This window comes from Clostridium sp. DSM 17811, assembly GCF_018861905.1.
In the GTDB taxonomy this organism is placed as follows: Bacteria; Bacillota; Clostridia; order Clostridiales; family Clostridiaceae; genus Clostridium_AD; species Clostridium_AD frigoriphilum.
Genome location: NZ_JAHLDU010000005.1, coordinates 1 through 57671, shown reverse-complemented (window position 1 = coordinate 57671; position 57671 = coordinate 1). Strand labels below are relative to the sequence as shown.

Genomic DNA, 57671 nt, shown 5'->3' with positions numbered 1-57671 from the left:
GGAACAGCATGTTTAGATGCTAGAGAACCTGCAACAGCAAGCAATATTATTATTGATAAATATCTTCCAAGGATCATCACAATACCAGTTGTAGTATTCGCAAACATTGTGTTTCCATTAAAGCCCGCAAATGCTGAACCGTTATTGGCTGCTGAGGATGTAAATTGATAAATCGTTTCAGTTAGTCCATGAAAGCCTGGGTTTGAAATTGAACTAAGTCCCATTTTTGTTGTAAGTGCCACGGCTGATGGAAATAATATTATAAATGGATGCACGAGTATTGCAAGTGCGATCAATTTGATCTCTTTACCTTCTATTTTTTTACCTAAAAATTCAGGTGTCCGTCCAACCATTAAGCCTGCAATAAATACTGTGATTATTGCATACATCATCATATTCATAAACCCTACACCCTTACCACCGAATACTACATTGAGCATCATGTTCCATAATGGTACAAGTCCTCCCAGGGGCATCAAGGAATCATGCATAGTATTTACAGTTCCAGTAGTAAATGCGGTTGTAATCGTAGTAAATAGTGCTGATGCTGCTATACCAAACCGGACTTCTTTGCCTTCCATATTACCCATAACTTGACTCAACCCTACTTTAGCTAAGTTTGGATTTCCTGCTTTTTCTGACATGTATATAACTGGAATCACCATTACAAGTAATACTGCCATTGTTATAAAAATCATCCAACTCTGTTTTTTATTTTTTAGCATTAATCCAAAAGCAATAACTAATGCTCCAGGTAGTGCCATCATTGAAAGTAGTTCAACTAAATTTGAAAATGGAGTTGGGTTTTCAAAGGGATGCGCAGAGTTTGCATTAAAGAACCCTCCACCATTTGTTCCTAAATGTTTTATTGATTCAAGGGATGCAACTGGCCCCATTGCAATATCTTGATATTTACTTTCTATTGTTGTTATAGTTTTATTGGGAGCAAGAGTTTGAGGTACTCCTTGCGATACTAAAATCACTGTAACAAATATTGATAATGGAAGTAAAATTCTTGTAATTATTCTTGTCATATCTACGAAAAAATTTCCAAGTGTCTTTTTTCTGCCAATAATACCTCTCATAAATGCACTTGCAGCAGCAAAACCAGTAGATGCAGATGTAAACATTAAAAATGTGATTACTACCATCTGACTTAAATAAGATACTCCTGATTCCCCAGCATAACCTTGTAGATTAGTATTTGTTATAAAGCTTACAGCTGTATTAAATGATAAATCTGGCTTCATTGCTGTTATATTATTAGGATTGAAGATGTGCAAACTTTGTATCCTTAAAATAATATAAGCACATAAGCACATTATTGCATTTGATATTATTATTGCTAAGACATATGTTTTCCAAGTCATTTCATCCTTTTTAATCCCTGTAATCTTATAAATTAAATTATCAACTTTGTTAAATAACGGATCAACAAAGCTTTTTTCTCCACTTAGAACATTATAAACATATCTTCCTAAAGGAATAATAATTAAAACGAAAATAATTAACGGTATAATAATTTGCATAACATCCATTTAATAGACCTCCTTATGAAACGTCGTTAAAATTTTTCAGGATTGAAAAGAGCATAAAATAAATAAAGAAACAGCAATATTATAATTATTATTAGTCCAACCATGCCAAATCCCCCTTATATCTAATTATTATTATTATTATTAATAACTTGTCTTTCACACCACTTAATAAAAAAAGTAAATATTATATAAAAAGCAACTATAATTCCTAAAAATAATATGTCAAACATACTTATCCCCCCTTCATAAAACTAACTCTTTTAATTTTTTCTATTTACTACAATATCGCATAAAGAGATTATAATCCCTATTAAGATTTTACTACAGCTCTGATAAAGCTCGCTTAAAATGTTCTTGCATCCATTTTTGCTCATTAGGACAAACCATATACTCCGCTCATAGTTCTATCTCTATTATTGACTGTTATCCTTAGTATCATATATATTATTATGTTTATAGTAGATAACATTATATTAGAAATACTGTTAAGATGTTTCTTATACTCATCAACCATCTATTGGGTAAATAATGAATATGCCTGACTAATCATTATTAAAAATATTAGATCTAAACCTTTTACTTTACCTATTATTTTTAAAGTAGTAAGGGTTGTTGCTATTTTTATAAAATTAAGGTAATATACTATTATCTTTATTTTGTCGAAAATTGTTGTTTGTAATTATTATATAAATATATAGTGTACTTATTGTATAAATATTAAGAGGAGGCTTTAAAATGAAAATACTTATCAAGGAAACTATGAAAATTAATCATCTTAAAATTAGAGACGTTAACGATATAGAATTATCTTCTAGTATGGTGAATAAAGAAACGAAGCAATACGAAATGGATCAAAATGAGTATGAATGGTTAAAAGAATATATCAATAATAATGCAGAGACAGGAGTGGCCTTAGCATCCAGAGGAAGTTATAAAACTTGCAAAAATTTTATAAATCACCGCTCTCTTACACATGATGTAATTACAATAAGAAAAAGAGTGGTTGGTATGAGCGTAAAAAAATAGAAGATTTAAAAAGTTATGTGAGCAACTTAATGCAGAACTTAAGGTTGAAGAATGTAGAGATCCTGTTCATTAAAATATATACCTAATCTAAGGTGATATATTCTAATAGTATGAGACAATTTCTTATAAGGTTTTTATTGATTGTTATTTTTCTTTATACTATATTAATTAAAGAAAACCCACAACTAATTAATTAGTTATGGGTTTCTGATCCGACTCCATAGAAGAAACTGGAAACAGTTTCTTCTTGCTAATATTTTCTATTTTACTCTAGATTTTTTTCATCTAACAAGTAAATTTTATCAGCATATTTAGACTCATCTGAAATCTTAAGTTCAGAATTTTTAGTCGCTTGTTTAACCTGAGCACCAGCTATGTTAGGTTTGACCATACACCCAGCTCCAGCCACACATCCACCCGGACATGCCATTCCTTCAAGGAGATATCCATCATACTTTCCTTTTGCGGCATCATTACACATATCCCTACATTCTCTCAGACCATTTGCAGCTTTAATCTTCACCTCTCGCCCTGGATGTTCTTTTATTATCAAATCAGCTACAGCCTTAGCGACTCCGCCTGCAACAGCAAATCCTCTTCCTGAACCAGTTGCTTCATTACTCAAGCTCATATCTGTACCAATTATTGCTACTTCTTTGGCTTCAAGCATTCCAGATAATTCCTCATATGTAATTACAAAATCTACTTCACTTTTTACGCTTTTTCTGGAAGCTTCTAATTTTTTCGCGCTACATGGCCCAACAAAAACAATCTTTGCATCTTTATGTTTTTCTCTCACAAATCGAGCAGCAAAAACCATTGGAGTCAAAGTCATTGAAATATTTTCGGCATGCTCCGGATATAATTTTTTAGCCATAACAGACCAAGCAGGACAACATGAAGTACCCATAAATGAAAGGTTTTCAGGTACATTCTCTATAAAATCATTTGCCTCCTCAATTGTACAAATATCTGCACCAATCGCAACTTCAACAACATCTTTAAATCCAATTGTAATCATCGCTGTTTTAAAATCATTAAACCCAACATTTCTACCAAACTGACCCACATATGATGGAGCTACAATTGCAATTACTTCTTCCTTTTGATTAATTGCCTGAATTAGTTGGAATATTTGGCTTTTATCAGATATTGCTCCAAAAGGACAATTTACCAAACACATTCCACAGCTAACACATTTATCATAATCTATTGATGCTCTGCCATATTCATCAGTATATATTGCATCCACCCCACATGCCTTGGCACATGGTCGCTCATGTTTTATTATTGCTGAATATGGACAGACTTTAGCACATAAACCACACTTTATACATTTTTCCTGATCAATAACACTTTTCCCATTTACTATACTAACTGCGCCTTTAGGACAAACCTCTACACAAGGGTGTGCTAGGCAGCCACGGCACATATTTGTAACTTCATAGCTATTTGTTGGACAAGAATTACAAGCAAATTTTATAATATTTACAAGTGGCGGTTCATAATATTTTGAAGGTTTTGTTGCTTCCTCTAACCCTTCTGTAATTGCTCTTGATTTATCATTTAATCTTAAATTTAGTCCCATTGCCAAACGGATTCGCTCACTAACTATTGCTCTTTCAAGAAATGTACTTTCTCTATACTTACCCACATCTCCAGTAATAATCTCATATGGAATATTTCCCATTTCTTTTAAATTGTCTTCAAAAGCCATCTTACTTACGGCCGTAAAAACTTTGTGTCTAATATTAGCAAGTGTTTTATATTCGTATTTCATTATAACTCCTTTTTTTGCTTTAATATTTATAAAAACTATATGTATTCTTCAAGAATTTCACTATCAAGTATCACAATTGACACATTAATGATAGTATATGGGTCGTTTCAAAACCCAAGTATATTATATCGTACTAAAATAACCATGTCTATTGTTATATTTTATTAATTTATCCATCCCACCCATAAAGAGAGTTGGCTTTACGCATAAATTCTTGTAACAATTTAGTCAATTTAGTTTGTGTATTTATTTTGCTTACATTACCAAGTAAAAACTAGTCACTTCGTTCCGGTTTTTACAACGGGGTCAGCTGTATAGCCTAAAAAATGTATATTGAAAATCAGATTACAAAATTATAGTTACTTCATCGCCTTCCTGTGATTTTACTTCCACCATTTTCAGTCCCTTGTAGCCTTTCAAATACTTCAAGCTTTTTGCAAGTTCATTAAAATCTATACAATCTAGTATTTCTTTTGTCTGAGCATCAATATGCTTATCTATCCTCTTAAATACAAAATCAGCTATTTTGCAAGCAGCACCTGCAATACCTAATGGCACAGGAATAAAAAACTTCCTGCCTGTTTTTTCTCTTATATAAATTCTCATAGATAATAGTCACCTCCAGTGCTGCTACTCAACTATAATTTCTACAATGTCTCCCTTTTCACTTTTCACATCTACAATTTTTCCATCTAATCCCTCGCCTACAGCTTGAAGAATAGCCTGTATATCTATGTCCTCAATGCCTTCTACTCCTTCTACCTTAGGTATTCTCTTAATAGCACTTCCTAAAGTTTTTATAAACTTTACAGGTATATTTACATTTACGTTATCTCCAGTTGATGAATTAACCTTAATTTTAAGTATTTTATCTGCATTGTTCGCAGTAACTGGAATAATTTTTTTTGTTTCATTTAAAGCTTCTATTAACTGCCCGGCTTTTTGCGAATCAATTTTTCCCTCTTCTAGCATTTTTAATACTCTCATTACCTCTTCATTCATTATAATACAACTCCTTTAACTACTATTTTCTTAATAAATTTAATGCTTGCTCGGCTGTAATTTCTCCCTTTTCAAGCTTATCAATCACATCAGCACTGTTATCCTCTTTTTCTTTGATTTGTGTATATCCTAAGGATGCAATTAGATCCTCCAGCTTACCTCGAACTGTAGGATAAGATATTCCTAGTTCCTTTTCAACATCTTTAATATTACCTCGGCATTTTATAAAGACCTCAACAAAATTTAGCTGTTCCATGGTTAAATAAGAGAACTTAGATAATTCAAAGTCATTTTCAATAACAGTGTCGCACTTTTTACATTTTAGTTTTGTAACAGTAAGTTTTGAAGAACATACTGGGCACTGAGTTATTATTTTGTATGCCATACTAATCATCACTCTCCATAATTTTATTATATTACTGTTTTTTAATAAAATCAATATTAATATTAAATATTTTTACTTTTATTCGTTTAAATATTAAATATATTAACTTATAAATTAATTATCTAAATTAAATAGTTCAATAAAATATAAAAGTACATAACTCCAAACTTAAAACTCTGAAAATCCTACTCTATTAAATCCAAAAAACAACAAAACCCTTGAATTTCAAAGGTTTTCCATTGTATCAAAATTGTTATTCTTGTATGATGGAGGCGAACCGTATCTAATTTATCACTGTCCATTGAAAGAAACATGTTATACAATACTAAAACTACAGGCATTTTTTAATACGTTATGGGGCGTACAAATTATAGTTTAGATGTTTTTGCTATGTCTGAAAGAGATTTTAGTTTAAATATGGATCTATCTTAACCCAATTCCAGTAAATGAATAGAAAAAGGTGGTCTTCATTTACTGATTACTAAAGTATGCACTTACTTTCACATAAAACTTAGCACAGCTCTAAGATTCAAAATTAAAACAACTCTCTTTCCATTATTTAGTTTTGCTATTTTGTCTATATAGCTATTATTTCTATCAAATACTTCCGATGCTTCTTCAAGATAATTTTTTGAAACCTTTAAAACCTCAGAAGCTGAGTCTATCATGATACCTATTTTCATTTTCTTGAACTCTACAACTAAAAACTTGGATTCACAATAAGAACCTGAATCATGAGCTGTGAACAGTTTTCTAAGATTTAATATTGGTATTATATCTCCTCGCAAATTAACCATACCGTTAATAAAAACAGGAGCACCAGGAATATGAGTTATTTCGCTCATTCTATTGATTTCTTGTACATTGCTAATTTTTATTCCGTATTCTTCTTCGTCCAGTTTAAAAATCACGATATGTTCAAAATTATTATCTTCATCACTTACATTTAATGATTTGTCCTTTACACCTTCTTTGAGATCAATACCTACAACACCTCTAGTCTCCTCAGAACTAATAAGTTTAAGCGGCTCCAGCATTATTATCAATCTTTTGCCCTTATTCAGATTGTAAATTCCTTGGACATAGAAACTATTGGTAATCTCATTGCTCTTTTTAAATAATCTCTTAGCAACCACCATAACATGTGATACTTTATCAACTATTATTCCAAATGAAAAGCTACCATTGTTTATAATTACCACACGACTATACTCGTCAGGCTGTTTGAAATCCATACCAAGAAGTTTGCCTAGATTAACAACTGCTATAAGCTGATTTCTGATAGAAAATACCCCTTCAATGAAACTAGGTGTATTAGGCACCTTCATTATTGCTGGCAACCTTATTATTTCCTTTACATAATTAATGTTGAATCCATACTCTCCTACGCCAATATTAAATATGATAATTTGCTCTTCTTCTTCTTTTTCTTTGCCTTCTAAATTGTCCGCAGACCTATGTTGCTCTTTTGCTACATCAGAAAGGTCGTAAGCTTTTGTGATTTTCTCAGCATCAAGAAGCATCACCACTCTTTTCCCATTATTGAGTATGAGAATAGAATTTATAACTCCACCATCAATCCCCTTAATGCTACTGGGTGGCTCTTTAATAGCTGACTCTTCAACAGTTATTACTTCCGAAACCTTATCACATATAAGTCCGATCCTTTTGTCGTGGATATCTGTAACAATAATTCTACTGCAGTCATCAAATTCCTTATGAGGCATATTGAACAATTTTCTACTATCAATAACAGGAAGCAAATCACCTCTTAGGCAGCATAAGCCAGTTATATATTGTGGTGCATTTGGAATTTTCTGAAGTATTGGAACTCTAATAATTTCTTTTATATAAGATATTCTTAATGCAAATTCTTCCTCATCCACCTTAAATACTATAACTTCAATTTTCTTTACAGCTGTAATAGTTTCTATCCCTGTCTTTATGCATTGGTCCTGTTTCTGCATTAAGCAATCCTTGTTTTCTATGTCTATCTGCGAAGTAACTTGCTCTTGCTTCATCTTAGCCTTCTGTTTTTTTGCAGTCATTTCTCTTTTCATCTTTTCAAAGTTATCCGAGCTTTTTTTAACAACCTTTACTGCCATGGATACTCACCAGCCTTTCAACTATATGCTCAAATTGCTTTGAAGACTCTTCATCACATTCAAAAACTGTTTTCCCCATCTTACCGCTTTCGGTAATTTTAATTCTTCGATGAATAGGTGCTGTTAATATATCCGTATCAGAAAAAAATTCTTTCATAAACTCCATATTTTCCTTACCATCACTGGTTCTCTTATCAAACATATTGGGTACCACAAGAGAAATCATACTTTGATCCAAGTGCAAGTCAAAAAGGTACTCATAAATATTTCCTATAGCTCTTACAGATGCAGCTTCTACCTGAACTGGCACTATAATACCATCTACAAAATACAAAACCGCATCATTGATCTTGCATCGCTGGGGTCCACAGTCTACAATCACATAGTCATAATTAAGCTTCTCTAATCCCTTGAATTTATCATTAAAAAACGATCTTATACTAGGTTCTTTATAAAGTTCTTCATTGATTCGGTCAACATATCTTGAAGGTAGTAAATCCAAATTATCTCTTGCCTTGATTATGCAATCACTAATACAGGTATCTTCATGTTTAACTATAATATCATATAAGCTGTTTTTATAATCTTCTTGATTAAACCCAAGGAAGAGGCTTGCATCATTTTGTCCATCCATATCTATAAGTAATACTTTTTTACCTGCTATAGCAAGACCATGTGCAATATTCACGGCAATAGTGCTTTTACCCACACCTCCCTTGTTATTTAATACAGCATATTTCTCAAGCTTTTTCTCCATGCTTATACCTCCTTCTAAAACCAGTAAAAATCTTATTTTTCCACAAGTTGCAATATATCAACAGGATTAACTATCAAGACTACTTGTCCATTTCCAAGTAACGTTGAACCGGATATTCCAGGAATATCCGCTAGATGCCCCTCTAATGTCTTTACTACAAATTCCTGTTCATTTTTAAGTTTATCTACAGCAATTGCGTAATTTTCTGCACCCCTAGATAAAATTACAGCACTTACTTCTTCACTTTCAGTATCTCTATCCCCCATAAGGAAAATCTTACTGAGCCATTCAATTCCAATGGCCTCTCCCCTTAAATAGGTAAAAAACTTTCCATTAAATTTATGAATATCGTTTCTACTAATTTTTACTGTTTCAACTATATACTCCAGAGGAAAAATGTAGGTTTCGCCATCTACCTCTACAGTCAAGCCTCGTGAAACTGCCAGTGTAAGAGGTAATTGAATAGTAGTTTTTGTTCCTTTACCCACTTCACTCTCAATAATAATTTTCCCATTGATTTTGGATATGTTACTTTTAACAATATCCATCCCAACCCCTCGACCTGATATTTCTGTAATCTTTTTTGCCATACTGAAACCCGGAAGGAAAATAAGGTTTATTAGTTGCGCCTCATTCATTTTGACCGCTTCTTCTTCAGAAACAATGCCTTTTTCTATTGCTTTTTTCTTTATATTATCTTTATCAATTCCCTTCCCATCATCTTCTATCTCAATAAATACATGTTTGTTTTTGTTATAGGCTCTAAGTATGATACTTCCGGTTTCAGGTTTTCCTTTAGATAGACGCTCCTCAGTATCCTCAACACCATGATCTGCTGAATTTCGTATTAAATGTACTAAAGGGTCACTGATCTGCTCGATAATTGTTTTATCAATTTCAGTATTCCCACCCTCCATAAATAATTCCATCTTCTTACCAGTACTCTGAGCAATATCCCTTATTACCCTAGGCATCTTTTGAAACACCGTTTTAATTTCTACCATTCTTATAGACATAATTTCATTCTGAAGTTCTTCAGAAATTCTATTTACATAAGTTCCTACCTGCTTTACTTCCTTGGACATTTCGGACAGGTTATACTCCACATTGAGTTTTGCAGATATGTGCATAAAAGAGTTTTTTGCAATTATAAGCTCTGAAATAGTATTCATCATTTTATCCAGTTTGTCCTGATTAACCCGAATGCTCTGGTTTATGCTGCCTTTTGATCTCGACTCCTCCACTTTATTCACTTCTTGCGCTGTTGTTGTCTTAGTAGTTTGTACTAAAGAACTAGATAATTCCCCAATATTCAATATCTCTTCTTTAATTTTTTGTATAATTACATTATTATCAATATTCATAAATTCTTCTGAGTCAACAGAATTTATGAAAGACTTTAAATAATCCATTACCATAAAACCTAAATCCAGCAGATTTTTTTCAAAATTACATTCTTTATCCCTTATCAAAGTTAATAAGCTTTCAAAAGTATGCACAACTTCTAAAAAATCTGTTAAACCTATATAAAGGCTACTCTGAGTAGTCAAAACTGCAAGGTATATTCCTGTTCCACCCTTAACACTGTGGATAGATCTAAATATTTCATTTATGGCTTCCCTATCATCACTATTAGTATCGAGTCGCATTAATAAATCATTTTCCATTCTCTCAATATGTTCTGTACTTTCAATGATAAACTGCTCTTTAATTCCATTAGCTAGACCAACCTTAAATTCCTCTGACTCTAGGATATCTAAACTTCTCTCTTCCTCCAATGTTTCTTGCTGAGTATTGCTGCCCTCTGTGTCCTTTGCTTCACAATTTTCAAATGACATCTTTAAACTTTTAAGTACCAATTCTTCCTTATGATCATATTTAAGCTCCAGATACCTAATCCCATTTTCAGTCTTAACATCTTGTTTCTTTAATACTTTTAACAAATTTTTTATATAATCATTTAAAAAGTCTACATACAAAAGCATACTATCAATCAGCCCAGTGTTTACTGTCAACTTTAAGTTTCTTATAGCTTCAAGTGTAATTTCCATCTCATAACTTAGTCTTGTAATGCTCCATAACCCTACAAAAGATGAACCTCCCTTTATACTGTGGGCACATTCAACAATATTATTGAGTAATTCATTATCTTTTGAATGAAGTTCCAGCTTCAGTATTTCCTTCTCAAGTCCCTTAAGATATTTCACCCACTTATCGACAAACATTTTTAGCACATCAAGATCTTCTATATAAATTTTGCTGCACATAATATCCACTACCAGTATTTTCTTTTTAGGGTTTTTCACTAGATTTCTCCTCCTCTCATTTAGGTCTTGAATATGTTATTGTGTCCCCTATTCTTTTAACTTTGTAGGCAGAAGAAATCCTTCCCACAGATTCTGAATGTCCGAGGAACATAAATCCACCTGGATTCAAAGACTCATAAAAACTAGCCAAAACATTTCTTCTTGACTCATCATCAAAATATATCAAACAATTCCGGCAAAATATAAAATCACAGCCATCAATATTATTCATCTCGTATTCATCCATGAGATTAATTCGTTTAAAAGTTACCGATTTTCTCACATTCAGATTGACAAGGTACTTCTCTTTACGCTTTGTGAAGTATTTCTCTAGGTACTCAGGAGGAACATCTTTTATAGCTCTACTTTCATAGATTCCCCTTTTTGCACTTTGTAGCACTTCAGTGTTTATGTCGGAAGCAATTATCTGAATTTCCCATTCTTCCGGTTTATCAAGCATTTCCTGAAGAATAATGAACAAAGTATAGGGTTCTTCTCCTGTAGCACAAGCTGCACACCATATTTTTATTTTTTTGCTGTTTCCTTTATCTTTTGTAACTATCGGTAGTACATCCTCTGCAAAATTACGCAATTGAGGAAAATCCCGAAAAAAATAAGTTTCATTTACAGTAAGGTCGTTGATTAATTTATAAAACTCAAAGGAGTCCACTCCAAATTTCACCAGCCTGAAGTACTCATTTAAATTTTCCATTTCCATTAATTCTGCACGCTTCTCAATTCTCTTTTGTACAAAATACTTTTTATTATTTTCATAATATAATCCTGTTCTTTTGTAAATCAATTTTATAAATTTATCAAATACTTCATCAGATAATATCATTTTATCCCCTTTACCCTTTCACTAATTCTATTGAAAGAATCCTCAGAATTAAAAATGCCTAAAATTCCATGAATCTCTGATCCAAACACATTAAATTCCTCAATCTGTTTTATAGAATCAAAAATATTAATTATTCTTCTACCCTCAGGTCCCACTACTATGATACCTAACTCTATATTCTCTAATTTTATCTCTTTTTTTATTTCTATCAAATCTTTCACTTCATTTTCATTCAATGTTGTAAGTCTACTTAAATCAATAAGAAGTATTAAAGTTGAAGACTTGTTTAATAGCCCAATGAAATCCTTAAGTCCACTGATAAAGTTCTCCTTTTGAGATTTAAAAATACTGAATATATACTTGCCTTTTGTATAGTTATAAGCTCTTTCCATTAGCTTTATCACCTGCGTTTGGATATGGTTGCTTTTTTTTTGATTTAGCTCTACTCCATCCTCATATAGCCTAATGACATCGTTGTATATTTCATTGAAATCTGTAATAAAATTATCAATTTTATTTTTGTTTTTCAATCTACTAAATGCTTTTACAGCTTCATGGTGTAAAGGTGTTATTATGTAAATATCTTCCTTGCTTATATTAAATTCTTTAGACATACTAAATGCTATTTTATATAACTTCATAACTGCCTTAAGAATAATTATATACAAATTATTGTCATCATCAATAAAACTATAGTCCTTTTCTGCCACCTTACTTCTACTTAGATCCACTATGTTTATTTTTTCAATATAAAATAAAGCAAAATATGTATACAGTTCATTCTCGTCGATATCTGTGGATATAATAATTTCAAAAGTTTTTATATCATTATCACATGAACTTTCCAAAAAATAATTGTCACCAATACTTGAATATACAAGAGATCCAATATCCTGAGCACTATTTAATATCATTAGTATTACTGGGGATACCATAGGTATATCCTCTTCAAAAAAGAAGGTTATATAATACTTATTTTCTCCTTTAACTTTTTTACTTAAGTAAGAAGAAATAATTCCAGGCTCAGACTGCTTTATAATAGTCTTTTCTTCTACCTTCTTATTAACTCTTATAAAAACTTCAATCATTTCTTTAATTCTGATAGCATCACTTACAAGATTCTCCATAATTTCCTTAGATCCCTGATCTTTTTTATATAAAAGCATCTTTTTAACGGTATCCAAACCTTCAAAACATAGCGATACAATACTCTGATCAAAAATAATTGAGCCATTCCTTGCACAATCCAGCATATCTTCAACTTTATGCATAAGATTTCCAATCTTCTCATACCCTACCATATGAGAAGATCCTTTTATAGTATGTGCTATTCTGAACAACTCATTAACGTCAAGATCAGAGTATTCCATTTCGAGTCGTATTATACATTCTTCTGCCCTTTGCAGCATATCTTCCGTTTCTTCCATATATAACTGCATCATCTCATCCACTAAACTCACCCCCTAAAATTATTTAACTATTTGTATTATGGCCGTTCTCCATCTTTCCAGCTTTTGTACTGAATAATCAATGACACTTATGACATACTCTGTACTTTTTAAAGGCTCATTTATATAATCATTAGCTCCATACTCTAAAGAGCTTAGTATTTTATCCATAGTTGAATGCTCTGTCATCATTATAACCTGTGTCATTGGATCATATTTTTTTATTTCCCTTAAAAGTTGAAGTCCATCTATCTCTGGCATCGCAATATCTATTAATACAATATGGTACTTGTCACCCTTTATTTTTTCAAATGCCTCAGCGTCACTTTGGGTAGTTTCAACTTTATAACCTTCCTGCTCTAGCTGTTTTTTAAGTGTGACTAATACTTCGTCTTGTTCATCAACTATTAGAATCTTATATTTATACTTCATTAGAATCCTCCCTACAATAAATAGAAATCTTATACCTTAAGTTCTTTTCACTGCTTTTATTATTGCATCTGCTACCTTATAAGAGGGTAGCACTATTTCTGCACCGCCTCTTTCTATTGCTTCCCTTGGCATACCGAAAACCACTGCCGTAGATTCATCCTCAGCGATGGTAATGCCTCCTGCGCGTCGTATCTTTACCATAGCATCAGCTCCATCGTCCCCCATTCCTGTCATTAAAACACCGATTACATTTTTCCCACCATAAGCTTCAAGCACAGATTCCATAGTTACATTTACTGAGGGCATAAACATTGTTTTAGGATTACTTGGAAGTCTTAAGGTACCTTTCTCTCCCCTTACCACCAACTGATATCCTCCACGAGCAAGAAATCCTCTACCATTTTGGAGAACGTCACCTGCATCTGCTTCCTTGATTGGAATACGGCAAGCACCATCTAATCTTTTTGCAAAAGAAGCGGTAAAAGATGGAGGCATGTGTTGTATTATAATTACAGCGGCTTTCAGATCCTCTGGAAGCAACGGCAATACCTCCATGAGAGTTCCAGGCCCGCCTGTAGAAATGCCTATCACAACCACTTTTGACAGTCCCATAGTTTCTGAGATGTCTGGTTTCTTTACGGCTCCAAGTCTCCTTGAAGAAACACTGCTACTACGCCTTTGTATTCTATCTCTTATACTTTTCTTATTTACATTTTTATAAGCTAGCTTTATTTTTTGTATTATCTCCCTACCAACTATATGAATATTAGAAGATACAGTTCCTGAAGGTTTTGCAACATAATCAAAAGCACCAAGTTCTAACGCCTCAAAAGTAGTCATTGCACCTTCTTCTGTAAGAGAGCTCACCATTAAAATAGGCATTTGTGGGTAATCACTGAGTATATATTGCATGGAGGTCAACCCATCCATAACCGGCATATTGATATCCATGGTAACCACATCCGGATTCAATTCATGGACCTTTTCAATTGCATCCTGACCGTCTCTTGCAGTTCCCACCACGTCAAGACTTGGGTCAGTCATGATTATCTCTTTCAGTGCCCTTCTCATAAGAGCTGAGTCATCTACTATCAATACTTTTATTTTGTCGTTCACGCCCATCACCTCTTGTAATTATTATATAAATTAGGCATACACAAAGCATAAATTTTATTAATACTTTGTGTACACCCTCATTAATCATCACCTATATAGACGCATAAATTCAGCTAAAACTCAGCACCTTACTAATATCAAGAATTAAAATTATTCTTTTTCCACCTTCCAGCTTACCAACACCCTCTACATAGTCGCTGTCTATTCCACTGCTCAATATATCTGGCGGAGACTCTATAAGGTTTTTTTCAAACCTGAGAACTTCCAATACTGAATCTACCACAATTCCTGTTCTTTTCCCATTAAAATCAACTATGATAATCCTTGTAGCATCCGTTACCGGTTTTTGTGGAAAACTAAAGAGCTTTCTTAAATCCAGAGCAGGGATAACATTGCCTCTTAGATTTACAATCCCTTCTATAAAATATGGAGCCCTAGGTACCTTAGTAACTTCTGGCATCCTATTGATTTCCTGAACATTAGCTATCTTAACTCCATACTCTTCCACATCTATTTTGAAGGTAACCAATTGCTCTTCCTCAATCAACTGTGTAGTAATACCTCTCTCCTCATTACCTTGTTTATGAGTTCCATTTACACCACTAATTGCACTTAATTCGTCCTCTGATACTAATTTTGAAGGTTCAAGAATTAGTATCATTCGTTTACCATTATTTAGCTTTGCAATTCCTTTAAGCTGTTCCCCACTTTGGGATGAGAATTTCGGAGGTGGCTGAATAATATTTGTTGGTACCTTCAAAACTTCTGAGATCTTGTCCACCATAATTCCAGCACTGAAACTACCCATATCTATTACAAGTATTCTGGTATGGTCATCGATTTCCATTTGTTCCATTCCAAAATAAGTCCTTAAATTTATAATTGGAAGCAAATTATCTCGCAATGAAACTACTCCTTCTATATAGGCCTCACAATTTGGAATCTTTACAACTTGAGGTACACGTATAATTTCTTTTACTTTCATGATTCCAATAGCATATTCCTCTTTATCTAAGAGAAATGAAACTAGTTGCTCCACATCTATAGAGTCAGCACTAACGTTCTTTACTAAGGTACTGTTATTCTGAGAACTTTGGGCCTGATTTTTTTTCAGCTGTTTAACGGTACCATTGACATTTAAAGCTCTTACAACATCTAAAATCATTACAAGCCGCGTTCCATTATTAAGCTTCAAAACACCATTTAAATAGTCAGAATCCACATTTTTAACAATATGGGGTGGTTCTTCTATATTGTCAGTAGCTACTCTAATTACCTCAGATACCTTATCGACAAGCATTCCTGTAGCTTTACCCTCCACATCAATGACAAGGATCCTGCTGGTTTCATCTTTCGATTTTCTTTCTAAGTTAAACCTGGTTCTTCCATCTATAATAGGTAATACATTACCTCTCAAGTTGCAAGCACCTTCCAGATAGTTTGGTGCATTGGGTACCTTGGTGATATCAGGAACCCTTATAATTTCTTTAACATCCATTATATCAGCGCCAAACTCATCCTCTCCAAGTAGGAAGGTAACTAGCTGGCGCTCTGTAACGATAGCATTGTTTATACCAGTAGCCATAACTATTCCCTCCCTTCTTTACATATTTTGCAGTTCATCAGCTAAACCAGATATCTCTTCAATAGCCTCAGCCAATTCCTGCATTCCTTTTGACTGTTCAGAAGCTGCATTTGATGCCTGTTGTGCTGCACTACTTGCTTCCTGTGCTGCAGCTGCGATCTGATCTACACCTTTTTTTGCCTGCTCTAGAGCTATAAGAGACTCATCTGAACTCCTCTGAATTTCATTTGCTCCTGTAAGCATTTTTATCATATTATCTTCAATAATATTAAGATTATGTGTGGTTTTTTTTGCTTCCTCCACTTCTGCGAAGGAATTTTTACTAGAGAGGTCCGTATCCGCTGAAACCCTTTGAATTTGGTTTTGGATACCTCTTACAAGGTCTTTTATCTTGTCTGTATTTTCTGCTGATTCATTAGCAAGAGCTCTTATGTCAACTGCAACTACAGAGAAGCCTCTTCCGAATTCTCCTGCCCTTGCTGCTTCAATAGAACCATTTACTGCTAGCATATTTGTCTGTATAGTAACATTTACTATTGCATCCACAATTTTATCAATTCTTCTAGTGGTTTCTTCAAGACTTTTGATATTTTTGGCTGCAACCATTGAAATCTGTGCTGAGCTAGATATACCCGTGGTCATATTATCAAGTGCAATTTTATTGGTTTCTAACAGTTTTTGCAGCTCAGATATCTTATCTGCAGAGAAACCTGATCTTTCACTCATTTGCTTTGAAGCTACAGCAAGCTTTTCAGCAAGCACAGCAGCTTTATCCGTAAGGTCGCCCTGCTCCTGCGCTCCTGAGGATATTTGCTCCATAGCCTTTAATATCTCTGCTGAAGTAGAGTTCCCTTCCTCAACATTGGCTGATAACTCTTCAGAAGCTGCTGCCATAGATTCAGAAGACTTCTGAGCATCCGTAGAAGCCTTCAAATCCTCTGCCATTTGAGTCAAGTCTTCTGCACCAGCATTCAGTTCATTAAATGCCTTGTTCTGCATTTGAATTGACCTTTCAACTTCTTCTGCAGCACTGCCCTGTTGCTCTGCAGCTACTGCAATTTGTTCAGCAATATCCAAAAAATCCACTGCTCCCTTGTTTGCATCTACTGCATTCTGGGATACTTCTACTATTCCTTTCATGACTAAGACAACTTCTTCATTAATCTTAACAAGGTCTGCTGTAGTCTTCTTTGCATTTTCAACCTCATCATTTGCTACCTTACCTGCGTTCTCTATATCAACTACTACAACCTTCACATTGCTTTGAATCTCATTTACTAATTCTTTAATGTTTCTAGCTGACTTCTCTGATGTCTCTGCAAGATTTCTAACTTCATCTGCTACTACTGCAAAGCCTTTACCATGTTCACCAGCTCTTGCTGCTTCTATAGCTGCATTTAATGCTAAAAGATTGGTCTGGTCAGCAATTCTCACAACAGCTTGTACAATTTCACCAACTTCATTCGACTGTTTTTCCAGTTCACCAATAAGTTTTACTGATTCCATATTCGTCTCGGCAGATTCTTTGATACCCTTAATCATAAGTTCTATGTCCTTTGATGTGTTTTGTATTAGATCTTTTGCTATTTCCGCTCTTTCAAGGGAATCCTTTGCATTCTTATCAGCAATAACTGATGCTTTATCCACTTGATTAATTGCTGCTCTTGATTGCTCGGCTGCAGAAGCAGTTTCAGTGGCTCCGCTAGCAATCTGTTGCATTGTAGATCCTAGTTCTTCCGCTGCACTGCTTGCCTCTTCTATCCCTGACGCCATTTGCTCTGTTGCTACAGCAATTCTTTCTGCTAATTGCTGTTGTTTTGCCATAGTTCTTGCCCTCACCTTGTCCTGTGCCTGTCTTCTCGCAATTTCTCTCTTTCTCTCCATTTCATCCGTTGCAGGTGTCAACACACGTGCTGTTACCTTTTCTATTCTACTATTTGAAGGTTTTGCAAGTTTTTTTTCCATAATAATTTTGCCCCCTAAAATTTTAAATCGTTTTATTTAATGTCTTTTTCATGCTCTGGATAATAAATTATACAATCATATTCACGCCATCTATGATAGGCTCTCTTCATTATTTACTTTTTAAACTTATTCAGATTCTTTATCACCACTTCACTTTTGTATGGCTTAACCAAAAATCCTTTTGCTCCATTTAAAATGGCCTTCTGTACAAAAGCTTCCTGTCCCAGTGCTGAAATCATTATAACCACAGGAACATAGTCCATTTTTTTTATCTCCATCATACATTCAAGTCCGTCCATTATAGGCATTGTTATGTCAAGTGTAACTATATCCGGTCTCAGTTCTTGAATCTTTCTTAGTGCTACCTTTCCATTTTCAGCCTCACCTACGACCTCAAAATCATTACTTTGAAGCAATTGCTTGAGTTGCGCCCTTATAAATGCAGCATCATCTACAATTAATACTTTAGTCATATGTATTCCCCTTCCATGTTACACAAATCTACTCAAACTCTTATTTTTACTATGCTTCTACAATATGCTTAATACTTTCAAACTGCATTCACGAGATAGATCTACATACTTGTACCAAATTTGGTTATATTTAATAAAATTCAAAAACGTATGTAATTATAAAATAGTTTTAGTAATACACTACCTTCGCTCTTTATGTAGAACCTAGTGTCAACATCCTGTTAATATATGCTATCAGCTACTTAAATGTCACATTATAGTAAATTATATAACATAATTCGCTAATGTCAATAAAAAGTACTCACTCCGTTCGCACTGGTGACTGTCACAACTCTAAATATGTCAAAACATGTTATCCACGAACAAATCAAATGTGAGAAAGTGAAAATCTCACCTTCCCACTACCAAAAATCTAAATTTTTACGTTCTTTAAATGTATTGATGATTTTATCTATGTTTTGATCATTTAAGTTATTTTGATTCTTAGCCTTTCCAAAATCATTACTTGCATCAATAAATAATTCTACTCAAAAATCTCCAAAAAACAACAAAAACCCTTGAATTCAAGGGTTTTCCATTGTATCAATATTGTTGTTTTGTCTGGTGGAGGCGAACCGTACCTACCTATATCACTGTCCATTGAAAGAATGGAATTGTATAAATGCATTTAATATTGAGTATAATTGTGTAATTTTCAAATTCTATATAAACATCCCTCTAAACAACTGATGAGGAAAAATCCTAAAAAACAATTTATAATTAGATCTTCTGTACTCCAAGGGTTCCCCTATAATAAGAAACTACCTTTTATCATTAATAAGCTTAACATTATTTAATTCACCACTTATATCTCTTATATCAAATTCATCATCTTTCTTTAGCCCAATTACCGGAATATCTATATGAATAAGCAATCCTTCATCTACATCAAGTTTTCCTATAAACTCTTTAGGGAACTCTATATTAGTAGACATTATTTTTGCATCAATATCTTTAAATTTTAAATCTAATTCACTCTTTATTCCATTAACACAACTATCTGTTTTATTTACAAATACTCCAATTATAAGCATTGATCTTTTTATATGAGAATATATACCTTTTAACATTACAAAATTGATTGTTCCTTCAGAATATTCAAAATCAGCTGTGTTAAAGAATTTTTGTACTTCTTCAACTTCCTTTTTAATATCATTATCTTTTAACTGTCTTTCCTGTTCTTTAGCTATTTTTATTTTAACTGCCACTTTAATCACTTCCTAGTTTACCCAATTTTCAATATGCGTTGTAACAGAATTTATACATGACTCTACATTACCTATTATTCCTTTAGATTCATAAATTAAATTTTCATAATGTGTTCTTTTATTATTTATTTCATCTAAATTATCATCAATTATAGTCAACATCTTGCCATAACCATTTACAAGTAATTCCTCTGTTACATTCTTCTCATATCTAGTATTAAATACATTTCCTAGCCAACATTCATATGTTTCATTTGCAAAAGTACTTAATGACTTTTGTAAAGATTCCATATCTTCTTTCTTTTCTTTCATTTTTTTATATAAACTATCTAGAGCATCCGCTTTTTTTTGATTTGCTTCCATCATAGAGGCTTCTTCACTAAGATTTTTTTTATATGCCTCTACATCCATTTTCAAATCTTCTAACAACTTCAAACAGTTTCATCTCCCTGTCCAATTTCTTTCCAAATTCTTTTACTAAATACAATTACAACAGCTATTTCCGCTATTGTAGATAATATAAACATTAATAATGCATTATCGAGCAGAAATGTATTTTGCAAAAAATTTATTTCTGATTTTACTTTACCTGAATACATCGTGTACTGAATAGCAAAGCATATAATTTTTAAAAAACATAGTGCTCCTATCATAAATATTTTTAGTTTCTTACTTTCCAAAATATTGATACACCAATTAAAATAATTTTTCACTCCACCATTTAAACCAGTGTTTTCTGGAATTTTTCTTGCTATTTTTATAAGTATGAAGTAAATAAACATAGGTAAAGCATACCAAAAGTTATAGATGATAGTCATATTATATTCATAAGGATTTAAAAATCCAATTATTATAGAAATTAATATAGTTATAAAACATTGTATATTTAATTTAGTATATCTCCCTTTATTTGTATTCATTTCGCCATCCTTCTTATAATTTTCCCTTTGCCTATAAATGATATCAATAATAATACATTAAAAATCATTTCTACTATTAAACACACTACACTCATTTGATTTGGATTACTCCAAACTTGATAAGGTGCCATTACTTGATGATCAGAATATGCTAATATAAATGAGCCTAAACCTACAAATATTTTTAACAAGAAAAATATAACAGGTAAAATGTATGCTACGATACCTAATGGTTTAATTGTTGCTTTAAACACTTTGTTTTCACTATCTTTATTGGATTTATTTACTTTAACTAAACTATTAATATAAAAGAATAAGAATAACATAAAAAATAGCTCTATTACATTAAAGAATCCAAAAAAACCAACATAAGGATTCAATAATGTTGCACTAACTTCTATTATAGCAAATATCCACAATAGCTTACTAAGTTTTTCCATTTTAATCACTCTCCATTATTTTTAATCTTCCCAAGGCATATCTATTGTTGGTATTGGAATTGTAAGATCCACATCTACTCCCACTCCAAATGAACCGCCTAATTTAAAATGTACTGCATTTACATTTATTTCTCCAAAATCTAAAACTTTTGTATTTGATACATCAATATCTGCAGAAGCACTTATCCCTGCTTTACCTGTAACACCTAATCCCAGTAAAGATGTTTTGTTAGTAACTTTCACCTTTCCTCCAGCATATTCTTTACTATCCTCAGTGCCTGGAACATCTAAAATTGAAAATCCTAAACTACCAGAAGCTCCTGCAACTGCAGCTTTACCGCCAAGACCAATATCAAAGTCTCCATTACTAGCTTTATAATTAGCATTAGCATAACCCCCAGCAGAAAGAGCTGTTGCATTAACTTTAGCATAACCATTAAATTTATCTGTTCCTAACACAATTGAACCATTTGCATCTACTGCAGCCACTGATCCCTTTGCCCCAATACCCGCATAATTTTTAGATAATCCTGCTTTTCCTGCTAAGGATAAAGACAATAAAGATAGGCTTGCATTCTCTTTTGCATATTTAGTAAATTGCGCATTTTCATATCCATTCAATACAGAAGCAGTTAAATCTCCTGAAATTACTCCATTATTTCTACTCCTATTAGATTCTCCACCCAAACTTGAATATCCTGCAGAAATATAGGCATCTGTTGCCAGTCCTGCAGCCAATTGACCTTCTGAATTATATTTTGCATTTGAATGATAAAAATATGGATCTTCTTTTTTCATAACACTCAATTTATCATTACGCTCTTCCTTATACCACTTTTCATTTGATATTTTCTTTACCTTATCTGCTGATATTTTATTACCTTCATGATAATCATTAGATATATTTGTTAATTGATTTGTTAGTTGTTTAATCCTACCCATTAAATTATTAGCTTCTGATAAAGAAGTTGTATCAATCGTTGTAAGTTCATCGTAAATCTTACATAGTTCACTATCTATACTGCTGTATGTTCCTATTATATCAGCTGTATTTAAATTTTTAACATAAACATAACTAGAAGCTTCATTATTTAATGAAGCAATTTCTGTTGCCAATGATTGAAAGCTTTTATTTCTACTAGTTAAATTTCCCCCTACATCCTCTAACACATCTGTGTCTACAATGCCTTGCTGAGAAGCCTCTAAGGAAATATAATTACTTTTCATTTTTCCAAGAGTTGTTGAAACTTCTTCTACTATATTGATAAAAGCATTAATATAATTTATAGTAACTCCTGTCAAATATTCTTTATACGCATTAGCACTTTCACCTCTAAAATTATTAGTTTGTGTAAGTTCATATATATTCTTATAATGTTGATAAAAAGCATCTTGCATGGTTTTCTTATATTGATTAACTTCATTTAACATTTCAGTAACATTACTATTTATCAATCTTCTCATTCAAATCCCACCTTTAAGCTTTAAAAATACTATTAATATGTTATCTTATTTACCAAATGCGTCCGTTACCCTATCAAGAGTTGTTTTAGATGCCAGCTCCTCATCAAGTTTCATCCACGTAGCTTTAACTATCTCTAAACTATGTAAATCGACTTCTGTAATTTCTGCAAACTTTACTATAGCTGCATTTAATGCACCTAAACATTCTAAAAACATATCCATACTTTGAAGATGTATATTTCCTTTATCAATATCATATTTTAAAGCTTTAACTTCTCCATTTGTTTTTCTGCTATTATCTATCTCTTTCTGCAAATCTTCTGGTTTAATAATAATGCTACCCTCTGCCACAATCCTATCTCTCCTTTACATATAATAAATGTCCTTCGGTTATTTTTAGATTTCCTTTAATATATATGTTTTTCAACAATCTGCTGTCACATTTCTTCAAAACCTCAATGTATTCTGAAAAATCAATTCCTTTGGAATACAAATCAATACAATACTTATTAAATAAGTAAGGATTTCTATCCAACATATATGATAGCTTGTACACTAATATATCCTTAGCTTTTATTACACTTTCTTCATTAAGATAGTCAAAAATCTTTGTGCTATACTCCTCTAACTTTGAATTAAAATAAAGTAAACTATTATCAAACTCGTCTAATAACAACTTTCCTTTATCTTTAAACATGATTTCACTTAATATAGATAATAAGAGCTGCTTTTCTAATATTGTTACATCGTCATTAAAGAAATTAAAATTTATTCCTCCTATTGATACATTTTCTCTGGCAGTATCAAATATATGAACATCAGTTTGCAAATATTTATTTACAGCTTCTGCTGCAGGCCTAACATAAATATCCTTTATTTTAATGTTTTCTATAAATTTAAAAATTTTACTCTTATTCAACTCACTCAAATCACCATTAATAAAAAGAATGCTATTTTGAACAACTACAATATTTTCAATGAATTCTTTTAATTCCTGTACATTTATATCTAAAAAATTCTTTGTTAACTTTCTTAAAATAAAATTTTTATTAATATTCGAAAACTCCATCATATTGTAATAGGCTCTAAAGTTAATATTTTTATAATTATAAGAAAATTTGTCTTTAGCTATTTCTTTGGCTCTATTAAATACTCCTTCATTAACCTCATCTTCATATAAAGTTTTCAGAAGATCTATTGCATCATCATCCATCCTATTCTTTCTAGTCTTCATAGAAATGTATATAATACCAGTTTTTACATTACCTCTAATGTAAATTTTATACTTATCTTTCATAATTATATCTATATAATTAATAAACACTTCCCCACTAGCCTGATTAATTTTTTTTATTTCATTTTGTGGCAATACTAATACTTCATTTGTAGAAAATCCAAATTTTATTCCAATTGTAAAATAAATTTCATCTTCTTCATATAAATGTTGATTAAATTGAATTGTCAATTTATTTATTATATTCGACTTCACATTTTCACATCCTTCCACAGAAGCAATATTAAAACCTTTTCTTAATGACTGTTTGCAATTCATAATAAGAAACTCTAAATTCGTGCTTTTTTTACAATTTTACTCATCTTTCTTAACATTATACCACATCATTTCTACATATTGTAAACATAATAAACAGATATTAGTAGATTAATGTATTAATATAGTCCAATTTTTTTTAATAATATTGTAAATTTAAATACATACTTGTATAATCAAAATAGCTAAACAAAAAATATAAAATTTTTTTTAATGGCATTTATACAAAAGGGGGTACTATTACATGAAAAAACCACTTAAAATAATATTAATTGTTGTAGGTGTTCTATTAATATTAGGAATAGTAGGAGCTACAATTACTATTACTGCAATGAATTCCGCATCAAATTCTAGTGAATATAAAATTGGGAATAACACCATCCCATCTATTAAAGCTGTACTTGGCAAGAGGTCGGTTAATGGAGTATCGACTGAAACATCTAATAACATTACTAAAAAAGTTTATACATATTCAAAGATACAAGATGTTAATGGAGATTTAGTAAAATACATAAAATATTTGACACAAAATAATGGATTTTTAGCTATGACAGACTTCGATTTAAATACTCCATCTGGTACATTACAACTCGGAAAAAATTCTTCTGAAAGTGGTAAAGTAATCATACTAGATATTCAATGGGATATGGGAACTTATTCAATAGCGTTAAGGTCAGGTAGTGGTTCGATTAATAAAAAGTAAAATTTTTATAGCCTTGCTTTATTCTAATATATTTTCTTTAAACCTATGACCATATTTGCTTTTTAAATTCTAGTACAAGATGTACATACTGGCATCACAAATCTATTTCTAACAAAAAACTACTAAAAAGGCTTCAGCAAAATAGCTAGAGCCTTTAATATTGGCTGATAGATTTGGATTGGAACCCTAGAAAGGCTATAATACGTTCGTCTGTTTTCAAGTCAGCTGAATATAAATATAGAATTGCCACCCTCTCTAACTTAACTTTTAGGCTCTCATCACAGTAATCCAAATAAATTAACATTCCCTCTACTTAACCCCTACTGACCAGGTTTAAGTTTTAGTAGCTTCATATTTTCCGTTTCCAGGTCAAAGCTTTCCCAAACTCGGTTCACCGCTGTCGTCGCCCTATCCTAAGTCATGGTCATCAAATATAAGACGTAGCATACTAAGCTGCTAGTGCGTTTATCACACTTTTAACATCTCCCCCTGAAATGGACTCTGCATAATCATAATTTTTCTTATACCTTTTCCACAATCCTTGCATAACACTAGCCGTCTCAATTTCAGTGATAATAAGACTTTTGTTTTGAAATAAAGGCAATGTCCCACGTTTTATAGCTGTAGCATTTAAAGCTTCTGCTAGTAACTTATAATTAATATTATCCGCCTGTAGTTTTGTCAAAATATAAACATCATAAAAATCTCTCATTCTAGTATTCGTCGTTCCTCTAGAGATTATTGTTTCAAGCTTTTCAGCAAGCACCGTCTCAAGATTATATGCCAAAATTTGAATTGTTCTCTCTTCAAACATTAAATCAAATTTGTATTCAACTTCACGAGGAGTCATAGTGTCACCTGTAGTAATATCTATCTTGAGATTTTGTTTAACCTCATCAAAATTAGTATCAAGACTAACTCTAAATCCTGCATAATCTGCTTCATCCCGTATCTCATCTATTTTTTTATTATCATTGTAACGCTGTCATTAATATTAACGTCTAATATCTCATTAAACATTATCTTTATGGTTTCTTTTGAAACAGGAACACCTTTAATTGTGTAGCTGTATTCACAGTAGCACCTCCATGTAACTTCTTAAAATTTTTGATGCTCTGAAAATCTCAGCATATCTCATAAGCTGAGGTAAGTTTTTATCTCTTCGTTTAGTGTATCTTTTGATTGCATTCGTTACAATTTCAATATCCAGCCCATTACGATTTCTAATAATATCACAAATAGTCCTTTCCATATTATAGCATTTAATTGTTCTTCCAAAAACAGTTCTACATGATGTTAGTCCCAACTCATAGAGTTCTTTTTTAATGGAATATACTTTTATACCAATAGCCTGAATATTGCGAGAGTTATACCCAGCTGGGACAGTTACTGAATAGTGAATAGGATCCCTGTCTGTAAGGTCGTACAGAAACAATGCAGTATCATGAGAAAAAACTGTAGAAGCATATTTTGCTTGCAAGCGATACATTTCATCATCAAAGCTATCTTTTTTAATATATACACCTCGTTCTAATCGTTCTAATATACCATTTTTTATAAGCTGTGTAATATACACTCTTGGAATTCTCGCCTCGGTCACATGCTTAGTTAGAATAATTCCATTATGTTCATTAATTAAAGTATTTAGCTTTTCAATATAATTCATTTTAACACCCACTTTTACATTCATGCTTGTTTCGCACGTTATAATTGCATATTTGTAATACTTATTATTATCTAAAATCTCATCGACTCTTACTTTAGCTTCATCAATTTATTAAGTTTCGTATTTTCTACTCAAACTCCATTATATAGGGTAATTACTTGTTCGAGTCAGGTGGATAAATGTATAATAATTACGCTCTTTAGGTCATATTTTGGCTCTCGTCTCTCAATTCTAACTAAATTTAAGCATAAGAAAACCCACAACTAATTAATTAGTTGTGGGTTTTCTATCTAATAACTATGATTTTGATACAATTTAGCGACTTTTTCATTGAAGGTGGTGATTTTAATATCGCTAAATTGTATAGGATTTCTGCTAAAAAGTGCACACATCTATTCTGATATGTTACCATAAAAAAGCCTAAAACAGATTTTACTCTATCTTAGGCTTTTTACAGGCTTATTTCATTATTTAAATTGTGCTTAAAAATCTGTGACTCTGTTGAATTCCGAATTATCCTTAAAAATAATAACATCATTTACTTTGACTCAACAACATTGTAGGCACAAGCACTCCAACTCTCCTTAACGCAAAACAGACGGATCATCCACTATAATAGAACAATTTTAAAATTCAACCCATTATAGCTTAACTTAAATATTGGTTTCCATTTCTATATGTATATTAGATGGTAATTTATTATAAACTACGTAATACTATAGTCCTATAGATGGTAATATTAACATTATCATCACTACAGTTGGAATAAAGTATTTTAAGAATATCTTTCTACTTTTCCATTGTGTATATTTTTTAACCTTGCCTTTAGTTTCCGAATATTCTTCCTTTTTATCGTCACTAATATGTTCTTTTTTTAGACAATCTAATTTATACATATAATAGTCTATTTCTTCATGATTTTCTATGCTTGCTAAAATTGCTTCATACTCTTTATATAATTTTTTACACATTTCTTCTGTTATATCTAATTTATTATACTCTAACATTATACTTATTTTATTTCTTAACTTATCTAAACCTTTAAATGTTTCTTCCATTTTATATGCTCTTTCTTGAAGATTCTGTTCAGATGTATAAAACATAAAGTAAGTTAATACTATTGAAAACATAAGTACTATATTTGATGCAGGTATTTGGGAGTTTTTCGTCTGCATTCCAATAGTAAGTATCGATCCTCCCGTTACTAATACAGAATAATATATATTTAACCTTTTATATTCAGTATTTTTGTCCCTTAGTCTATTAGTAGCAATTATTCTAGTTCTATAAGTTATTTCTACCCTTCTTTTAAGCTCATCCAATAGATTTACTGTTTGTTCAACATCTATTTTTTTAATTGCTTTTTCTAACTCTAAGCAGCACTCCTTATTACAAAAATCTATTTCCATTTATTACACCCCTAATATATTTCAAATAATATCCTTTTGTATTACAAGTAGCTATAATCCTAAGATTAAGAATTTTAAGCAAAACTTGGATTCAGTAAGGCAAAAATTAATTGCACTATACATATTTAACGTAACTTATATAATATTTACACTTTTCCTAGTCAATACAGGTATGTTTTTATAACCATAAACCTAGTAATTAAAAAAGGACTGAATTACCAGTCCCTTAAGACTTAGCTATTTACTTTTGCACCCTTTGTACGGTTACATTTCCAACAAAGTGTTTGCAAATTTTCTTCTGTAGACATACCGCCTTTGGAAATTGGCATTATATGGTCAATCTCTAGCAATAGATTTCTTTCATCATTTGTAGATAACTCACATTTTTGACAAGTGTAATTATCCCTTTGTTTTATCTTTTCTCTTAACTTTGAAGTCATTAATGCTCTTTGTCCTGCTGCACTTTTTTTAAATTTAACAATCCCTGAAAAATATTCTACAAAATTATTTAGATTATTTATATCTAATTTAATATCACAATTAGTGGATTTATTTCCACCAGGACTTACATATCTGAATGTGTAAACTGGAAAATATAATGTACTAAAATCAATTACTTTAAAGCCTAACTTTAGCATAAACTTCTTCATGTTAATCGTTCTAATAAGAAATGGAACATCATTTTTAATAGATTCTTTAATCTTTTCAAGTTCATTACTAAGTAATTGTTTTCCCTCTTCGGCAGCAGCAAAATTATTTAAGACATTTTCAAAATTTTCCAGTGATTCTTCATCTGATTTTATATTAAAATACTTGCATAAATATTTAAAAGGTTGTATTTCAGCATTTTTACATACGGATGCAGAACATTCATGAATATATTCTGATTTTTTTGCTTTTAATTGTTCTTTTCTTTTAAAATTATACCTACTCGCATCATTTAATTGTGCAGTCCCATAGTTAATTTTTCTAACCTCTGAATAAGTTTCTTTGAGTTCCTCAATATGCTCATTTAACTCATTACAACTTACGATATAATTATTCAAACTTCTTTTTAATTTGTCAAAACTTTCCCCCTTATAATAAGCATATTCATAGATTTTCCAAGCTATAAATAAAGTTAAAATTATACCAAACATCATTTTTTACCGCCTGCCTTTATTTTATTACATACTCCGCTATTATATCATCATTTTCATAAAAAATAAATTTACAAATTAAACTATTATTTCTAATTTCGGATAAACTTTAGTTCCTTAATAAATAAGGATTCTAAAATCAATATTTATTTAAAACAGAGCCTTTTAAAAAATTATACAACAATTACCTTTAACTTATGATACGGTTCACCTCTCATTATTCCAATACAAATAAATTAGGACGTGAAAAAACCCTCAACTAAAATTAATTAGTCGAGGGTTTCACTGGTGGAGGCGAGGGGTGTCGAACCCCTGTCCGAAGGCAGCAACACCTAGGCATCTACGAGCGTAGTCAATAATTTAACATTCCCTCTACCTAACCCCTACTGACCAGGTTTAAGTTTTAGTAGCTTCATATTTTCCGTTTCCAGGTCAAAGCTTTCCCAGACTCGGTTCACCGCTGTCGTCGCCCTATCCTAAGTCGCGGTCATCTAAGGTAAGACGTAGCAGTCTAAGCTGCTAGTTGTAAATTATCGTTTGCGTTTAAATTGTTCCAATAGTTTTTTAATGCGGGTCCATAGGTTCCCTCAGCTCGCTTCCTCGACACAACGTACCCCCGTCGAAACCAAGTACGCCCCCAAAGATGTGAAAAGATTAAATTTAAATCTTTTGCACTGTAATAATATAAAATCATTATTACATATATAACGCAAATCTATATTTTCTAATTATTTGTAACTCATATATCAATTAGATAGTAACCTTAAGTTCTTTACTATGTTACTGACTATAGTCCTAATAATACACCATATTATATTCTTTATCAAGTGCTAATATCATGGAATCTAAGTACATTATTAGAATTTATCTCATTCTTTCTTTTATCTGTCTATCCATATCTCTCTTAGCATCTTTTTCTAGCATTGCATCTCTCTTATCATAATCCTTCTTACCACGAACAACACCAAGATTAACTTTTACCTTAGTATCTTTAAGATAAAGAGATAATGGAACTAGTGTATAACCTTTTTGAGCCGTGAATAACCCTAGTTTAAGTATTTGTTCTTTATGAAGCAATAACCTTCTGGGTCTCAATGGATCAACATTAAACTGATTTCCATTCTCATAATGGCCTATATGCATGTTTTTAACGAATACTTCTCCATTTATAACATCTGCAAAACTATCTTTTAAGTTTGCTTTACCAGCTCTAATGGATTTCACTTCTGTACCAACAAGCTCTATACCAGCTTCCATTGCTTCCTCTACAAAATAATCATGTCTTGCTTTTTTATTTTGTGCGAGCGTCTTGTTTTCTGTCTTCTTTATCATAACTTCACCTACTTTATTCTTATTAATATAGCGTAAGAATTTTTTATATTATTATGTTTAATAAGTATCATTATACTATATATTGTGTCTTATTTCAAGAATATGCAGAGTGTTTTAACAAAATAATCCATATATAATCTATAAGAGAGAAAATTTTTCCTCTCTTATATTTTTTATTCTTCTATCGAGATTATTTTAATAATCTACTCTTCTTCCTTTGTTGAATCATCCTTTATAAGTTCATTTAATTGACTAACTGAATAATCATCTGAGCCTTCTTCATGCTCATCCTCGTCTTTAATTATATCGAAATAAACCTCATGAGAAGTTAGATCAACTTTACTAACTATGATTCTTACCTCTTCTCCTAATTTGTACATTTTCTTAGTTCTCTCTCCAATAAGGGTTAAGTGTCTTTCATCAAAGACATAATAATCATCATCTAAGGTAGTCATATGAACTAAACCTTCTACAGTATTAGGGAGTTCAACAAATAATCCAAAATTAGTTACTGATGAAATAATACCATCAAATTCTTGACCAACTCTCTCATTCATGTATTCTGCTTTCTTTAAGTCATCAACGTCTCTCTCAGCTTCCATGGCTACTCTTTCCATATCTGATGATTGTTTAGCAGCAATTTCGACTTCCTTTTTTAATCTTTCTATTCTTGCATCACTCAACCCTCCATTTAGAACCTCTTTAATTATCCTATGGATCATTAAATCTGGATATCTTCTAATTGGTGATGTGAAGTGACAATAATACTTAGCAGCTAAACCAAAATGACCACTACATTCTGATGAATATTTTGCTTTCATCATAGAACGGAGAAGAAGTGTGCTTACTACCATTTCTTCTTTCTGCCCTTTAACCTTTCCTAATATATCCTGAAGCATTCTAGGATGAACTTCCTTACCCCACTTTACAGCGTATCCTAAATTATGTGCAAATTCACTAAAACGCATTAGTTTTTCTTCATCTGGATCCTCATGAATTCTATATACAAATGGTACGTTTAGCCAGAAAAAATGTTCAGCTATAGTTTCATTAGCCGCTAACATAAATTCTTCTATTACTCTATTTGCAATACCTCTTTCATAAGGTACGATATCTATAGGTTTTCCATTTTCATTTAATATTATTTTACACTCAGTAAAATCAAAATCTATAGCGCCCCTATTCATTCTGTTTTTGTTAAGAATGGCACATAACTCTTCCATATGTTTAAAGTCTTCATATAAATAGTCATATCTTTTAATTACTTCTTCGTCCTTATCAGTAAGTATTTTCGTAACGTCAGTATAAGTCATTCTCTCATTAGTTTTTATAATACTTTCAACTATTTCATGATCTACATGTTTTCCGTTTTTATCTATCTCCATAAAACAAGTAAGTGCTAACCTATCAACTTTAGGGTTTAAACTACAAACTCCATTTGATAATTTTTTAGGAAGCATTGGTATAACCCTATCAATTAAGTATACTGAAGTTGCTCTTTTCAAAGCTTCTTTGTCTAAAGGATTTTTGTCCTTAACAAAGTTCGAAACATCCGCTATATGAACTCCTAAACGATAGTTACCATTTTCTAGTAGCTCAATAGATACAGCGTCATCTAGGTCTTTAGCATCCTCACCATCTATAGTTACCATACGTAGGTCCCTTAAATCTTTTCTTCTTGTATATTCTTCTTTTGGAATTTCATCAGATATGTTTTCTGTATAAGCTTCAACAGCTTCTGGAAATTCCTCTGGTAGTTTATGTTTCTTAATTATAGATAATATATCAATACCTGCGTCACCTTTGTTACCAAGGATTTCGATAATTTTCCCCTCAGGGTTTCTTTTTTGTTCTGGCCACTGAGTTATTTCAGCTATTACTATTTGACCTGTTTTTGCACCAAGTCTTTCCGATTTAGGAATAAATATATCTTGAGCAATTCTCTTATCATCAGCTACTACAAAACCAAAATTGCTACTATCCTGATAAGTTCCTATTATCGTCTTATTAGATCTTTCTATTACTTTTGCAATTTCGCCTTCGCATTTCTTCCCATTATTTTCCTCTTTTAAAACTTTTGCAAGAACCTTGTCGCCATTCATTGCTCCGTTTACATTATCTGCTGGAATAAATACATCTGGTCTTTCTGTTTCTGGTATTACAAATCCAAACCCTCTTTGATGACCTTGAAATTTACCAACTACAAGACCCATCTTCTCTGGTATTCCATAATATTCAGCTTTTGATCTAACTACATCACCAGCCTTCTCCATTTCAGATAATAAAGCTGCAAAGCCTTTAATATCTTTCTTTTTTATATCAAATATTCTAGATAGTTCTGCTGTATTCATAGGTTTGTATGCTTGCTCTGTCATAAGACTTATTAAAGTTTCTTTTATATCCATTAGGTTTCCTCCTATTTAATTTCTGCATGTTTTGATTTTTATACCGACTTAATTTTTATATCAACATAATTTTTATACTAATGTATTTACAAATCATTCTAAAAATTATTATTATCGTTCCGGTTTTTAATGTTATAGTGCTAATTTATTCATATATTTCTATAATTGCTCACTTTATTATAATCTAAAAAACACATCTAGTATATACTATGTGGTTATATACTTCCCTAATCTTCATAAAAAATGCCCCCATTAAATAGTTATATTTAATGCGGGTGTTTTGCTTAAACATATTATATTAAAATTTCTTCACAAAATTGACTTTTTTTCATAAAATAAAACAGCCCTTGGGGTTGGGCTGTTTTATAACAAATAAAAAGGGGGCTATTTATCTTTCTATTTATCTTTACTTCTTAATTATATTAAATTTCGCCAATGTTTGCAAGTGTTTTCCACAAATTTCATTATAAATAATTTGTAAAACATATAAATTCAATTCATAATTTGTTCATTTTTGTCATATGTTATACTATTTCCAATTAAGTTATATCTGTTTTAATAGATTTATCTCATCTTCCGACAATTCTCTACATTGACCTTCAACTAAATCTTCATCTAATTTTAACGGTCCAAAACTAACTCTTCTTAAAAACATAACATTTTTATTTACACTCTCAAACATTCTTTTCACCTGATGAAATTTACCTTCTTGAATAGTAACCATTACCTCTGATCCATTTTCATTTGCAGTTAACACCTCTAGTTCTGCTGGCATACATTTATATCCGTCGTCTATTACAACGCCTTTCTTAAAGGTATTTATGTCACTTGCATCTATAAATTTATTTATTTCTGCATAATATACTTTATCTACATGGTTTTTAGGTGCAATTAATTTATGATTTAATTCACCATCATTAGTAATTAGAAGTAATCCTACTGTATCTTTATCAAGTCTTCCTATAGGAAATGGTTTAAACGCACGGTACTGCTCATCAATTAAATCAATTACAGTCTCGTCATTTCTATCTACAGTTGCTGAAACCACCCCTGATGGTTTATTCATAACTAAATATATGTATTTTCTATAGTTAATTTCATCACCTGATACCTTTATTACAGCCTTCTCTGGATCTACTTTCATAGCACTGTCAGTTGCTATTACTCCATCAACCTCCACCTTTTTTTTCTTAAGTAATGCCTTTACTTCCTTTCTTGTTCCATGACCTAAGTTTGACAATATCTTATCTATTCTGTCCATTATCATTCATCTCCTCAACTAGTTCTTTATATTTTAGTTAAACCATCTCCTAGGTCGCTGTTAATCATCTCCTGTGGAGCTGTATAATTAGTATAAAGTATTTTAATTATAAAAAAACAGCTTTAAAAGCTGTTTTAAATTTATTCTTTAACTTCAATCTCTATTATATCATAATCTTCATACGAAATACTCTTATAGAAGCTTTTTGACAATACTAACATTTTGTATATCCCCTTATGGAAAGGTATAAAGCTATAGTCATCTTTTTTGCTAAATTTTTGTACTAAGCACCAGTTTCCTTTTTTCATAAGATAAAACTCATATACAACATCCTTGCCACCCATACTTTGAGATTTAAATGTTATGGTCTCATTAACCGTTAAATTTTCATTATCATATAAAATCTTTGTATCTGTTATAGGCAAAGTCTTATGCACTTCTATTTTAACCTCTTTTCTACTATCATACGCTCTTGTACTCAATTTATTTTTTACAAGTATTTCTATTGCATAACTTCCACTACATTTTGGTTTAAGTTCATAATTTTTATATTTTATAAAACTTGTTTGTTCAACTACTTTATCATCTATTTTTAAAACATAATTTATAAGTGTATCACTTGTATTTTCACATATTACTTGCACAGGAATAATATCGCAAGACATATAATATTTATTTTTATCCATTAGAACATAATCTATTTTAGCTGGAATACATTCTAATGCTTTAATATATACACTTTTGCTTGTATCAAATTCACTCTTTGAATATTTATCTTTTACCCTTACCTCGAGTTTAAAATTTCCACTTTCCTCTGGAGTAAAATCTACAAAATCATTTATACCAAATTCTATCTTTTCTGTCTCTTTCTCATCCTTAAAAACTACAAAACTGTATCTTAAAGAGTCCCCTCCTGTTGCTTTAACTGTTAAATGAATTCGCTCACCAATTAGTACAGTATCGTTCTTGTTTATTATTATATCATCGATCTTCACAGCTTCTTTCCCTATTTCTTCATATGGATCTACATTATAAAAAATTAATGCTCTATCATCAAATTCCTTAAGAGAAAACATATCCTTAGCCATACATAATAACTTATAATTGCCCCTATTAGTTTCAACATATCTAACTAATTTCTTAGTTGAATAATCTTGTATACAACTTCTATTTCCCTTAAGATCGATTTTTACAAATTTATATAAAACCCTCCTATTATCCTCATACTTTGCCTCCACCTCAAAAACTATTTCCGTTCCTTCTAATATGCTCTCAGTTAAACATTTAAAGTTCATAATTTCTAAAGCTTGTATAGCTTGTACATTAAATCGTATCTTCATTGAATCATCAAACATATTCTTAGAATTTATATTCTTGCATTCTACCAAGAACTCTTTTTCTCCAGAGTATTTGGAAGTCCATGTCATTATATTTTCTGGTGAATAATCCGCTAGAAGTTGCCAATCATCCCTTTCATGTACCCAGTATCTATACATAATAGGTACATTAATTGTATCTACTGTTAAGGTGATTTTTTCTCCTACCATTATTTCCATCTTGTCTATGTAAATATCCTTAATTAGCTTCTCATATACCTCTCCAACTAGGTAGTCTGTCCTTGACATAAAATCAAAGGGTTTATTACTTTCTTTTCTTTTAGCTTGTACCATTATAGAGTACTTCCCATCCACCTCTGGCTTCCAAATAGCAACACTTGTCCCACTTGATTTCTTTAAAGTATTCCAGGTTCCATTAAGGCCTACAAGAAATTTATAGTCTAAATTATTCTCTAATTCATTTTCAACACTGATTTCAATCCCTTTATATTCTTGCTTGGCATCATCTAAACTAAACAATATATTCATTTCATTCATTTAAATTTACCCACCTTTATAAATATGCATTTACTACAAGTTATTCTTCTAAAATTAATCTCTATAATAAATATTATACTATATTTCCATTATTTGTAACATAGCGTATTCCATTTTTTTTCTCTTATTTATAGACATAAACATCAATTAATAATTGATGTTTTATAATTTTCATAGTTTTTATTGTTAATATTTGTCATTTTAAAAGTGACAAAAAAATAGCCAGTAACTTCCGCTACTAGCTATTTCCTATATTTTAAATTTCACGAACAAATTACCTAATGTTATTGATTAGCTTTCAAAATAAGTTTAATTAAATTGTTATAAAGCTTATCATCATCTTCACTTGTTCGTTTTTTAGGACCGAAGGTTTTACCACCACTCCGTCTTAATTTACCAGACAAGTGCCTCTCAAACAATAATTTATCAATATTGTTATCATCATATATATGTCCCTTAGGCCCAATAGCATATGAGCCTTTAGCTAAAACCATAGCAGCTACTCCAAAATCTTGAGTAATTACTATATCCTTTGACTTTGCCTCATTAGCTACTTTCATATCAACAGTTTGAAACCCACTATCTACATATCTTATTGAGGCGTAATCACTACTAAGTACATGATTAATATCACAAAACATAATAAGCTCTATAGAGCTATCCTTAGCTGCCTTTTCTATTAACTGTTTACCGGGGCATCCATCTGCATCTACAATAATTCTCATATAATTTGTCTCATTTTTTAAAGTCTTTTTTCAAGTTCTGCTTTAATATCTTCATATCCTGCTTTTCCAAGAAGAGCAAACATATTTTTCTTGTATGCTTCAACTCCTGGTTGATCAAAAGGATTCACGCCTGATAAATATCCGCTTATCGCCAAAGCCTTTTCAAAAAAGTAAACCATATGTCCAAAATTATATGCACTTAACGCTGGCACGTTTAAAATAATATTAGGTACATCTCCATCATTATGAGCAAGTACTGTTCCCTCAAAAGCTTTTTTATTAACAAAGTCCATAGTTTTACCTGCTAGAAAGTTTAATCCATCTAAATCTCCGCTTTCCTTATTTACTACAACTTCTCTTCTTGGCTTTTCAACATTTATAACTGTTTCAAATATGTTTCTTACGCCTTCTTGAATATATTGTCCCATAGAATGTAGATCTGTAGAAAAATTAACGGATGCTGGGAATATTCCTTTTTGATCTTTTCCTTCACTTTCACCACAAAGTTGTTTCCACCACTCACCGAAGTATTGAAGTGCTGGCTCATAGTTTACTAAAATTTCTGTAACTTTGCCTTTTCTATATAATGCATTTCTAGCTGCTGCATATTTATAACAATCATTTTTGTTTATATCGTCGTCGTTATATATTTCTCTTGCATCTGCTGCACCCTTCATCATCTCATCAATATTAATTCCTGCTGCTGCTATTGGTAAAAGACCTACTGCTGTTAGTACTGAGAATCTTCCTCCTATATCATCTGGAATTACAAAAGTTTCATACCCTGCTACATCTGCTGATTTTTTTAGGGCTCCACGAGCCTTATCAGTAGTCGCAAAAATTCTTTCTTTTGCTCCTTCTTTTCCGTATTTTTTCTCTAATAACTCTTTGAATATTCTAAAAGCAATAGCTGGCTCTGTTGTAGTTCCAGATTTTGATATTATATTTACAGAAAAATCTTTTCCTTCTATAACATCAATTAAATCTGCCATATATGTAGAACTTATATTATTTCCAGCAAAATATATTGCAGGAGATTTTCTTTTATCACTTGATAAACTATTATGAAAGCTATGGCATAATGTTTCTATAGCTGCTCTAGCTCCTAGATATGATCCACCTATTCCAATTACTATTAGAATTTCAGAATTACCTTTTATTTTTTCTGCTGCTTTTTTTATTCTTGCAAATTCAGCTTTGTCATAATTTACAGGAAGGTCTATCCATCCTAAAAAATCACTTCCTGCACCTGTTTTTTCTGTTAACATTTTGTGTGCAGTAGACACCATTGGTTGAAGATAAGATATTTCATGTTCATTTAAATATGGAACTGTTTTGCTTAGATCTAAAGATAAAACTTTTTCCATTAATATTCCTCCTTATTTATATCTGATGCAAAATAATTATTAATTGATTTACTCCTCGCATTTACCTATTTTAGATATAAATACAAGCTATCTTTCATTATATCATTTTGTAAAACAACATAAAATAATTTTAGTTTATTCAAGGATATAAATCAAGTTTTTAAATAAAATTTAGTATTTTTAACAAAATATGTTTTATAAAATTAAATATATTAAGTACCTACTTGTGTTAGGCCGCATATATTGAATTATATTAATATATGAGGTGTGATTTTTTGATTATTCATGTTGTTAAAAATGGAGAAAGCTTATATGGTATTTCGAAATTATATGGAGTTCCATACAATAAAATTGCTGATGATAATGAACTTACAAACCCAAATGAACTTGTGGTAGGACAAACACTTGTAATATTACAAGGTACTCGTAAACACAGAATTCTTCCTGGTCAATCTCTTTATAGCATAGCTAAAGCCTATGGCACAACTATTGCAGATTTATATGCTTCAAATCCTATCCTTAATAGTTCTATTATAATTTACCCTGGTCAGATTATTAATATACCACCATCAACACAAAAATTAGGTTCTATCGAAGTTAATGCTTATGCTCTTCCCGGTACAGATATGGATGTTCTTGAAAAAACTCTTCCAAACCTAACATACCTAAGTATATTTAGTTACCAAGTACAACCTAACGGAACGCTAAAAGGCATAAATGACGTTCCTTTAATTGAGGCTGCTAGAAAAGCTAAGGTAGCTCCTATGATGGTTATTACAAATCTAAAAGAAGGTGGTGGATTTGATAGTAACCTTGCTCATACCATACTCACAAATAAAACCGTACAAAATGAATTGTTTAATAACATAATGGCTACATTAAAGGATAAAAATTATTATGGATTAGATATAGATTTAGAATACATCTTCCCAAAAGATAGAGAAAACTACAACACCTTTCTACGAAGAGCTGTAACTACCCTAAGGCCCTTAGGCTATCCGGTTACTACAGCCCTAGCACCTAAACCATCTGGTGATATAAAAGGCTTACTGTATGAAGCTCACGATTACCCTGTTCATGGAGCTCTCGCAAACCATGTTATACTGATGACTTACGAATGGGGATACACTGCCGGTCCACCACTTGCAGTTTCTCCAATTAACGAAGTAAAAAAAATTCTTGATTATGCTGTAACCGTAATTCCAAGTAAAAAGATTTTTATGGGAATACCTAATTATGGTTATGATTGGACACTACCGTATGTAAAAGGCACTAAAGCTACTGCACTTGGCAATGTGGAAGCGGTAGATCTTGCAAGGAAAGTATTTGCATCTATTAAATATGACTATACTTCCCAGGCTCCATTTTTTAATTACTACGACGCTAACAAAAAAGAACATGTAGTTTGGTTTGAAGATGCCAGAAGTATGAATGCTAAGCTTAAGACCGCTGCGAAATACAATCTAGGTGGGGTAAGTTATTGGACAATCGGAAAATATTTTCCTCAAGCGTGGTTAGTTCAAAACTCACTGTTCAACATTAAGAAATTACTCTAACAACATAAAAAGGTATGATAAATTATCAATTTATCATACCTTTTTATGTAAAAATTATTTTAAATAACTTTTTCAGCTAACAAATCTAAATCTCTAAAACGTTGTTTTAAATTCATCTTAAAATTATCATCTATATTAATTATATCTTCTTTTTTATAATATTTAATTTTTTCTAAAACTTTACTTTGATTTATATATTTATATATAGCCATACTTAACTTAACACTTTTTATATTATTCATATATACCATCCTCCGAAAAAATAATTCTTACATGAAATCTATCTTATACACTTATTATACACTAAATTACATCAAACGACAAATTATTTGACATTTTTTTAAATTTTATTTATATATTCGACATTATTCAAAAAAATTAGTATATACTCATTTATATTAATATAGTTAAGTTAAGTTTAATATAAAAACAGATGAGAATAATTTATTCTCATCTGTTTTATTAGAAATTGTTAAATAATTTATATTACAAACAAAACAACGTAGTATATAGCCATCATAATAAGTCCTAACGGAACCCCCAATTTAATCCATTCGCTACTTGTAATTTTTAATTTACCAGCAGAAATAATATTAGGTATATTACCTGGAATCATCATTCCTCCACTAATAAGCAATCCAAGAAGCACAGCTTCAACTTGTACTTGTGACATTTTAACACTTATTTCTGCAGCTGCAAGTGTTGCATTATCTAATACTGCTGAAGACATATTAACCCAATATAAATAATGATAATCTAGAGTTATTATATATTTATCAATTATTGGTCTAAATCCTTCTCCAAGTAACTCTAATGCTATTATGAATAAGAAAATTTTAATTGCTCTTATAAAAATCAATTTATTTGTTTCATCTTCAAGTTCTTCATCATCATTTACTGTTTTAGTTTTGTCTAGAGAAGCATACAACGCTCCAATAATACCAAGTATCAATATACCGGGGATAATATAAATACCAAGCCTATGTAAAAGGTCCCAAAAACCCAAACCAAGTTTAGCAACTACAATTGTGGATAATGGCTCACCTATTGGAGTTAATATTGACCCAATTCCAATTGAAAAACAAGAAATTATGTTAATATTTATTTTATTTTTTCTACTAACTGGAAGTATACTAACTATCTCTACTAATAGAAGGGCAGCTATAATTGCTGTTATTACACTTGATAAAAGCCCTATAATTACTACTAACAAAAACACAAAAATCCTTAATGGAATACGATTTAAAACATGCTCTAATCCTATTTTTATAGGGTTATTAAATGCTTTGAATAAAAATCCACCTATTAATACAGCAAAGGCTATAAAATACATGAATTTATTTTGCGCAATACTAAGTAAAAATGTTTTGTTTAATACACCCGAAGTAATAGAAGCTAATAATCCAATAGTAAATAAAAAAACTTCTAGATTACCTTCTACTTTTTTTGATATAAGTGGTAACACGAAGGTTACTACTAAAAGAATAATTAATATAAAAAGCATTATTATCACGTCCTTTTGTAAAAAGTTATAATGAATCAAACATTAGCTTGTCCAACTGTTAAAATATTATATAAAATTATACCATAAAATTTATATTAATTCAATTTTCACACATAGAATTAGTCGAGCAATAGCCTGTGATTAGGGTCTTAATATAAATTAAGACCCTCCATTTACACTAATATATATATTAGCACAAATGAATGGTCTTTTTAAATACAAAAATCACTAAACTACAAATAAAATAACATAATATATTAACATAATAGAAATTCCGATTGGAGCCCCTACCTTAATCCACTCTTTACTTGTAATTTTTAATTTACCAGCAGAAATAATATTTGGTATATTACCTGGAATCATTATTCCTCCACTGACAAGCAATCCTATTAGCACAGCCCTAATTTGTTCTGGTGACATTTTAACACTTATTTCCGCTGCAGCAAGTGTTGCATTATCTAATACTGCTGAGGACATATTAACCCAGTACAAATAACGAGTATCAAGTGGTAATATATAAGCCTCAATTATTGGTTTAAATCCTTCTCCAAGTAGCTCCAATGCAATAATGAATAGGAAAATTTTAATTGCCCTTATAATGATCAATTTGTTTGTTTCGCCTATAACAATTTCTTCATCGTTATCTGCTTTACCCTTTTCCTTTGATCCATAAGCTGCTCCCATAATTCCAAGTATTATTATACCAGGAATAATATAAATACCAAGTTGATCTAAAAGCGACCAAAAATTCAAACCAAGCCTAGAAACTACAATTGTAGATAATGGCTCCCCTATTGGGGTTAATATCGCACCTAGTCCAATTGAAAAACAAGCAATTATATTAATATTTATTTTATTTTTTCTGCTAATTGGGAGTATACTAACTATTTCTACTAATAGAAGGGCAGCTATAATTGCTGTTATTACGCTTGACAAAAGCCCTATAATTACTATTAATAAAAATATAAAAATTCTTAATGGAATACGTTTTAGAATATGTTCTAATGCTTTGTTTATATGGGTAGTTAGTGTTTTGAACAAAAATCCACCTATTAATACAGCAAAAGCTATAAAATACATGAATTTATTTTGAGCAATACTTAGTAAAAATGTTTTGTTTATTACACCGGAAGTAACAGCTGCTAATACCCCAATAGTAAAAAGAAAAATTTCAAGATTTGCTTCTACTTTTTTCGATACAATTGGTAATATAAAAGTTATTGCTAAAAGAAAAATTAGTATATAAATCATAATTATCACGTCCTTTTGTTATTGTAAATTATATTGAATTAGATCCGAATTACTATTTTTATATTATCCCATTCCAAAATTAGTAATATGCAATGGACTATGTTTTAAACATTATGAAGACAAAAAATAATAGAGTGGGATACTCAAATAAGAGTTTCCCACCCTAGAAACAAATTTTTCTCGGAATCAAACGTTAGTTTGTCCAACCGCTAACTATATTATAATTAAACTATATCATATATTTTATATTAACTCAACTGTATTTAATACAAGAATTTAGTCAGTACATATTTAATGTCACTGTTATCCTACCCTAAATAAATAAACATGTTGAAAGTACAAGTATCCATAGCTTATAATACATAAGTATAAACAACTATTTAATTTTGGAAGGAGTTTTGTCTAAATGGGATTTATGTCCATACTATTTATCATAATAGGTCTATGTGTATTCGAAATAGTGTCCAGCATCGATAATGCTGTAATAAACGCAGAAGTTCTTGGAACCATGTCTGAAAAAGCAAAGAAATGGTTTCTGTTCTACGGTATATTGTTTGCAGTATTTATTGTAAGAGGCATGTTGCCATGGATTATAGTCTGGGTAACTAATCCAGGACTCGGTCCCATAGGAGCTCTTACTGCCACATTTTCAAATGATCCACACATAAAAGAATCATTTGAACTTTCCACACCTATTCTGATGCTTGGAGGAGGAGTATTTTTATTATTCCTATTTCTTCATTGGTTATTTATTGAAGATAAGCACTTTGGACTTCCAGGTGAAGAATTCTTTGTTAAACACGGCGCATGGTTTTATGCAATAGTTTCTGTGATTTTAGTTGTAATTGTTGCATTAGCTTTGAAACATAATTCAGTATTGGCACTCTCTGCTGTAATCGGATCTTCTGCATTTTTTATTACTGATGGATTTAAGAAGAACGCAGAATCAAACGAACAACAATTATTGAGTAATACAAGTGGGATGTCTGACATTAGTAAGATATTATATTTAGAAATAATTGATATGACCTTTTCCATTGATGGGGTATTAGGCGCTTTTGCATTTACAACCTCAGTACCACTAATAATTTTGGGAAATGGCCTCGGAGCTATTGTTGTAAGGCAACTAACCATGGGGAATATAGAAAACATTAAAAAGTATATTTTTCTTAAGAATGGAGCAATGTATTCAATACTATGTCTTGGTGTAGTGATGATACTTGAAGGATTTAAAATAGAAATACCAGAATATATTACACCTTTAGTCACAATACTAATAATATTATTCTTTTTCTTTAAATCAAAAATTTATGCTAAAAACAATCTGGCATCTGAATAGGAGAATATTATTTATAAAAAAAGTGGTTATGATGTGCCTTTTTAATAGCATACATCATAACCACTTTTAATTCTATTAATATATCTAGGGTTTTCAATGATTCGTTTCCTAAATGACCTATTCCCACTCAATAGTAGAAGGCGGCTTACTAGTTATATCGTACACAATTCTGTTTACTCCTTTAACTTCATTAACGATTCTACGAGATACAACGTCCAATACCGCATAAGGTATTCTAGCCCAATCTGAAGTCATTGCATCGGAACTTGTAACAGCTCTTAAAGCTACTGTGTGACAATATGTTCGCTCGTCACCCATAACTCCAACGGACTTAATGTTAGGAAGACATGCAAAATACTGCCATATGTCCCCTTCAAGTCCAGCTTTAGCTATTTCATCTCTAAAAATTGCATCTGCCTCGCTAGTTATAAATAATTTTTCCTCAGTTATTTCTCCAAGTACTCTTATAGCAAGTCCTGGTCCTGGGAACGGTTGTCTCCACACTAAGTGATGTGGTATTCCAATTTCTTCTCCAACAGCTCTAACCTCATCTTTAAACAACTCTCTTAAAGGCTCAATTAGTTTAAAGTGCATATCTTTTGGAAGTCCTCCAACATTGTGATGACTTTTTATAGTAGCTGAAGTAGCAGTACCACTCTCCACTACATCTGGGTATATTGTTCCTTGAACAAGGAAATCTAATTGACCAAGTTTATTTGACTCTTCTTCAAAAACTCTTATAAATTCTTCTCCAATTATCTTTCTCTTTTTCTCTGGGTCACTTACACCCTTAAGCTTACCAAGGAATCTATCTTTAGCGTTAACTCTTATTATCTTCATATCGAATTCACCGTTAAATATGGTTTCAACTTGGTCGCCTTCATCTTTTCTAAGTAAACCATGATCTACAAACACACAAGTTAACTGATCACCAATTGCTTTGTAAACAAGTACTGCAGCAACTGAAGAATCAACTCCACCCGAGAGAGCACAAAGTACTTTTTTATCTCCAACTTGTTCTCTAATAGCCTTAATTTTCTCCTGTGCAAAAGAAGACATTGACCAATCCCCGTTAACCTGACATACATCATATAAGAACTTTCTAATCATTTCTTCACCAAAGAGAGTATGTTTTACTTCTGGATGAAATTGAACTCCATAAAGTTTTTTAGAAACATTTGCCATAGCAGCTACTGGACAATGTTTAGAAGTCGCAATAATCTCAAATCCTTTTGGTACTTTAGATATATGATCTGTATGACTCATCCAACATTGATTTTCATCTATTCCTTTGAAAATAGTAGCATCTTTATTTAGATCAACTTCTACTTTACCATATTCACGAACTTCTGATGTTTTAACTTCTCCACCAAATGCTTGTGCCATTAATTGAGCACCATAACATATCCCTAAAATAGGAATACCAAGCTCAAATATTTCTTTTTCAATTTGTGGAGCACCATCAGCATATACACTATTAGGTCCTCCCGTGAATATTATACCTATCGGATTCATGTTTTTTATTTTTTCAACAGAATATGTATATGGTATTATTTCACAATAAACACTATTTTCTCTAACTCTTCTTGCAATAAGTTGATTATATTGACCACCAAAATCAACTACTAAAACTAATTCTCTATTAATCAATGTTTTTCCTCCTGTACATTTAAGGCTTAATTTATCTATTGTTATCTATATTATCTATTAAAGCTATTAATCATCTATATTAGCAGTTAATTATCTATTCTAGCTATTTTCATCTATACTAGCAGTTAATTATCTATTCTAGCTATTTACGCTATAGTTCGGTGATTCTTTTGTAATTGATACATCATGTGGATGACTTTCGCGAAGTCCTGCTGAAGTTTGAACAACAAATGTTGAAGTTTCAAACAATTGTACAAGTGTTGCTGAACCTAAATATCCCATACCAGACCTTATACCACCGATCATCTGGAATATTGTATCTATAACGCTTCCTTTAAAAGGTAATCTTCCTTCTACACCTTCTGGAACTAACTTTTTATTTCCTTCTTGGAAATATCTATCCTTACTTCCACAAGCCATAGCACTTAAAGAACCCATGCCTCTGTATACCTTATAACTTCTTCCTTGGTATATTTCCATCTCGCCTGGTGCTTCCTCACAACCTGCGAACATAGAACCAATCATTACTACCTTAGCACCTGCTGCTAATGCCTTAACTATGTCTCCTGAGTATTTTATACCGCCATCTGCAATTACAGGAATTCCGTATTTATTTCCTTCTTCAACACAATCCATAACTGCTGTAAGCTGTGGAACACCTACTCCTGCAACAATTCTTGTAGTACATATAGAACCAGGACCTATACCAACCTTTACACAATCTGCCCCTGCTTCAATTAAATCACGAGTTGCTGCAGCAGTTGCAATATTTCCTGCAATTATTTGGAGTTCTGGGTATGCAGTCTTTATTTCACGTACAGCATCTAGTACTCCTAAAGAATGACCATGAGCTGTATCTATAGTTATTACATCCACGCCAGCCTTTACAAGTGCAGCTACCCTATCCATCTTATCAGCAGTTACGCCAACCGTTGCACCACATAACAATCTTCCACGAGAATCCTTTGCAGCATCTGGGAATCTTAGAGTTTTCTCTATATCTTTTATAGTTATAAGACCTCTTAAATTATTTTTGTTATCTACTAAAGGTAACTTCTCTATTTTATGTTTTTTAAGAAGTTCCTTAGCTTCTTGCATGCTTGTTCCTTCTGGTGCAGTAATTAGATTTTTACTTGTCATTATATCTTTAATCTTTTTACTATAATCAGTTTCAAAGACTATATCTCTATTAGTAATTATTCCAACGAGCTTTCCATCTGTTGTAATCGGAACTCCTGATATTCTATATTTCTTCATTAATTCTAAAGCATCTTCTAGAAGATTTTCTGGTGATAAGAAAAATGGATCCGTAATTACACCATTTTCTTGTCTTTTAACTCTATCAACTTCAATAGCTTGATTTTCTATACTCATATTCTTATGTATAATACCTATTCCACCCTCTCTAGCCATAGCAATAGCCATTCTAGATTCAGTAACAGTATCCATTGCTGCACTCATTAGTGGTATATTAAGTTTTATTTTTTTTGTAAGGTAGGTACCTAAAGTAACATCTCTAGGTAAAACCTCAGATTTGTTTGGGACTAACAATACATCGTCAAATGTATACGCTTGTTTTAATATCTTTGCCATTTAATCAACACCCCTTCGTACTTCTATTTTAGGTACATAAAAACAAATATCATATCAAAAATGATATTATATTTAATTAAATGTTCCTTATATTAATTTTTATAATTGGTATAAACCCACATATATATACAATATTGAAAAATAAGGTATAAAATATAGAAAAGCATACTAATCCTACTTTAACCAAAGTAAAATTAGCATACCTAAAATAAGTTCATACTAAAATTACCCATAGTGGTCAATTTAAGGCTGACCGTAGATGCTCCTTGCCGTATTCAAGGGATATATGAGTAGAGTTGTTTTTGTAGCTATTATAACCATGATAGTTAATGTTTAAAGATTTGTCAATAACTATCTTGTGCTTGCTCGTTTACATATTAAAAACATATTTTTATGATCTAATAAAATAAAAAAATCAACTAGATATAATCTAGTTAATTTTCCTATTCTAATGTATTTTATCCTAATTAATTAGAATATTATTTTTTCTTAGTACATTCCATCCATTCCCATTCCTGGTGCTCCACCCATTGGTGCTGGATTTTTCTCTGGAATATCTGCAACTGCAACTTCTGTTGTTAAGAATGTTGCTGCAACAGATGCCGCATTTTGAAGTGCTGATCTTACAACTTTTGTTGGGTCAACAATTCCTGCTTTATTCATATTCACTAATTTATCATGTAACGCATCATATCCAATTTCTCCAGCGCTTTCTCTAACTTTTTCTATTACAACTGAAGCTTCTGCACCAGCATTGGTAACTATTTGTCTTAATGGTTCTTCTAAAGCTCTCTTTATTATGTTGATACCTACTTGAATATCTGATACATCTGAAGTTAATTTAGCAATCTCAGTAATTGCATTAATATAAACTGTTCCACCACCTGGAACTATTCCTTCTTCAACTGCTGCTTTTGTAGCTGCAAGAGCATCTTCTATTCTTAATTTTTTCTCTTTTAATTCAGTTTCAGTAGCAGCTCCAACTTTTATTACAGCTACTCCTCCTGCAAGTTTAGCAAGTCTTTCTTGTAATTTTTCTTTATCAAAATCTGATGTAGTATCTTCAATTTGTTTTTTAATTTGAGATACTCTATCATGTATTGCGATCTTATCGCCTTTTCCATTTACTATCGTAGTGTTTTCTTTAGATATTTTAACACTTTCAGCTTTTCCAAGCATCTCAACAGTAACATCTTTTAATTCTTTTCCTAGTTCTTCACTTATAACTTCTCCACCAGTTAGAGTTGCTATATCTTGAAGCATTTCTTTTCTTCTATCACCAAAACCTGGAGCTTTAACTCCTACACAAGTAAAGGTTCCTCTTAACTTATTAACAACTAATGTACTTAAAGCTTCCCCTTCAATGTCCTCTGCAACTATTAACAATTTTTTACCTTGCTGAACAATTTGCTCAAGTATTGGAAGTATGTCTTGTATATTAGTTATTTTTTTATCTGTTATTAAAATATATGGTTCTTCAAGATTTGCTTCCATCTTTTCTGTATCTGTAACCATATATGCACTTAAATATCCACGGTCAAACTGCATTCCTTCAACTACGTCAAGTTCTGTCCCCATAGATTTTGATTCTTCTACAGTTATAACGCCTTCATTACCTACTTTTTCCATGGCGTCAGCTATTAAAGCACCTGTTACTTCATCGCTAGCTGATATAGATGCAACTCTAGCTATATCCTGTTTACCACTTACTGGTTTAGAAGCTTTTTTAATTTCTTCAACTGCTTTATCTACAGCCATTTTTATACCAGTTCTAATCATCATTGGATTAGCTCCAGCTGTAACATTCTTTAGACCTTCTCTTATTATAGCCTGAGCAAGTAATGTAGCTGTAGTTGTTCCATCTCCCGCTACATCATTAGTCTTTGTAGCAACTTCTTTAACAAGTTGCGCTCCCATATTTTCAAACGGATCTTCAAGTTCTATTTCTCTTGCTATAGTAACACCATCATTTGTTATTAATGGTGATCCAAATTTCTTATCTAAAATAACATTTCTACCTTTGGGTCCTAGTGTTATTTTTACTGTGTTTGCAAGTTTGTCTACACCTCTTTGCATAGCTCTTCTTGCTTCTTCTCCAAACAATACATTTTTAGCCATTTAAAAACCCTCCTTGTGCGTTAATGATTAAATATAATTAATAATAATATTTAATCATTTTTGCGATTAATTAAATATTATTTTTCAATTATAGCTAATAGTTCTTCTTGTTTTAATATGATATAATCAATACCATCATATTTTATTTCATTTCCTGAATATTTAGAAAATAGCACTTTATCTCCTGTTTTAACTTCCATTTTAATTAATTTTCCATCTTCTGTTTTTCCTGGTCCTACTGCAATAACCTCAGCTTCTTGTGGTTTTTCCTTTGAAGCTCCTGCAAGAACTATTCCACTTTTCGTAGTTTCTTCTGCTTCTAATCTTTTAATTAATACCCTATCACTAAGTGGTCTAATGTTCATTTTAAACCCCTCCTTTTATATTTTTATTCCTTTTGTTAGCACTCAGCGCATCCGAGTGCTAATATGTTCTATAACTTATATAATAATTAATAATCAGTATAATAGCAAGTTCAACTACTCAACATATTATTCCATTTATAATCATAAAAACAAATTACGCTTTATAACCACCGCATTTCATAGTTATTCTCTCATTTGCTTTATCCATTCCAATTTATGCAATTTTTATGAATTTATTTATTTCTGTATACATTTATGTATATCAGTTATACTTACTAATAGAGGTGATTTTGTGAATGTTTTAAACAGATCGATTATTAACTGCTTTTCTGTAACCTTTATTATTAGGAATATAAAGGGTTTTATTAAATTTTTATCTAAGGCGGTTTTTATTTCAAGTTTTATATTTTCTTTTCTAATTTCGAGTGTATATTTTACTTTACTTTTTAAACCCTTGTATTATATGGATATCGGAATATTACATATTGAAAATTCTTCGGGCTTAAATAAAAGCGAACTAAAATCCAATTATGATTATGTTATCACATATATAACTCAAAATACAAACGAAGAGTTTAATCTCCCAACACTACCATCATCTATTCATGGCAAAATCCATTTTAAAGAAGTTAAAGTAATATTTGATAAACTCAAAATAATGCTATTTTCCTCATTATTAATAAGCACTATAGGGATACTTGTAAACAAAAAACGGAAAACAATAAGATATCTATTAACTAGTTCCATTTCACTTATTGTCATACCGCTACTATTACTTATACCTTTTCTGGTTAATTTCGACAAAAGCTTCACAACTTTTCATCACATTTTCTTTAACAATGATTATTGGCTCTTTGATATTAAATCAGACCCGATAATAACAATCCTACCGCAGAGCTTTTTCTTTCACTGTGCTATATTAATTATTTTTTTAATAACCATGTGTAGCATAACGTTAAGTTTTATATATAAAACAACTAAAAAATCACATTCTTTATAATGTTTATAATGGATGTGATTTTAATATATTTTTTTGTTTTTAATCATATTTTTAATTATAATATTACCTTTTAAAATTCCTATTATGAATAAAAAGCTCATTATTGCTCCTATTATCATTAAACTTGTAACATCTTTTGAATATATTTTCTCCCCAAAATAAGATGATATAAAAATTCCCGGAACTCTGCCTAGTGTTGAGTATATGCAGAAATCTTTAAAAGAAATATTTGATACTCCACATATATACGCTAGCGCATCCTTAGGTATTCCCGGAATTAAATAAAACATGAATACAACAATCCTTTTACTTCCCACATCTAATATCTTTTTAAAGAATTTTATTTCCTTTTTTAACATAAGTTTTTCCACTAGTGGTTTGCAATAGTCCTTAGCAACAAGATATACTATTACACTTCCTAAAGTAATCCCAATTAAAGATATCACTCCACCCCAAAAAACGCCAAAAATATATCCCCCAGCAATTTGTATAAATTCTCCCGGAATAAAAAAAACTACTACTTGTAAAATCTGCATAAGTATGAAAACTAAAACACTGAAATTACCGTAAGAAAGAACAATTTCTTTCATCATATTAGGATTTTTTATTATATACGAATACTTGAAAGAATACTCATATCCTATATATAAGAAAACCAACAAAATTGCTATTATTACTATATGTTGTTTATGTTCTAACAGCTTTATCCTTATATAATCCCACACTTTTTTCATAGTTCTCCATCCTCTTCATTTTTATAAGCTTTTACCGTAGTCCGTACCTTTATATTTCATTTGCTATTTTGCTTAATTTTCAATAATTTATTCTATTTTAATATTATTTTCTCTCGCATAATAAAATAAATACTGTTGTGCAAAACCTGCTAAGCTTTCAAACTTATCTCTAGCAAAAATTCTTATTTTAGGTAGTGACACATCTGGCGCTAAATAAAAAAATTGCATTGCTCTCTTAACCCAAACATCCACTGGAAAAGCAGAATATTTTTGCATGGAAAACAACATGATGCAATCGGAAACCTTTGGTCCAATACCACTTAGTTTTTGTAACTCTTGATGACAAATATCATCATCACATGATTTAATAAATTCCAAGCTTATTTCACCTGCATATATTCTCTGAACTGCATCCTTTACATACTTAGATCTAAATCCCAAACCACAACTTTGAATTTCCTCAATAGATGCTTTATCTAATTCCTCTGCTGTTGGAAATGTATAGTAAGTTTCACCTTTATACTCTATTGCTTTTCCCCATTTTTCGCTTAACCTGTTTATAGCTCTTTTTATCATAGGTATTCTATTATTTGAAGAAATTATAAATGATATTGTAAGTTCAAACGGTTCCTGCTGAAGTAGTCTAATCCCATAACCAAAATTTACTGATCTTTCAAGAAGTGGATCTTTTCGAAATTTTTCTTTGATAACCGTATACTCTCTTTTAAGATCAAAGTAATTACACCAAATTTTTTGAAATTCTTCTTCATTTATATTGTATATTTTTACTTCCATCTCATTTTTTTCTACTTCTATTACCTTTCCATATGCCACTCCTATATAGTTACCGCTTTCTTGTTTGTTCCATCTAAAACATTGCCCACATTCGAATATATGAGCTAATTCGAAGTTATCTACGCCTTTTATGATAATACCCTTATCAAATGATTCAACCTTTTTATAATCCATAGTTTTTTCCTTTCCTTAAGCCTTATTATAATATCCCAATAAATGATAATAAAATTCATTATTTAAAAAAGCAACTCCATAAACCTTTGTTTATGGAGTTATTTAAATTGTATTTATTAGTTTGTTAACATTTCGTCTATAGCTTTAGCTGCTTTTTTACCTGCTTCCATAGCTAGTATAACTGTAGCTGCTCCTGAAACTGCATCTCCACCAGCATATACATTCTTTTTAGATGTTAATCCAGTTTCATCTTCAGCGATTATACACTTACGTTTATTAATATCTAAACCTTCTGTTGTCAAAGGTATTAATGGATTTGGTGATGTCCCTAGAGACATTATAACTGTATTAACATCCATTATAAATTCCGAACCTTCAATAGCTATAGGTCTTCTTCTTCCTGATGCATCAGGCTCACCTAGCTGCATTCTTATGCACTTCATTCCTATAACATTACCTTTTTCATCACCTAAGATTTCAATTGGGTTAACAAGTAGATCCATTATAACCCCTTCTTCTTTTGCATGGTGCACTTCCTCAACTCTTGCAGGAAGTTCTGATTCTGATCTTCTGTATACTATGTGCCCTTCTGCTCCAAGTCTCACTGCTGTACGCACAGAGTCCATAGCTACATTTCCTCCACCTACAACAGCAACCTTTTCGCCTGTTCTTATAGGTGTCTGATATCCTTCTTTATATGCTTTCATTAAATTATTTCTAGTTAAATACTCATTAGCAGAAAATACTCCGTTTAAATTTTCTCCTGGTATTCCCATAAACATTGGAAGTCCTGCACCTGAACCAATAAATACAGCTTTAAAATCTTCATCTTCCATTAATTGATCTATTGTTACAGTTCGTCCCACAATAACATTTGTTTCTAATTTGACACCTAATTTTTTAACATTTTCAACTTCATGTTTTACTACTGTTTCTTTTGGAAGCCTAAATTCCGGTATACCATATACCAAAACTCCACCAGCTTCATGAAGTGCTTCGAAAATTGTTACATCATATCCAGCTTTTGCTAAATCTCCTGCGCAAGTAAGTCCTGATGGACCACTTCCTACCACTGCAACCTTAATACCATTTTTAGGTTTAGTCTCTGAAAGATCGACATTATGTACCCTTGAGTAGTCCCCTACGAATCTTTCAAGTTTACCTATAGCTATTGCGTCTCCTTTTATTCCTAGGATACACTTGCTTTCACATTGAGTTTCTTGTGGACAAACCCTACCACAAACCGCAGGAAGTGAACTATATTTAGCTATCACCTTAACTGCCTCTACAAATTCTTTATCCTTAACATGTTTAATAAAACCCGGAATATCTATTGCAACAGGACATTTGCTAACACACATTGGTTTTTTACAGTTTAAACATCTTGTAGCTTCCTTAACTGCTTCATCCTCTGTATATCCTAAACATACCTCTGCAAAATTAGTTGCTCTTATTTTTGGATCTTGCTCTTCTATTGCGACTCTCTTCATCTTATCCATTACTTAGTACCTCCTAAACCACATCCGGCTTTAATGCCCTCATTTTTAGAAATTTCTTGTGTTTTGTACATTGCTTGTCTTCTCATCGCTTCCTCAAAATTAACCTTATGACCATCAAATTCTGGTCCATCAACGCAGGCGAACTTAGTTTTGCCGTCTACAGTAATCCTGCAGGCTCCACACATTCCTGTTCCATCTACCATAATAGGATTCATACTTACAATAGTTGATATACCAAGCTCTTCAGTTAATTTGCAAACAAATTTCATCATTATCATTGGTCCAATAGCAACAACTAAATCATATTTTTTACCTTCATTTTGGACTAATTCTTTTAATTTATTTGTAACAAGTCCCTTATATCCATAAGAACCGTCATCTGTACATGGATATACGTTTCCCGCTACTTTCTTCATTTCTTCTTCCATAATTACATATTCTTTAGCTTTAGCTCCTATTATTACATCTGCTTTTACGCCTTGAGAGTTAAGCCATTTAACCTGAGGATAAACTGGGGCGGTTCCAAGACCTCCTGCTACAAATACAATTTTCTTTTTCTTTAACTCTTCAATACTTTCACTCATTAATTCCGATGCTTGTCCAAGCGGTCCTACGAAATCTGAAAATGAATCCCCAATTTCATAGTTTTCCATTTCTTTTGTTGAGCAGCCTATAGTTTGAACTACTATAGTAACTGTACCTCTTTGCGCATCAAAGTCACTTATTGTTAACGGTATCCTCTCGCCTTTTTCATCCATTTTTATTATTATAAACTGACCAGGTTGTGCTGATTTAGCGACTCTTGGCGCCGCTATATCCATTAAAAATATTTGTGGTGCTAATGCTTTCTTTCCAACTATTTTATACATTTATTTACCCCCACATCTTTCTATTATTTTAGCCTACTTATGTACCCACATTAAAATTTTCATTATTCTAATATATTTATACTATCTTTATTCTACCACAAAAATCTAAAATATATTAAAACGTTAAAATTAATTTCAAATAAAATCTTATATTAAAATAGACAGATAGCAAATAGCATAACTTACCAATGCTAGTACTACCTGTCTATTATTAATTATTATCTACTATACATTACAAAACTTTTTCAATAATTATTTAATTTCATATTAGAAATTAACTTTTTCACCAGTAAATGAGCATGTTAATACTTTTTTCATCTCATCTAAATTTATTGATCTTGGATTTGATCCTGTACATGCATCTTTTAAGGCATTCTCAGCTATAAAGTCTAAATTAGCATCAAACTCTTCTTTAGTCATACCATTTTCAGAGAAAGATAATGGTATATTTAAAGTCTTATTTAAATCTTTTATCATATCAGTTAATGAATTTATTAATTCATCATCTGTATTCCCAGCAAGTTTTAATGTTCTAGCGATCGTAGCATATCTATCTCCACAAGATTTCTTATTAAAATCTATAACATGTGGAAGTAATATTGCATTTGCAAGACCATGTGCAACGTGGAATACACCACCTATTTTATGCGCCATACTATGAGATATTCCTAGTAATGCATTTGAAAATGCCATACCAGCAAGGCATTGTGCCATATGCATCTCATTTCTTGCTTCTACATTACCTTCAAATGATTTTACTAAATTCTCCTTAATCATAGTTATAGCTTGCATTGCAAGTGGGTCTGAGAAGTAAGAATGAAGTCCTGCAACATAAGCCTCAAGTGCATGAGTTAATGCATCCATACCTGTGTGCGCTGTTAATTTTGGTGGCATTGTTTGAGCTAGTGATGGATCAATTATAGCTACATCAGGAGTTAAGTTGAAATCCGCTAAAGGATATTTTATTTTTGCTTTATAGTCAGTAATTACTGAAAATGCTGTAACTTCTGATGCTGTTCCACTAGTTGATGGTATAGCTATAAATTTAGCCTTTTGTCTTAAGTCTGGAATACCAAATGGTATAACAGCTTGCTCAAAAGTGAATTCTGGATATTCATAGAAAATCCACATAGCTTTTGCTGCATCAATTGGTGAACCCCCACCGATTGAAATTATTAAGTCTGGCTCAAATTCTCTCATAACTGCTGCGCCACTCATAACTGTATCTACTGAAGGATCTGGTTCCACTCCAGTAATATGTTTAACTTCAATTCCGGCTTCATTTAAATAAGCTTCAACCTTATCTAAAAAACCAAATTTTTTCATAGAACTTCCACCAGTAACTATTACCGCTTTTTTACCTTTTATGGTTTTTAACACTTCTAAAGAATTTTCTCCAAAATAAATATCCCTTGGTAAAGTAAATCTATTCATTATGTATCCCTCCATTTTTAAATGTAGTAATGTATTTTTACACATTATATTTAGCAATGCTTGTCCCACTGTTTCCTATTTATACGTTATATTGTTAATAATATATCACTTACAGTATAAAGTCAACATACTAATAGTTAACTTTAGAAATTATTTACATATTGTTTATATTCGTCTATATTATATATAAATAATAAAGAAGGCATCATAACCATATTAAGGTTATAATGTCTTCTTTCTATTTGTTTAAAATTAATATCTTATTTTGAATAATCAAAGATACCTTTTTTAGTTTTTCTTCCAAGTAATCCGCCTCTAACATATTTTCTTAAAAGGCTATGAGCTCTGTACTTAGTATCTCCAGTCTCAGTATATAAAACATCCATGATAGCAAGACATACATCAAGGCCTATAAGATCTCCGAGTGCAAGAGGTCCCATTGGATGATTAGCGCCAAGTTTCATTGCTTTATCTATGTCTTCTGCAGATGCTATACCTTCTGCCATAATTCCTACAGCTTCGTTGATCATTGGAATTAATATTCTATTTACAACAAAACCAGGAGCTTCAGCAACTTCTACTGGATCCTTACCTATAGCAATTGCAATTTCTTTAACTGCATCAAAAGTTTCAGTTGATGTAGCCATTCCTTTGATTATCTCTACAAGTTTCATCATTGGAGCTGGATTAAAGAAATGCATTCCTATAACTTTATCAGGTCTCTTTGTAGCAGCTCCTACTTCAGTTATAGAAAGTGATGATGTGTTTGATGCTAAAATAGTTTCTGGTTTACAGATTGAATCAAGTTCTGCAAAAATTTCTTTCTTTATTTTCATAATTTCTACAGCTGCTTCAACTACTAAATCACAGTCTGCTGCTAATTTCATATCAGTAGTTCCTGTAACTCTTGAAAGTATTTCTTCCATTTGTGCTTCAGTTATTTTTTCTTTTTTAACTGATCTTTCTAAGTTCTTTTTAATTGTAGCAAGTCCTCTATCAACGAATTCATCTTTAATATCTCTCATTATTACTTCGCATCCATTAGCTGCAAATGTTTGAACAATACCTGCTCCCATAGTTCCAGCGCCAAGTACAAAAATCTTTTTCATAAAAACACACCCCTTAAATTTTATTATTTTAAAAATCTTATTTTAGTTACAACAAGACGTAGTATACTTTTTTAAAACTTACTTTAATACTACTTTTTAGCATTAAAGCAAGTTTTCTTAAATTACTATTATAAAATAAACCTATTTATTTTTTAATGTATTAATTTGAGCTATCATTTCTGGGATTACTTTAAGGAAATCTCCAGCTATTGCTACATCGGCAGCTTTCATGATAGGTGCAGTTGCATCTTTATTTATAGCTATTATGAAATCAGAATCTTGCATACCAGCTAAATGCTGAATTGCTCCTGAAATACCGCAAGCTATATATACAGTTGGTCTTACAGTTTTTCCTGTTTGACCTACTTGTACTGCTTTATCTATCCAACCATTTTCAACTGCTGCTCTTGATGCTCCTACT

The 57671-nt window shown here is 31.4% G+C and carries 53 protein-coding genes, 1 other RNA gene, 1 riboswitch and 1 other annotated feature (1 of these 56 running past the window's edge); of the genes, 5 read left to right on the top strand and 49 right to left on the bottom strand.

The annotated features are described in order from the left end of the window. Both kdpA and kdpF read right to left on the bottom strand, forming a co-directional pair. Positions 1 to 1538: the 5' portion of a potassium-transporting ATPase subunit KdpA gene (kdpA, locus tag KPL44_RS08470; protein ID WP_216248718.1), read on the bottom strand. It extends 142 nt beyond the left edge of the window; the window shows 1538 of its 1680 coding nt (coding positions 1-1538); the start codon lies at positions 1536 to 1538; the stop codon falls past the left edge of the window. Between the two features lie 26 nt (positions 1539 to 1564). Next, positions 1565 to 1642: a K(+)-transporting ATPase subunit F gene (kdpF, locus tag KPL44_RS26020; protein ID WP_216249013.1), complete on the bottom strand. Its 78-nt coding sequence runs from the start codon at positions 1640 to 1642 to the stop codon at positions 1565 to 1567. 631 nt (positions 1643 to 2273) lie between these two features. Here kdpF and KPL44_RS08460 point away from each other — a divergent pair. Then, positions 2274 to 2564: a hypothetical protein gene (locus KPL44_RS08460; protein ID WP_216248716.1), complete on the top strand. Its 291-nt coding sequence runs from the start codon at positions 2274 to 2276 to the stop codon at positions 2562 to 2564. Between the two features lie 265 nt (positions 2565 to 2829). Here KPL44_RS08460 and KPL44_RS08455 read toward each other — a convergent pair whose 3' ends face one another. The 22 genes from KPL44_RS08455 to KPL44_RS08350 all read right to left on the bottom strand — a co-directional run bounded on the left by KPL44_RS08455 (position 2830) and on the right by KPL44_RS08350 (position 24382). Further along, positions 2830 to 4344, bottom strand: a complete 1515-nt coding sequence (locus KPL44_RS08455) for a 4Fe-4S dicluster domain-containing protein (RefSeq protein ID WP_216248714.1) — start codon at positions 4342 to 4344, stop codon at positions 2830 to 2832. Between the two features lie 345 nt (positions 4345 to 4689). Beyond that, on the bottom strand, positions 4690 to 4950 hold the full coding sequence (locus KPL44_RS08450; RefSeq protein ID WP_216248712.1) for a hypothetical protein: 261 nt from the start codon (positions 4948 to 4950) through the stop codon (positions 4690 to 4692). A gap of 24 nt (positions 4951 to 4974) precedes the next feature. Beyond that, complete coding sequence (locus KPL44_RS08445) at positions 4975 to 5346, bottom strand: SHOCT-like domain-containing protein (protein ID WP_216248709.1); 372 nt, start codon at positions 5344 to 5346, stop codon at positions 4975 to 4977. A gap of 22 nt (positions 5347 to 5368) precedes the next feature. After that, on the bottom strand, positions 5369 to 5731 hold the full coding sequence (locus tag KPL44_RS08440; protein ID WP_171298330.1) for a DUF2089 domain-containing protein: 363 nt from the start codon (positions 5729 to 5731) through the stop codon (positions 5369 to 5371). Positions 5732 to 6231: 500 nt separating this feature from the next. Continuing rightward, a complete protein-coding gene (locus KPL44_RS08435; protein WP_216248707.1) occupies positions 6232 to 7836 on the bottom strand; it encodes a chemotaxis protein CheW in 1605 nt (534 codons plus the stop codon). Then, positions 7817 to 8593 (bottom strand): ParA family protein, encoded by a 777-nt coding sequence (locus KPL44_RS08430; protein WP_216248705.1) that lies wholly within the window; start codon positions 8591 to 8593, stop codon positions 7817 to 7819. The genes KPL44_RS08435 and KPL44_RS08430 overlap by 20 nt, the downstream gene beginning before the upstream one ends. 32 nt (positions 8594 to 8625) lie before the next feature. Then, positions 8626 to 10899 (bottom strand): chemotaxis protein CheW, encoded by a 2274-nt coding sequence (locus tag KPL44_RS08425; protein ID WP_216248703.1) that lies wholly within the window; start codon positions 10897 to 10899, stop codon positions 8626 to 8628. Between the two features lie 16 nt (positions 10900 to 10915). Further along, a complete protein-coding gene (locus KPL44_RS08420; RefSeq protein ID WP_216248702.1) occupies positions 10916 to 11740 on the bottom strand; it encodes a CheR family methyltransferase in 825 nt (274 codons plus the stop codon). Next, positions 11737 to 13182 (bottom strand): Hpt domain-containing protein, encoded by a 1446-nt coding sequence (locus KPL44_RS08415; RefSeq protein ID WP_253201689.1) that lies wholly within the window; start codon positions 13180 to 13182, stop codon positions 11737 to 11739. Before KPL44_RS08415 ends, KPL44_RS08420 begins: the two co-directional genes overlap by 4 nt. Before the next feature lie 27 nt (positions 13183 to 13209). Beyond that, a complete protein-coding gene (locus KPL44_RS08410; protein WP_216248698.1) occupies positions 13210 to 13620 on the bottom strand; it encodes a response regulator in 411 nt (136 codons plus the stop codon). Between the two features lie 36 nt (positions 13621 to 13656). Then, positions 13657 to 14742, bottom strand: coding sequence for a protein-glutamate methylesterase/protein-glutamine glutaminase (locus KPL44_RS08405; RefSeq protein ID WP_216248697.1), 1086 nt, complete (start codon positions 14740 to 14742; stop codon positions 13657 to 13659). A gap of 103 nt (positions 14743 to 14845) precedes the next feature. Further along, a complete protein-coding gene (locus KPL44_RS08400; protein WP_216248695.1) occupies positions 14846 to 16321 on the bottom strand; it encodes a chemotaxis protein CheW in 1476 nt (491 codons plus the stop codon). Between the two features lie 18 nt (positions 16322 to 16339). Further along, complete coding sequence (locus tag KPL44_RS08395) at positions 16340 to 18286, bottom strand: methyl-accepting chemotaxis protein (RefSeq protein ID WP_216248694.1); 1947 nt, start codon at positions 18284 to 18286, stop codon at positions 16340 to 16342. A gap of 113 nt (positions 18287 to 18399) precedes the next feature. Then, on the bottom strand, positions 18400 to 18759 hold the full coding sequence (locus tag KPL44_RS08390) for a response regulator (RefSeq protein WP_216248692.1): 360 nt from the start codon (positions 18757 to 18759) through the stop codon (positions 18400 to 18402). Between the two features lie 401 nt (positions 18760 to 19160). Next, complete coding sequence (locus KPL44_RS08385; protein ID WP_407935014.1) at positions 19161 to 19274, bottom strand: N-6 DNA methylase; 114 nt, start codon at positions 19272 to 19274, stop codon at positions 19161 to 19163. Between the two features lie 285 nt (positions 19275 to 19559). After that, the gene (locus tag KPL44_RS08380) at positions 19560 to 20006 is read right to left on the bottom strand and encodes a hypothetical protein (RefSeq protein WP_216248690.1); all 447 of its coding nucleotides are present in this window, start codon (positions 20004 to 20006) and stop codon (positions 19560 to 19562) included. Positions 20007 to 20018: 12 nt separating this feature from the next. Further along, positions 20019 to 20441, bottom strand: coding sequence for a hypothetical protein (locus KPL44_RS08375; protein WP_216248688.1), 423 nt, complete (start codon positions 20439 to 20441; stop codon positions 20019 to 20021). Beyond that, a complete protein-coding gene (locus KPL44_RS08370; RefSeq protein ID WP_216248686.1) occupies positions 20438 to 20926 on the bottom strand; it encodes a hypothetical protein in 489 nt (162 codons plus the stop codon). The genes KPL44_RS08375 and KPL44_RS08370 overlap by 4 nt, the downstream gene beginning before the upstream one ends. Continuing rightward, a complete protein-coding gene (locus KPL44_RS08365) occupies positions 20923 to 21366 on the bottom strand; it encodes a hypothetical protein (protein ID WP_216248684.1) in 444 nt (147 codons plus the stop codon). The genes KPL44_RS08370 and KPL44_RS08365 overlap by 4 nt, the downstream gene beginning before the upstream one ends. 21 nt (positions 21367 to 21387) lie before the next feature. Then, entirely contained in the window at positions 21388 to 22830 is a 1443-nt protein-coding gene (locus tag KPL44_RS08360; RefSeq protein ID WP_216248682.1) for a T7SS effector LXG polymorphic toxin, read from the bottom strand. 45 nt (positions 22831 to 22875) lie between these two features. Continuing rightward, entirely contained in the window at positions 22876 to 23181 is a 306-nt protein-coding gene (locus KPL44_RS08355; RefSeq protein WP_216248680.1) for a hypothetical protein, read from the bottom strand. A gap of 4 nt (positions 23182 to 23185) precedes the next feature. Then, complete coding sequence (locus KPL44_RS08350; RefSeq protein WP_216248678.1) at positions 23186 to 24382, bottom strand: hypothetical protein; 1197 nt, start codon at positions 24380 to 24382, stop codon at positions 23186 to 23188. 241 nt (positions 24383 to 24623) lie between these two features. Between KPL44_RS08350 and KPL44_RS08345 the strand changes: the two genes are divergently transcribed. Continuing rightward, on the top strand, positions 24624 to 25082 hold the full coding sequence (locus KPL44_RS08345) for a hypothetical protein (protein WP_216248676.1): 459 nt from the start codon (positions 24624 to 24626) through the stop codon (positions 25080 to 25082). A 448-nt stretch (positions 25083 to 25530) separates the two neighbouring features. On the opposite strand, the gene KPL44_RS08340 is transcribed toward KPL44_RS08345, so the two are convergent. The 11 genes from KPL44_RS08340 to KPL44_RS08290 form a co-directional block, all read right to left on the bottom strand. Further along, a complete protein-coding gene (locus KPL44_RS08340; RefSeq protein WP_367302940.1) occupies positions 25531 to 26034 on the bottom strand; it encodes a nucleotidyl transferase AbiEii/AbiGii toxin family protein in 504 nt (167 codons plus the stop codon). Positions 26035 to 26154: 120 nt separating this feature from the next. After that, the gene (locus KPL44_RS08335) at positions 26155 to 26772 is read right to left on the bottom strand and encodes a type IV toxin-antitoxin system AbiEi family antitoxin domain-containing protein (protein ID WP_216248674.1); all 618 of its coding nucleotides are present in this window, start codon (positions 26770 to 26772) and stop codon (positions 26155 to 26157) included. A gap of 692 nt (positions 26773 to 27464) precedes the next feature. Next, on the bottom strand, positions 27465 to 28157 hold the full coding sequence (locus KPL44_RS08330; RefSeq protein ID WP_216248672.1) for an SLATT domain-containing protein: 693 nt from the start codon (positions 28155 to 28157) through the stop codon (positions 27465 to 27467). Between the two features lie 233 nt (positions 28158 to 28390). Beyond that, a complete protein-coding gene (locus KPL44_RS08325; protein ID WP_216248670.1) occupies positions 28391 to 29299 on the bottom strand; it encodes an HNH endonuclease in 909 nt (302 codons plus the stop codon). Positions 29300 to 29582: 283 nt separating this feature from the next. Next, positions 29583 to 29935, bottom strand: a transfer-messenger RNA (tmRNA) gene (gene ssrA, locus KPL44_RS08320). Between the two features lie 225 nt (positions 29936 to 30160). Then, positions 30161 to 30628 (bottom strand): SsrA-binding protein SmpB, encoded by a 468-nt coding sequence (gene smpB, locus KPL44_RS08315; RefSeq protein ID WP_171299164.1) that lies wholly within the window; start codon positions 30626 to 30628, stop codon positions 30161 to 30163. A 203-nt stretch (positions 30629 to 30831) separates the two neighbouring features. Then, a complete protein-coding gene (rnr, locus tag KPL44_RS08310) occupies positions 30832 to 33033 on the bottom strand; it encodes a ribonuclease R (RefSeq protein WP_216248669.1) in 2202 nt (733 codons plus the stop codon). Positions 33034 to 33577: 544 nt separating this feature from the next. Further along, a complete protein-coding gene (locus tag KPL44_RS08305; protein WP_216248656.1) occupies positions 33578 to 34294 on the bottom strand; it encodes a 16S rRNA pseudouridine(516) synthase in 717 nt (238 codons plus the stop codon). Positions 34295 to 34434: 140 nt separating this feature from the next. After that, positions 34435 to 36168, bottom strand: a complete 1734-nt coding sequence (locus tag KPL44_RS08300) for a triple tyrosine motif-containing protein (protein WP_216248655.1) — start codon at positions 36166 to 36168, stop codon at positions 34435 to 34437. Between the two features lie 284 nt (positions 36169 to 36452). Further along, positions 36453 to 36893, bottom strand: coding sequence for a YaiI/YqxD family protein (locus tag KPL44_RS08295; RefSeq protein ID WP_216248653.1), 441 nt, complete (start codon positions 36891 to 36893; stop codon positions 36453 to 36455). A gap of 17 nt (positions 36894 to 36910) precedes the next feature. Beyond that, entirely contained in the window at positions 36911 to 38260 is a 1350-nt protein-coding gene (locus KPL44_RS08290; protein WP_216248652.1) for a glucose-6-phosphate isomerase, read from the bottom strand. 275 nt (positions 38261 to 38535) lie between these two features. Here KPL44_RS08290 and KPL44_RS08285 point away from each other — a divergent pair, with 275 nt between their 5' ends. After that, positions 38536 to 39816, top strand: a complete 1281-nt coding sequence (locus KPL44_RS08285) for a glycosyl hydrolase family 18 protein (protein WP_216249010.1) — start codon at positions 38536 to 38538, stop codon at positions 39814 to 39816. A 59-nt stretch (positions 39817 to 39875) separates the two neighbouring features. Here the strand turns inward: KPL44_RS08285 and KPL44_RS08280 are convergent, their stop codons facing one another. From KPL44_RS08280 to KPL44_RS08270, 3 genes are all read right to left on the bottom strand, one after another. After that, entirely contained in the window at positions 39876 to 40058 is a 183-nt protein-coding gene (locus tag KPL44_RS08280) for a hypothetical protein (protein WP_216248650.1), read from the bottom strand. Between the two features lie 239 nt (positions 40059 to 40297). Continuing rightward, positions 40298 to 41320 carry a DUF1646 family protein gene (locus KPL44_RS08275; protein WP_216248648.1) on the bottom strand — a complete coding sequence of 341 codons (1023 nt, stop codon included), beginning with the start codon at positions 41318 to 41320 and terminating at the stop codon, positions 40298 to 40300. Positions 41321 to 41548: 228 nt separating this feature from the next. Continuing rightward, the gene (locus KPL44_RS08270; protein ID WP_216248646.1) at positions 41549 to 42571 is read right to left on the bottom strand and encodes a DUF1646 family protein; all 1023 of its coding nucleotides are present in this window, start codon (positions 42569 to 42571) and stop codon (positions 41549 to 41551) included. 152 nt (positions 42572 to 42723) lie between these two features. Then, positions 42724 to 42779 (bottom strand) — a sequence feature (sodium ion sensor (DUF1646 type); this cis-regulatory element may regulate processes involved in with the transportation of sodium ions). A gap of 198 nt (positions 42780 to 42977) precedes the next feature. On the opposite strand from KPL44_RS08270, the gene KPL44_RS08265 reads away from it, so the two are divergent. After that, positions 42978 to 43910, top strand: coding sequence for a DUF475 domain-containing protein (locus KPL44_RS08265; protein ID WP_216248644.1), 933 nt, complete (start codon positions 42978 to 42980; stop codon positions 43908 to 43910). 117 nt (positions 43911 to 44027) lie between these two features. Here the strand turns inward: KPL44_RS08265 and guaA are convergent, their stop codons facing one another. From guaA to groES, 4 genes are all read right to left on the bottom strand, one after another. Beyond that, on the bottom strand, positions 44028 to 45557 hold the full coding sequence (gene guaA / locus KPL44_RS08260; protein ID WP_216249008.1) for a glutamine-hydrolyzing GMP synthase: 1530 nt from the start codon (positions 45555 to 45557) through the stop codon (positions 44028 to 44030). Between the two features lie 141 nt (positions 45558 to 45698). Next, positions 45699 to 47153 carry an IMP dehydrogenase gene (gene guaB / locus KPL44_RS08255; protein WP_216248641.1) on the bottom strand — a complete coding sequence of 485 codons (1455 nt, stop codon included), beginning with the start codon at positions 47151 to 47153 and terminating at the stop codon, positions 45699 to 45701. A gap of 212 nt (positions 47154 to 47365) precedes the next feature. Beyond that, a riboswitch (purine riboswitch) is annotated at positions 47366 to 47463 on the bottom strand. A gap of 179 nt (positions 47464 to 47642) precedes the next feature. Next, positions 47643 to 49271, bottom strand: coding sequence for a chaperonin GroEL (groL, locus tag KPL44_RS08250; protein ID WP_216248639.1), 1629 nt, complete (start codon positions 49269 to 49271; stop codon positions 47643 to 47645). Positions 49272 to 49348: 77 nt separating this feature from the next. Next, positions 49349 to 49636 (bottom strand): co-chaperone GroES, encoded by a 288-nt coding sequence (groES, locus tag KPL44_RS08245; RefSeq protein WP_171299175.1) that lies wholly within the window; start codon positions 49634 to 49636, stop codon positions 49349 to 49351. On the opposite strand from groES, the gene KPL44_RS08240 reads away from it, so the two are divergent. Next, positions 49629 to 50636 (top strand): TIGR01906 family membrane protein, encoded by a 1008-nt coding sequence (locus KPL44_RS08240; protein ID WP_216248637.1) that lies wholly within the window; start codon positions 49629 to 49631, stop codon positions 50634 to 50636. The two genes, groES and KPL44_RS08240, sit on opposite strands and share 8 nt — an antisense overlap. A 20-nt stretch (positions 50637 to 50656) precedes the next feature. Here the strand turns inward: KPL44_RS08240 and KPL44_RS08235 are convergent, their stop codons facing one another. From KPL44_RS08235 to KPL44_RS08205, 7 genes are all read right to left on the bottom strand, one after another. Beyond that, positions 50657 to 51370 (bottom strand): TVP38/TMEM64 family protein, encoded by a 714-nt coding sequence (locus tag KPL44_RS08235; protein ID WP_216248636.1) that lies wholly within the window; start codon positions 51368 to 51370, stop codon positions 50657 to 50659. A gap of 87 nt (positions 51371 to 51457) precedes the next feature. Beyond that, positions 51458 to 52339, bottom strand: coding sequence for a DNA-3-methyladenine glycosylase family protein (locus KPL44_RS08230; RefSeq protein WP_216248633.1), 882 nt, complete (start codon positions 52337 to 52339; stop codon positions 51458 to 51460). Positions 52340 to 52455: 116 nt separating this feature from the next. Then, complete coding sequence (gene gltA, locus KPL44_RS08225; protein WP_216248631.1) at positions 52456 to 53838, bottom strand: NADPH-dependent glutamate synthase; 1383 nt, start codon at positions 53836 to 53838, stop codon at positions 52456 to 52458. After that, positions 53838 to 54707: a sulfide/dihydroorotate dehydrogenase-like FAD/NAD-binding protein gene (locus KPL44_RS08220; protein WP_216248629.1), complete on the bottom strand. Its 870-nt coding sequence runs from the start codon at positions 54705 to 54707 to the stop codon at positions 53838 to 53840. Before KPL44_RS08220 ends, gltA begins: the two co-directional genes overlap by 1 nt. A gap of 267 nt (positions 54708 to 54974) precedes the next feature. Continuing rightward, on the bottom strand, positions 54975 to 56141 hold the full coding sequence (locus KPL44_RS08215; RefSeq protein WP_216248628.1) for an iron-containing alcohol dehydrogenase: 1167 nt from the start codon (positions 56139 to 56141) through the stop codon (positions 54975 to 54977). Positions 56142 to 56401: 260 nt separating this feature from the next. After that, positions 56402 to 57250, bottom strand: a complete 849-nt coding sequence (locus KPL44_RS08210; protein ID WP_071611153.1) for a 3-hydroxybutyryl-CoA dehydrogenase — start codon at positions 57248 to 57250, stop codon at positions 56402 to 56404. 141 nt (positions 57251 to 57391) lie between these two features. Next, positions 57392 to 57671: electron transfer flavoprotein subunit alpha/FixB family protein (locus KPL44_RS08205; RefSeq protein ID WP_216248626.1), on the bottom strand; the 280-nt coding region annotated here is incomplete at its 5' end.

What these genes read in the sequence shown, in the direction of transcription:
- rnr (WP_216248669.1), bottom strand. Translation starts at nt 33,033, where the DNA reads ATGGATATAAAAGAAACTTTAATAAGTCTTATGACAGAGCAAGCATAC.
- KPL44_RS08325 (WP_216248670.1), bottom strand. Translation starts at nt 29,299, where the DNA reads ATGATGTTTGGTATAATTTTAACTTTATTTATAGCTTGGAAAATCTAT.
- KPL44_RS08335 (WP_216248674.1), bottom strand. Translation starts at nt 26,772, where the DNA reads ATGAATGTAAAAGTGGGTGTTAAAATGAATTATATTGAAAAGCTAAAT.
- KPL44_RS08270 (WP_216248646.1), bottom strand. Translation starts at nt 42,571, where the DNA reads ATGATTTATATACTAATTTTTCTTTTAGCAATAACTTTTATATTACCA.
- KPL44_RS08215 (WP_216248628.1), bottom strand. Translation starts at nt 56,141, where the DNA reads ATGAATAGATTTACTTTACCAAGGGATATTTATTTTGGAGAAAATTCT.
- KPL44_RS08330 (WP_216248672.1), bottom strand. Translation starts at nt 28,157, where the DNA reads ATGGAAATAGATTTTTGTAATAAGGAGTGCTGCTTAGAGTTAGAAAAA.
- KPL44_RS08295 (WP_216248653.1), bottom strand. Translation starts at nt 36,893, where the DNA reads ATGAGAATTATTGTAGATGCAGATGGATGCCCCGGTAAACAGTTAATA.
- KPL44_RS08280 (WP_216248650.1), bottom strand. Translation starts at nt 40,058, where the DNA reads ATGAATAATATAAAAAGTGTTAAGTTAAGTATGGCTATATATAAATAT.
- KPL44_RS08365 (WP_216248684.1), bottom strand. Translation starts at nt 21,366, where the DNA reads ATGGAAAAACTTAGTAAGCTATTGTGGATATTTGCTATAATAGAAGTT.
- groES (WP_171299175.1), bottom strand. Translation starts at nt 49,636, where the DNA reads ATGAACATTAGACCACTTAGTGATAGGGTATTAATTAAAAGATTAGAA.
- KPL44_RS08360 (WP_216248682.1), bottom strand. Translation starts at nt 22,830, where the DNA reads ATGAGAAGATTGATAAATAGTAATGTTACTGAAATGTTAAATGAAGTT.
- KPL44_RS08350 (WP_216248678.1), bottom strand. Translation starts at nt 24,382, where the DNA reads ATGAATTGCAAACAGTCATTAAGAAAAGGTTTTAATATTGCTTCTGTG.
- KPL44_RS08455 (WP_216248714.1), bottom strand. Translation starts at nt 4,344, where the DNA reads ATGAAATACGAATATAAAACACTTGCTAATATTAGACACAAAGTTTTT.
- KPL44_RS08450 (WP_216248712.1), bottom strand. Translation starts at nt 4,950, where the DNA reads ATGAGAATTTATATAAGAGAAAAAACAGGCAGGAAGTTTTTTATTCCT.
- KPL44_RS08210 (WP_071611153.1), bottom strand. Translation starts at nt 57,250, where the DNA reads ATGAAAAAGATTTTTGTACTTGGCGCTGGAACTATGGGAGCAGGTATT.
- KPL44_RS08440 (WP_171298330.1), bottom strand. Translation starts at nt 5,731, where the DNA reads ATGGCATACAAAATAATAACTCAGTGCCCAGTATGTTCTTCAAAACTT.
- guaB (WP_216248641.1), bottom strand. Translation starts at nt 47,153, where the DNA reads ATGGCAAAGATATTAAAACAAGCGTATACATTTGACGATGTATTGTTA.
- KPL44_RS08345 (WP_216248676.1), top strand. Translation starts at nt 24,624, where the DNA reads ATGAAAAAACCACTTAAAATAATATTAATTGTTGTAGGTGTTCTATTA.
- KPL44_RS08430 (WP_216248705.1), bottom strand. Translation starts at nt 8,593, where the DNA reads ATGGAGAAAAAGCTTGAGAAATATGCTGTATTAAATAACAAGGGAGGT.
- KPL44_RS08230 (WP_216248633.1), bottom strand. Translation starts at nt 52,339, where the DNA reads ATGGATTATAAAAAGGTTGAATCATTTGATAAGGGTATTATCATAAAA.
- KPL44_RS08390 (WP_216248692.1), bottom strand. Translation starts at nt 18,759, where the DNA reads ATGACTAAAGTATTAATTGTAGATGATGCTGCATTTATAAGGGCGCAA.
- KPL44_RS08445 (WP_216248709.1), bottom strand. Translation starts at nt 5,346, where the DNA reads ATGAATGAAGAGGTAATGAGAGTATTAAAAATGCTAGAAGAGGGAAAA.
- groL (WP_216248639.1), bottom strand. Translation starts at nt 49,271, where the DNA reads ATGGCTAAAAATGTATTGTTTGGAGAAGAAGCAAGAAGAGCTATGCAA.
- KPL44_RS08235 (WP_216248636.1), bottom strand. Translation starts at nt 51,370, where the DNA reads ATGAAAAAAGTGTGGGATTATATAAGGATAAAGCTGTTAGAACATAAA.
- KPL44_RS08300 (WP_216248655.1), bottom strand. Translation starts at nt 36,168, where the DNA reads ATGAATGAAATGAATATATTGTTTAGTTTAGATGATGCCAAGCAAGAA.
- KPL44_RS08305 (WP_216248656.1), bottom strand. Translation starts at nt 34,294, where the DNA reads ATGGACAGAATAGATAAGATATTGTCAAACTTAGGTCATGGAACAAGA.
- KPL44_RS08240 (WP_216248637.1), top strand. Translation starts at nt 49,629, where the DNA reads ATGTTCATTTTAAACCCCTCCTTTTATATTTTTATTCCTTTTGTTAGC.
- KPL44_RS08265 (WP_216248644.1), top strand. Translation starts at nt 42,978, where the DNA reads ATGGGATTTATGTCCATACTATTTATCATAATAGGTCTATGTGTATTC.
- KPL44_RS08415 (WP_253201689.1), bottom strand. Translation starts at nt 13,182, where the DNA reads ATGATGCAGTTATATATGGAAGAAACGGAAGATATGCTGCAAAGGGCA.
- KPL44_RS08410 (WP_216248698.1), bottom strand. Translation starts at nt 13,620, where the DNA reads ATGAAGTATAAATATAAGATTCTAATAGTTGATGAACAAGACGAAGTA.
- smpB (WP_171299164.1), bottom strand. Translation starts at nt 30,628, where the DNA reads ATGATAAAGAAGACAGAAAACAAGACGCTCGCACAAAATAAAAAAGCA.
- KPL44_RS08460 (WP_216248716.1), top strand. Translation starts at nt 2,274, where the DNA reads ATGAAAATACTTATCAAGGAAACTATGAAAATTAATCATCTTAAAATT.
- KPL44_RS08400 (WP_216248695.1), bottom strand. Translation starts at nt 16,321, where the DNA reads ATGGCTACTGGTATAAACAATGCTATCGTTACAGAGCGCCAGCTAGTT.
- KPL44_RS08370 (WP_216248686.1), bottom strand. Translation starts at nt 20,926, where the DNA reads ATGAATACAAATAAAGGGAGATATACTAAATTAAATATACAATGTTTT.
- KPL44_RS08290 (WP_216248652.1), bottom strand. Translation starts at nt 38,260, where the DNA reads ATGGAAAAAGTTTTATCTTTAGATCTAAGCAAAACAGTTCCATATTTA.
- kdpF (WP_216249013.1), bottom strand. Translation starts at nt 1,642, where the DNA reads ATGGTTGGACTAATAATAATTATAATATTGCTGTTTCTTTATTTATTT.
- gltA (WP_216248631.1), bottom strand. Translation starts at nt 53,838, where the DNA reads ATGGATAAGATGAAGAGAGTCGCAATAGAAGAGCAAGATCCAAAAATA.
- KPL44_RS08420 (WP_216248702.1), bottom strand. Translation starts at nt 11,740, where the DNA reads ATGATATTATCTGATGAAGTATTTGATAAATTTATAAAATTGATTTAC.
- KPL44_RS08435 (WP_216248707.1), bottom strand. Translation starts at nt 7,836, where the DNA reads ATGGCAGTAAAGGTTGTTAAAAAAAGCTCGGATAACTTTGAAAAGATG.
- KPL44_RS08275 (WP_216248648.1), bottom strand. Translation starts at nt 41,320, where the DNA reads ATGCTTTTTATATTAATTATTCTTTTAGTAGTAACCTTCGTGTTACCA.
- KPL44_RS08405 (WP_216248697.1), bottom strand. Translation starts at nt 14,742, where the DNA reads ATGGGCGTGAACGACAAAATAAAAGTATTGATAGTAGATGACTCAGCT.
- KPL44_RS08395 (WP_216248694.1), bottom strand. Translation starts at nt 18,286, where the DNA reads ATGGAAAAAAAACTTGCAAAACCTTCAAATAGTAGAATAGAAAAGGTA.
- KPL44_RS08220 (WP_216248629.1), bottom strand. Translation starts at nt 54,707, where the DNA reads ATGTATAAAATAGTTGGAAAGAAAGCATTAGCACCACAAATATTTTTA.